This is a genomic window from Streptococcus sp. (genome assembly GCF_030825805.1).
Taxonomy (GTDB): domain Bacteria; phylum Bacillota; class Bacilli; order Lactobacillales; family Streptococcaceae; genus Streptococcus.
Genome location: NZ_JAPJPF010000001.1, coordinates 48,307 through 105,977, shown reverse-complemented (window position 1 = coordinate 105,977; position 57,671 = coordinate 48,307). Strand labels below are relative to the sequence as shown.

Sequence of the window (57,671 nt, the reverse complement as noted above, 5' to 3'; positions counted from 1 at the left end):
GAGCAAGTGCGTGAAGCTTATGCGGCTCAGAATGCTTATGATTTGCAACATCCGGTCAAGGGGGATGATAACTACTACATCATCTTTACCTCTGGAACAACTGGAAAACCAAAAGGGGTGCAAATTTCGCATGATAACTTGCTCAGCTTTACTAACTGGATGATCACAGACAAGGAATTTGCGACGCCAGAGCGTCCGCAAATGTTGGCGCAACCGCCCTATTCTTTTGACTTGTCTGTCATGTATTGGGCACCAACCTTGGCTCTTGGTGGAACCCTTTTTGCTCTTCCATCAGCCATCACGCAAGACTTCAAACAACTCTTTGCGACCATTTTTTCTCTTCCGATTGCAATCTGGACTTCGACGCCATCTTTTGCAGATATGGCCATGCTGTCTGAAGATTTCAATGCTGAAAAGATGCCAGGCATTACCCATTTCTACTTTGATGGGGAAGAGTTGACCGTGAAAACGGCTCAGAAATTGCGCGAGCGTTTCCCAAATGCACGCATCATCAATGCTTATGGTCCAACGGAAGCAACTGTTGCTTTGTCGGCAGTGGCTATCACAGATGAGATGTTAGCGACTCTTAAACGCTTGCCAATCGGCTATACCAAAGAAGATTCTCCAACCTTCATCATTGATGAGGAAGGGAACAAATTGCCAAATGGAGAGCAAGGGGAAATCATCGTGTCTGGACCAGCTGTTTCAAAAGGTTATATGAATAATCCAGAGAAAACAGCAGAAGCCTTCTTCGAATTTGAAGGTCTTCCAGCCTACCATACGGGAGATGTCGGAACCATGACAGATGAAGGCCTCCTTCTCTATGGTGGACGGATGGACTTCCAGATCAAGTTTAATGGTTACCGTATCGAATTAGAGGATGTTTCTCAAAACTTGAATAAGTCTCAGTACATCGACTCGGCTGTCGCAGTACCGCGCTACAACAAAGATCACAAGGTTCAAAATCTCTTGGCCTATGTCATCTTAAAAGATGGGGTCAAGGAACAATTTGAGCGCGAGATTGATATTACCAAAGCGATCAAGGAAGATTTGGAGCACATCATGATGTCTTATATGATGCCTTCAAAATTCCTCTACCGTGACAGCTTGCCGCTAACTCCAAACGGGAAAATCGACATCAAAGGGTTGATTAGCGAGGTTAACAACCGATGATCGAGTTCTTGAAACAGCTCCCTCATTTAGAACCCTATGGCACCCCGGTCTACTTTATTTATCTGATTGGGGCCTTATTGCCTATCTTTGTTGGTCTCTTCTTTAAGAAGCGTTTCCCAGTCTATGAAGCCTTGGTCAGCTTAGCCTTTATTGTTTTGATGTTGACAGGGACGGATTTGAAACAAATCTATGCGGTTCTTTTCTACCTCTTTTGGCAAATCCTTTGGGTCTATTCTTATAAAATCTATCGAAGCCAGCGTGATAACAAGTGGGTCTTTTACCTTCACTCTTTCTTGGTCGTTTTGCCCTTGGTTTTTGTGAAGGTGCAACCAGCCATTGATGGGACCCAGTCTTGGATGGGCTTCCTTGGGATCTCCTATCTGACCTTCCGAGCGGTAGGGATGATTATCGAGATGCGAGATGGGACCCTCAAAGAATTTAGTCTCTGGGAATTCTTGCGTTTCTTGCTCTTTATGCCGACTTTTTCAAGTGGGCCGATCGACCGCTTCAAACGCTTCAATGAAGATTACCTAACGATTCCAGATCGGGATGAGCTCCTCGATATGCTGGAGCAGAGCGTCAAGTATATCATGCTTGGCTTTCTCTATAAGTTTATTCTAGCTCATATCTTTGGTCATCTCTTGCTAGGTCATGTCAAGACTTATGCCCTTCTTCAAGGGGGCATCTTTAACCTAGGAACCTTAGGGGTGATGTATGTCTTTGGTTTGGACCTCTTCTTTGACTTTGCAGGCTATTCCATGTTTGCCCTTGCGGCGTCCAACTTGATGGGGATTAAGAGCCCAATTAACTTTAACCTCCCTTTCAAATCGCGTGATTTAAAGGAATTTTGGAATCGTTGGCACATGAGCTTGTCTTTCTGGTTCCGTGACTTTGTCTTTATGCGTCTGGTCATGGTCTTGATGCGCAACAAGGTCTTTCAGAGTCGGATTACAACGTCAAATGTTGCCTATATCATCAACATGTTGGTCATGGGCTTCTGGCATGGAGTGACCTGGTATTATGTTGCTTATGGCCTCTTCCACGGTCTAGGTCTCGTGATCAATGATGCCTGGCTGCGGAAGAAGAAGACACTGAATAAAGAGCGCAAAGCAAAAGGACTTGAGCCCCTGCCAGATAATCGCTGGACTCAGGCTCTTGGAATCTTTATTACCTTCAACACCGTTATGCTGTCCTTCCTGATCTTCTCAGGTTTCTTGGATCAGCAATGGTTTCCAAAAATGAAATAAGAAAAGGAAAAATGAAAAATGGATGTAAAATCACAAGTAATTGAAATTATTGACGAATTGTTTATGGAAGATGTCTCAGACATGATGGATGAGGATCTCTTTGATGCCGGTGTTCTTGATAGCATGGGAACCGTTGAGTTGATTGTTGAATTGGAAAACCGCTTCGATATTCGGGTTCCAGTATCTGAATTTGGTCGTGATGACTGGAATACTGCCAACAAAATCGTAGAAGGTGTCATGGAGCTTCAGAATGCTTAAACGATTGTGGCTGATTCTGGGTCCAGTCTTTTGCGCCATGGCTCTTGTCGCTGCTCTTCTCTTTTTCTATCCGATTAACCACAAACATAATCTGACAGAGGAGAAAAAGGTCGCAGTGAGCTTGACGGCAGAAGGCTTTAAAAGTCGTGCCCGTAAGGAAGAAGCGCTCGGGGATCCCAACTATCGTTTTGTACCCTTCTTTGGTTCCAGCGAATGGTTGCGATTTGACATCGTCCACCCAGCTGTACTAGCAGAGAAGTATGATCGCTCTTACCGTCCATATTTTCTAGGTCAACGAGGGGCAGCGTCTTTGAACCAATATTTTGGGATGCAGCAAATTCTTCCTCAACTAGAAGGGAAAACGGCTGTTTATGTAGTATCGCCCCAGTGGTTTACGAAGGACGGTTATGATTCATCGGCCTTCCAGCAATACTTTAACAGTGATCAATTAACGAGTTTTTTGGCCAACCAAGAAGCTGGACCAGCAAGCCAGTATGCGGCATCTCGTCTCTTGCAGCAGTACCCTAATGTAGCTATGCAGGGAGGAGTTCAGAAGCTAGCCAAAGGTCAAAATCTATCTAGTTTTGAAAAAGGTCTCAATCAGACCCTCATGCATTTTGTTCGTCGGGAGGATGCCTTCTTTAGCACCTTTACGGCAATGAACAATAGCAACTATGAGAAGAAAGTTCTCTCTCGCTTGAATGATTTGCCAGATACATTTTCTTACGAAGTCTTGGAAGAGGTGGCGACGGCGGAAGCCAAAAAGAAAACCAATAATAATAAACTAGGCATTAGTAATAGCTTCTATACCCATCGCCTTGCGAGTAAGCTCAAGAAACTCAAAGGATTCCAAAAGAATGAATCCTATGAACAATCCCCAGAATACAATGATTTACAACTGGTCTTGGATCAGTTTGCTCAATCTAAAACCAATGTCATCTTTGTCATCCCTCCAGTGAACTCTAAATGGATGGCTTATACAGGCTTGAGTAAAGAAATGTATCAACGGACAGTTGAAAAAATTCGTTACCAACTAGAAAGTCAAGGCTTTACCCATATTGCTGATTTTTCTAAAGATGGTGATAAACCTTACTTTATGCAGGACACCATTCATATGGGCTGGAATGGATGGTTGGCATTTGACAAGGCAGTTGATCCTTTTGTCTCCAACCCTCAACCGGCACCTGAATACAAGATTAACAATCGTTTCTTAAGTCAGGACTGGGCTAACTATAAAGGCCAGCCGGATCAATTTAAGTAAGATGCGAAGAGGTTGAGAATACCCAGTCTCAACCTTTTTTCCTATGGTTTTGAAGAAACTTATCCCCATATTCACAGACTTATCCACAGACTTGTGGATAAGTCTATCTACTAGAAAGAGAGGAATTGGTAAACCATGAAAACAATGAAGAAAATAGCTGTTTATGCGATTCTTCAAGGAAGCGTGATTTTTCTTATTACGGGCGTCATCACCCAATTCATCAGAGGAGATTTCTTTTTCCGTGGCTTGGCTCCAATATTTGGAGTCTTGGCGGCTATCATGCGTTTTGGAACAGCTAGTCTGATGAAAATCTTGGCTCCAACCCTGTACGATGAAGAGGCCAAACAAGAGAAAACTCCTACCGGGAAAGAAGCTGAATAAAAGCACTGTTTTTTCTGGAAAAATCTCTGGAAAAGCACTTATCTGACAGGCTTTATGGTAAAATAGAAGGAAGAATATTAGTTTGGAGAGTAAAAATACAATGAAACGTTCCATGTATGCTGGACGTGTTCGCGAGGAACACATTGGACAAGAACTAACCCTCAAAGGATGGGTAAGTCGACGCCGTGATTTGGGTGGCTTGATCTTTATTGATTTGCGGGACCGTGAAGGGATTATGCAATTGGTCATCAATCCAGAAACTGTCAGTTTGGAAGTCATGGCAACGGCCGAGAGCCTTCGTAGCGAGTATGTGATCGAAGTGACAGGTCAAGTTGCTGCCAGACAGCAAGCTAATGATAAAATTGCAACAGGTCATGTTGAAATGCATGTTTCTTCCTTGACTGTCCTTAATACGGCAAAAACCACACCATTTGAGATCAAGGATGGCATTGAAGCCAACGATGATACCCGTCTACGCTATCGATATTTGGACTTGCGTCGTCCAGAGATGTTGGAAAACTTGAAATTGCGTGCCAAGGTAACCCACTCTATTCGGAATTACTTGGATGAGTTGGAATTTATTGATGTGGAAACACCTTTCCTTTCTAAGTCAACTCCAGAAGGGGCGCGTGACTATCTCGTTCCATCTCGTGTCAACAAGGGTCACTTCTATGCCTTGCCTCAAAGTCCTCAAATCACGAAACAATTGTTGATGAATGCTGGCTTTGACCGCTATTATCAAATCGTCAAATGTTTCCGTGACGAAGATTTACGTGGAGACCGTCAACCTGAGTTTACACAGGTCGATATAGAAACCTCCTTCCTGACAGAGCAAGAAATTCAAGACATTACGGAAGGTTTAATCGCGCGTGTCATGAAAGAAACCAAGGGAATCGAAGTGACACTTCCTTTCCCACGGATGAAGTACGATGATGCGATGGCTCTTTACGGTTCTGACAAACCAGATACTCGTTTTGAGATGCTCTTGACAGACTTGACAGAAGTTGTAAAGGGCGTAGACTTCAAAGTCTTCTCAGAAGCTCCAGCAGTGAAAGCCATTGTGGTCAAAGGAGCAGCAGACAACTACTCACGTAAAGATATCGATAAGATGACCGAAGTAGCCAAACAATATGGGGCCAAAGGTCTTGCATGGGTCAAGGTAGCTGATGGTGCTTTAAACGGCCCAGTTGCTAAGTTCTTGACAGACGTGACAACAGAGTTGACAAGTGCTTTACAGTTGGAAGAAAAAGATTTGGTCCTCTTTGTAGCGGATACACTAGAAGTAGCCAATGCAACCCTAGGTGCCCTTCGTTGCAGAATTGCCAAGGAATTAGACCTCATCGACAACAATCAATTCAACTTCCTTTGGGTGGTAGATTGGCCAATGTTTGAGTGGTCTGAAGAAGAAGGCCGTTACATGAGTGCCCACCATCCCTTTACACTTCCGCAAGCAGATACAGCTCATGAATTAGAGGGCGATCTTGCCAAGGTACGTGCCATTGCCTATGACATTGTGCTCAATGGTTACGAACTTGGCGGAGGAAGTCTCCGGATCAACCAAAAAGAATTGCAAGAACGAATGTTTACGGCTCTCGGTTTCTCAAAAGAAGATGCGACAGAGCAATTTGGTTTCTTGCTAGAAGCTATGGATTATGGTTTCCCTCCACATGGTGGATTGGCTCTTGGTTTGGACCGTTTTGTCATGTTGTTAGCTGGTGAGGAGAATATCCGTGAAGTGATTGCCTTCCCTAAGAACAACAAGGCAACAGATCCAATGACCCAAGCTCCTTCTACAGTAGCCACCAAACAACTGGAAGAGTTGAGTCTACAAGTAGAAGTCAAAACTGAGGAGTAAGAATAAAAGCGGAAAATCCGCAGAAGTAGCTTCTGGGATTTTCCCTTTATTTATAAATTAAGAGATAGTCATGAAAAAAACTCGCTTAGGTAAAATCTTACGTTATTATGTGAGAAGAATTGCTTATAATTTTAAATTATTACGGGTCTTGAAAAGTATTTCCCGCGAAAAGTATGATGAAAAGATTTCAGCCTCATTGGTCTATGGATTTTTATCTGCGATTGCTGTGAACTTCTTTTTCCAGCCGGGACGTGTCTATTCGAGTGGAGCAACAGGGTTAGCACAGATTGTTTCTGCTCTTAGTGATCGATTTTTGGGCTTTACCATTCCTGTTTCCTTGTCGTTTTATGCCATCAATCTGCCCTTAATGATCATTGCCTGGTATCAAATTGGCCATAAGTTTACCATTTTCACCTTTATCACGGTGTCCATGAGTTCCTTCTTTATCCAATTTGTCCCAGTAGTTACGCTCACCAATGACCCTATCATGAACGCCCTGTTTGGGGGTGTAGTTATGGGGACAGGGATTGGTTTTGCCCTTCGGAATAATATCTCCAGTGGGGGAACCGATATTGTTAGTTTGACCATTCGAAAGCGAACGGGCAAGAACGTCGGCAAAATTTCTCTCATTGTCAATGGGACCATCATGTTGATAGCAGGGATGACCTTTGGTTGGAAGTATGCCCTCTATTCGATGATTACCATTTTTGTTTCTAGTCGAGTGACAGATGCTGTCTTTACAAAGCAGAAGCGGATGCAAGCCATGATTGTCACTAGCCAACCGGATAAGATTATTGAGAAAATCCATAAGCGATTGCACCGTGGGGCAACCATTATTCACAATGCCGAAGGGACCTATAATCATCAGGAAAAAGCCGTCTTACTCACGGTTATTACCCGAGCAGAGTTTAATGAGTTTAAATTTTTAATGAAAAAAGCAGACCCTCAAGCTTTTATAACAATTTCAGACAATGTTCATATTATTGGACGCTTTGTCGAAGTAGAAGACTAAAAAATTCCTGCAAGAAGTTCTTGCAGGAATTTTTTTATGCTTGTTCTACCAAGATCCAACCATGGCCTGGAACGGTAAATTCTTCTTGAGAAAGTCCTTGCTCTCTTCCATACACATGAGGGTAGGCAATCGTTAATCTTGCAGATTGTTTGAGTCGATAAGTCCATTCTTGATCCCCCAGGTTGACCAAGATAAGCAACTTACGACCATCTTTCTCAATGCTGTAAGAGAAGGTTTTCTCCGAAGTCCAAGTAACTTGACAATAGTCTCGAATGTCTTGGGCATTCACAAGGCGAAGGAGCTCTTCCTCTTTACGATAGGCAATCAATTCGCGCAGGAACTGAATATCTGTTTCATAAGCTGTAGAAGAAAGCCAGTCTAGTTGATTTAGAGCATCTGGAAGATTGTAAGTATTCTCTTCTAAGCCCTTGCTGCGATAGAATTCTTGGCCAGCATGTAGAAAAGGAACTCCTTGAGCCAAGAGGACGAGATGCAAGCCAAGTCGAGCTTTAGTCTGACGTACCTCTACTGAAATGTTTGGGTCTTCAACCTTGAGGTAGTCAAAGAAGGTTGCGTTATCATGGCATTCCACATAGTTAATTGCCTGTTGAGGACGCACAAAGTGGGGGGTTCCTTTGAGTCCGACGTTACCAGTCAAAATATTGGCAAGATCATTGGCCTGATAGCGGCTGTCTATACGTCCTTCGTTGAGGATGCTTCGTTTAATGGTATCACGGAAGTTGTCACTGAAGAAGCCATACGGACGAAGTTGACTGGCATTGTATTGATGGGCCAGGAGTTCAGGATCCAGTCCAGTATCCATCTTCCAGCCTTCTCCATAAAGGTAAATGTTGGGGTAAATGGCTGCTAATTCTTCTTGAATTTCCATCATGGTTTGGCGGTCAAGAATGCCCATCAAGTCAAAGCGAAAACCATCAAAGCCGTAGAGTTGAACCCACTGCTTGACTGACTGCTTGATGTAGTTGCGAACCATGGCTCTCTCGCTAGCTACATCGTTCCCACAGAAGGTTCCGTTGGTTCGTTGGCGGTCTTGGTCATAGCGATAGAAATAGCCTGGGACAATCCGCTCAAAAGCAAATTCATCAGAGAGGTAAACATGGTTATAAACCACATCCATGATGAGGCTGAGATCTGCTTCGTGATAGGCATCAATCACTTGCTGCAACTCTAGGATCCGTTGGTAAGGATCATTTGGTTGGCTACTAAAACTTCCCTCAGGAACATTGTATTGCACAGGGTCATAGCCCCAATTGTAGGAAGCAGTAGGATTTGTTTCATCTACGCTTCCGAAATCATAGAGGGGCATGAGCTGAACATGAGTAATACCCAGGGATTTCAAATAGTTAAAGCCAAAGGTCTGGTCTCCATGCTTAGGAGATTCTAAGAGAGCTGGGAAGGTAGCAGGATGTTGGAAACCAGCTTCTTTTTGCATGGAGAAGTCCCGGACGCTCAATTCATAAATAATAGCCTGAGTCGGATCTAGTTGGGTTGCGGCTCTCTGGATAGGGCGCTCAATCTTGTGTCGGTCGATGACATAGCTAGCTCCTGAATTGGCTTCAGAAGAAAGAGCATAAGGATCATGGACGATATGGGTTACAGCGTTGACTTGGTGCTGGTAGTAATAAGAGGCTTTTTCCCAGTCTCCTTCGAGTTCTAAACGCCATACACCTTTTTCTGTCAGCTCCATCGGGTAGGCAGTTTGGTTGATCAAGAGCTGAACCTCTTGAGAAATGGGAGCCCAAAAGGCAAAGCAGGTTTTTTCTTTGGAGTAACGAGCTCCTAAATCCTCTCCATCATAAGCATATAGCTGATCAAAGATGGGTTGGCGGACGATGTCGCGGTAGTGTAGGAGGCAGGTTTCTCCCTTAGCGTTGGAGAGGGTATAGCTTTGACTCATGTCGATGGGAAGGGGGCTTCGAAGAGTTTTTTCTTCCTCTGTCGGCAGAAGTTCAATTGTTTTCGAACCAGACGTCAATGTAAAAGGAAGAGAGGCCATTACGCTCTCTCCTCCTTCCATGCGAATCAAGTCTTGGTCGTCTAAATAAGCTGCAAAGTTGGTGGTCATAGGTTCTCCTAAAGTTCAATAATCGAGTGTTCAATGAGCTGTCTGTAGCAAACAGTTTTGTTTTCCTTGTTGTCCTTAATAATTTGGAGCAAGGTTCTGACAGATTCGCGTCCCAATTCGACCGTATTGATATCAATATAGGCGTCAATTGGAATTCGTGGTTGAATAGAGTCGAAGGAAATAATTGGAAGATCGACTTGTTTGTCGCTCAGGTATCTCCGAACCCCTTCAGCAACTAGGATATCTGTTGTCATAAGTGCTTCCAGTTCTTCAAAAGGCAGGGTATCCATGATTTGGTAAGAATTTTCTTCTAGCATGAAACCAAAGGAGAACTTGACCAATTCCTCACGGAGAGGGATCTGGTGACTGGCAAGAGCTTCTTGGTAGCCCTTGTAGCGGTCTTGAGAAACGGCCAATTCCTTATTTCCTCCAACAAAGGCGATGTGTTGGTATCCTTTCTTGATGAAATATTCGGTCGCATCAAAGGCGGCCTTAACATTGTCGTTATCGACTAAGGATACAAAAGGAGAAGTTGCTTTTCCCAAAATCAAGAAAGGAAATTTATCTTGAATACAGAAGTCAACCAAAGGATCATTCAATTTGGAATAGAGGAAGATGAGTCCATCTACCCGCTTACCATAAATCATTTGTTTGAGTTGATCGAGGCGGTGGGTTTCATTAGCCCCTGTACAAATCTGAATGGCATAGCCATAATCAGAAGCAACCTGACTAATCCCACGGAGGACCGTAGGGAAGAAGGGGTTTTGGAAGAACACATCACTTTCATCAGGCAAGACAAGGGCAATGACCTGACTGGACTGGCTCACTAAGCTACGAGCATTGAGGTTTGGATGGTAATCTAGTTCTTTCATGGCAGAACGAACCCGTTCTTTAGTGGCTTCACTGATGGTAGATTTATTTTGAATCACTCGTGTAACGGTAGATGGTGCAACGCCGGCAAGTTTGGCTACATCTTTGATGGTGACACGCATAAAGGACCTCCCTAAGGTTTGTAATCTGGATCCCGGAAATGAGTCTTATAGAAGGCAAGCGCGAGGAACAAGACAAATAGGATATTTTGGATCAAGATGGTTGTAGTAAAGACTTGGTGGAATACTAAACTGATCAGGACGCTCGCAAGAATAGGCAATCCTAGACAGTTGAGTGTGAAATTGAAGCATTCTTTGAAGGTCTTGAGAGAGAAGAGACGTGACTTCCGTGTCAAGAAGAGGAAGAAGGAAGCTCCAAATACTAAAATAGCAAAATTCACAGCAGATAAGAAACCTGAGAAGAGGACGAGGAAGAGACTAACAGCCAATCGATTGGCCTGGAACCAATCTTTGGAAATGGCCTTAGTGAGTTCCTTTTTGTCCTGGATGCTCTCTTGATTGATGGCTTGGTAAGGAATCGTAGCCAGTTCTTTCTTTTCTTTACTTACAATCAATTGATTTTTATCGAAATAAAGAGTTAATTTTTCTCCTAATTGAGTTCCTTCGTGATGGCCTAAGATAACATGACCAGCCTCATTTTTATGAACTCCAAAATGACTGTTATAGACTAGTTCTTGCTGATTGATCTGTATGTTTTCTTTAAAATCCTTCATAACATCGTCTGTTAAGGGATCAAAGACATCACTAACGAAGGTGGTTAAGGGGTAGGTCTGTAGTTCTGCATTTTGAATGGCAACAGGAATGAGGGTCAAGGATAGAAGAAAGAGTGAGGTAAAGACCATTTGGAACCAATTAAGTTGTTTGCGGTTGGCAAATGCTTTTCTTACCTGAAAAAGGCTGGAAAAATAGTTAAATGGATAGGGCATGAAGAGACCTTTCTAATCTCCGGGATGGGTTTCCCTTGTATGGAGAGCATAACAAGATTTTATCCTTAACCAAAGATGGGAGAGAAACTGGTAGCAAATCAATCAACTTGCTACCCTTGTCCCACTCCCATCCTTTCCTTAAAGATAAAATTAATGTGACTGGGAGAAAAGCACGAGAGGAGATCTTGTCCTTTTCATCATGGCTGGAAGGTTATAGAAAAGTTTATTTTATCCTTTATCCCCACCAGCTGTCAAGCCTGAAACAAAGTTCTTTTGAAGGAAGAAGAACAGAACACAGATTGGAACTGCAATCAGAATCGCACCTGCCGCAAAGAAGGCAATCTTTTGATTTTTTTGGTCGCTGATAAAGGTTTGAAGACCAACAGCTACCGTGTAATTGATTTCATCGCGAAGCAAGAATTTAGACAAGATGTAGTCTCCAAAAGGTCCCATGAAGGCCCAAAGAGCTTGTACCGCAATCATTGGGCGAACCAATGGAAGGACGATTTGCCAGAAGCGACGGAAGTGTCCAGCACCATCCAATTTTGCAGATTCATCAAGTGAAATTGGGACTGTATCGAAGTAACCCTTCATCAACCAAGCGTTCATTGGGATTCCTCCACCGACATAGAGGAAGATGAGGAACCAGCTGTGGTTCAAGGCATTCAACATCAAGGCCATAACGAAGAAGGCAGTCAAAGCAGCCATGGTAGGCACCATTTGGATAATCAAGAAGAAGACCAAACTTTGCTTACGAGCCAAGAAGTTGTAGCGGCTGTATGCATATCCTGCCAAGGTAATGATGGATGTTTGAGCGACCATGGTAATAATGGCGATGATCAAGGTGTTGAGATACCAGGTACCATATAAGGTGTCCGTAAAGAGTTTTTGGAAGTTATCAAAGCTGAGACTGCCACTGAAATCAAGCGTAAAGGCACTGACATTACCAGTTTTGAAGGCTGAAAGAACCGTGATCAACAATGGATAGATGATGATGATGGAAAGGACAACCAAGTAGAGGTAAGTCAAGAAATGATTAAGGCGGCGTTTAAATTGAACTGAATTTTTCATTTTACACATCCTCCATATCAAATGCGTGCAGTTTCTTGAAGGCAATCATCGAGATCGAGATGACAATCAAAGAGATGATCAACGTAACCGCAGCAGCCATTGAGTATTGAGGTGATGAGTTCGTTGTCAATTTATAGATCCAAGAAATCAAGATATCTGTCGAACCAGCATTACCACCAACAGATCCAGGTCCACCATCGTTAAAGAGGTAGATAATGGAGAAGTTGTTAAAGTTGAAGGTGTATTGGCTGATGAGAGTTGGTGCCGCAACCGCCAAAATCATTGGGAAGGTAATGTTGCGGAATTTTTGCCAAGCGTTGGCCCCATCAATATAGGCTGCTTCGTAAAGGTCGTTTGGAATAGATTGCAAGATTCCGAGTGTCAAGACGTAAATGTAAGGGAAGCCGAGCCAACCTTGCATCATAATCAAAGCAATCTTCGTCCAGGTAGGATCAGTTTTCCAAGGAATGAGAACCCCATCCAAGAATGGGAAAATCTTCGCAAAGAGCGGAAGGACTTGCGCATTGATGGCCCCGATACTATCGTTGAACATGTTTGAGAATGTCAAGATCGTAATGAAGGCAGGAACCGCCCAAGGAAGAAGGAAGATAACACCGAAGATGCGTTTTCCTTTAATGAATGGTTGGTTGGCAATAATAGCCGTTAGGATACCAAGAACGATTTGAAGAGTAGAAGCTGCCAAGGCCCAGATCAAGGTCCAGCCCAATACAGATGTAAAGGCAGAACGGAAGGTACTCAAAGTCCACATGTTGGTGAAGTTTTGAAGTCCGATCCAATCAAGGAGCGTAAAACGAGCTGTATGCTTAAAGTCGTAGTTGGTAAAGGCAATCATCAAGGTAACCAAAACAGGGAAGATGATTGCAAAGGTCATGGCAATATAAGAAGGGATGATCAAGAGATATGGGAAGCCATTTTCATAGATAGCATTCACCATCTCTTTTAGGGTCTTCGGCACTCGAATCCCGTTATTAATTCGCTTAGCTACAGTACCCGCATCTTTGATATTCAAGGCGTAGAACATCAAATAAACGACGGTGATAATTAAGTGGAAGGCACCACGAATCAAGATAAAAAGAGAATTATCTTTTCCACGGACAGTACCGAGGGTAACTAGTTTAGACAATTCCTCCAAACCAATACCGAAAAAGTAAGCGAGAAAGACAAGTGTTACACCGAGGAAGATGTACCCTTTTGCTTTCTGTTTGTTATAGATTTGTCCCAAGCCAGGAATGAGGGATAACCACATTGCCTTTTTTGGATTTTGTTGTGTTTCCATATCGACTCCTTATAAGTGAGCGACCAGAGGCCACATCACAGCGAAAGGCTGGGAAACACTCCCAGCCCCTTGGGAACTGTATTACTTGCCACCGAATTTTTGTTCGATAGTTTCTTTGATTAATTTAACAGCATCGTCAGCAGCATCTTTAGAAGATTTCTTACCACTTACAGCGTCGAAGAGCATAGTTGCAGCTGGATCCCAAACAGTACTCATTTCAGAGATGTTTGGCATTGGTTGTGCATTTTCAAACTGTTTAACAACGGCAGTTGTCAACTCATCGTTTTTACCAACAGCATACTCACGAGCTTCTGTGTTAGCTGGCACTTCGTTTGTCTTATCGTAGAAAGCTTTTTGTTGATCAGTTGAAGTCAAGAAGTCTACGAATTTTTGAGCTGCTTCAGGGTGGTTAGCACCTGCAGGGATAACCCAAGCTTTACCACCACCGAAGGCAGAGTAGGCTTTTCCATTTGGAAGAGTAGGGATTGTTGCTACACCGTAGTTTACTTTTGCTTCTTTCAATGAAGATGCTTTCCATGGACCATCGATGATGGCAGCTGTCTTACCTTCTTGGAATTGAGTTTGGATGAAGTTTGCAGCGCCTTTAGTGTCTTGCAATCCTTTAGGCCATTTAGCGTACCAAGTTTTTGCGTATTCGATACCATCAATCGCACCTTGGTTGTTCAAACCAACATCTTTTGGATCTGTACCATCTTTACCGAAGACATAGCCACCGTTACCTGAAAGAAGTCCATATGCATAGTAGAAGTTTGTCCAGTCAGCAAGGAAGGCAGTGTTTTTACCAGCTTCGCCAGCGAAGTCATACTTGCTGTCTTTTGCCAATTCTTCAAGTTCACCAAATGTTTTTGGAGCTTCTTGCATGAGGTCTTTGTTGTAGTAAAGAACCAATGTTTCGATAACTGCTGGTGCACCGTATACTTTACCACCGTTTGTTACAAGTGATTCAGTTGTTTTGTCAGTCTTGCTGTCTTTGTTCAATTTCACTTCAGCCAATTGACCGTCGTTACCAAGACCACCTACGCGGTCGTATGGTGCCATCATAACGTCTGGAGCTTTACCAGATTGGTTGTCAAGAGACAATTTGTCCAATCCACCAAGAGCGTCACCTGTCTTGATCGTTACTTTTGTTCCACTTTCTTTTTCAAAAGCTTTCGCAGCTTCTTCCATGTAAGCTTTGTAACCATTGTCAACGTAGACTGTCAACTCGTTTTCAGAAGCAGCAGAGTCGTCTTTTTTGCCTCCACAAGCTACCAAAAGAAGTGATGCGAATCCAACTGTACCAAGTACAGCAGCGCTTCGAAGAATTGTGCGTTTCATGATTTATTCCTCCTAAAGAATAAAAATAATATTATTAGTTGAAAACATTTTAGACAAACGTTTTCCTTAACACGAATAGTATATCACAGGAAGAAAACGTTTGCAAGTTCTTTGTGCAAAAAAATTTAAAAATTTTTTATCTTCTATTAAGTACACACAAATAGTTGACAAGAAAATAAGAAAAGGATAAACTAGGCGTGGGGTGAACCTGCAGAAAAAATCATAAAAGTTTAGGAAACCTCTTGCATAAACCACAAGAATACTTTATAATGGACACGTAACGCAAACGTTTTCCTTAAACGTTGCATAAAGATGATCTAGGGTCATTTATAAATAGGTTAAATTTTTTTCTATTTCTGACAATTGCACTCTTCCTAACCCTTCTAAAAGTCGGAATGAGAACTGGATTAGAGTAGAAAGTTGGTCTATTTTTCTTCGAAACAAAAAATATTAAACTAAAGGTGGTACCCTCAATGAAAAAACGCCAAAGTGGTGTCTTGATGCACATTTCATCCTTGCCTGGGAAGTATGGAATCGGTTCGTTTGGTCAAGCAGCTTACGATTTTGTCGATTTCCTCGTTCGGACTAAGCAACGGTATTGGCAAATTTTGCCTCTCGGAACAACCAGTTATGGAGATTCTCCTTATCAATCCTTCTCGGCTTTTGCAGGCAACACCCACTTTATTGACTTCGATCTCTTGATCGAGCAAGGGCTCTTGGATGCATCCGATGTCGAAGGTGTTGATTTTGGTCAAGACCCAACAGAAGTAGACTATGCGAAGATCTTCGAACAACGTCGTCCTCTTCTAGAAAAAGCGGTTAAAGCTTTTATTGAAAACGGTGATTGGGATGACTTCAGCCGTTTTGCTGAAGAAAATGCAGCTTGGTTGGAATTATTTGCTGAATACATGGCTATTAAAGAGCACTTTGAATTAAAAGCATGGACAGAATGGCCAGACGCTGCGATTCGTGCACGTCAACCGGAAGCCCTCACTTCATACCGCGCTCAATTGGAAGACAAATTGACTTACCATCGAGTAACACAGTATTTCTTCTTCAAACAATGGTTGAAATTGAAAGCATACGCTAACGACAACCATATTGAGATCGTAGGTGATATGCCAATCTACGTAGCGGAAGATTCAAGCGATATGTGGGCAAATCCTCATCTCTTTAAAACAGATGAAAATGGAAAAGCAACCTGCATCGCAGGATGCCCACCAGATGAGTTCTCAGCAACTGGTCAGCTTTGGGGCAACCCAATCTATGACTGGGAAGCAATGGACAAAGATGGTTACAAATGGTGGATTGAACGCTTGCGTGAGAGCTTCAAAATCTACGACATCGTGCGGATTGACCACTTCCGTGGCTTCGAGTCTTACTGGGAAATCCCAGCTGGTTCTGATACAGCAGCACCAGGTAAATGGGTTAAAGGTCCTGGCTACAAACTCTTTGCCGCAGTGAAAGAAGAACTTGGTGATTTGAACATCATCGCAGAAGACCTTGGCTTCATGACTGACGAAGTCATTGAGCTTCGTGAGCGCACAGGCTTCCCAGGCATGAAGATCCTTCAATTTGCCTTCAATCCTGACGATGAAAGTATCGACAGCCCTCACTTGGCACCAAACAACTCAGTTATGTATACAGGAACACACGATAATAACACTGTTCTTGGGTGGTATCGCAATGAAATTGACGATCCAACTCGTGAGTACCTTGCTCGTTACACCAACCGTAAAGAATACGAATCTGTTCCACATGCGATGCTTCGTACCGTCTTTGCTTCAGTCAGCTTTATGGCCATCGCTACCATGCAAGATTTGTTAGAGTTGGATGGCTCAGCTCGTATGAACTTCCCATCTACCCTTGGTGGCAACTGGGCATGGCGGATGACAGCGGATCAATTGACTCCTGCTGTTGAGCAAGAATTACTTGATTTCACAACCATCTATCGTCGTGAAAATACTGACTTGGTGAAAGAAGAAGCGAAAAAAGCAGAAAAATAATCTTTCCCCCTATCTAATCAAAACACAAGGAGACACTTAACCATGGAATCATTACAAAAATATGTGATTGATCATCATCAAAAAACAATTGCAGAATGTTCAAACGAAGAATTGTACATTGCTTTGCTTAATTACACCAAGCAGGCAAGTGCCCAAAAGAAATTAAATACTGGTAAGAAAAAAGTTTACTATATCTCAGCTGAGTTCTTGATCGGTAAACTCTTGTCTAACAACTTGATCAACTTGGGTCTTTACGACGATGTTAAAAAAGAATTGTCAGATGCTGGTAAAGACTTGATCGAAGTCGAAGAAGTGGAATTGGAACCATCACTTGGTAACGGTGGTTTGGGACGTTTGGCAGCCTGCTTTATCGACTCTATCTCAAGCCTTGGTTTGACAGGGGATGGGGTTGGTTTGAATTACCACTTTGGTTTGTTCCAACAAGTTCTTAAAAACAACCAACAAGAAACGATTCCAAATGCGTGGTTGACTGACCAAAGCTGGCTCGTTCGTTCAAGCCGTAGCTACCAAGTGCCATTTGCACACTTTACATTGACTTCTACGCTTTATGATATCGATGTACCTGGTTACAAGATCGAAACCAAGAACCGCTTGCGCTTGTTTGACTTGGATTCAGTTGATTCATCCATCATTGAAGATGGTATCAACTTTGACAAGACAGATATCGCTCGCAACTTGACTCTTTTCCTTTACCCAGATGATAGTAACCGTCAAGGGGAATTGCTCCGTATTTTCCAACAATACTTCATGGTTTCAAACGGTGCACAATTGATCCTCGACGAAGCGATCGAAAAAGGAAGCAACTTGCATGACCTTGCTGACTACGCAGTTGTACAAATCAATGATACTCACCCATCTATGGTCATTCCTGAGTTGATCCGTCTCTTGACTGAACGCGGTATCGAAATGGATGAAGCTATCTCTATCGTTCGTAGCATGACCGCTTACACTAACCACACAATCCTTGCAGAAGCCCTTGAAAAATGGCCACTTGAATTCTTGCAAGAAGTGGTTCCTCACTTGGTACCAATCATTGAAGAATTGGACCGTCGTGTTCGTGCTGAACACAAAGATCCAGCTGTTCAAATCATTGATGAACACGATCGTGTCCACATGGCCCACATGGATATCCACTATGGATACAGTGTAAACGGGGTTGCAGCTCTTCACACTGAAATCTTGAAGAACTCAGAGTTGAAGGCCTTCTACGACCTTTACCCAGAAAAATTCAACAACAAAACAAACGGAATTACCTTCCGTCGTTGGCTTATGCATGCCAACCCAAGCTTGTCTCACTACTTGGATGAGATCCTTGGACGTGACTGGCACCATGATGCTTCTAAGTTGGAAGACCTTCTCTCATACGAAGATAAAGCTGCTGTCAAAGAAAAATTGGAAAACATCAAAGCCCACAACAAACGTAAATTGGCTCGTCACTTGAAAGATCACCAAGGTGTGGAAATCAATCCAAATTCTATCTTTGATATCCAAATCAAACGTCTTCACGAGTACAAACGTCAACAAATGAACGCTTTGTATGTCATCCACAAATACTTGGACATCAAGGCTGGTAATATCCCTGCTCGTCCAATCACAGTCTTCTTTGGTGGTAAAGCAGCTCCTGCCTACACCATCGCTCAAGATATCATCCACTTGATCCTTTGCTTGTCAGAAGTCATTGCAAACGACCCAGCAGTAGCTCCACACTTGCAAGTAGTGATGGTTGAAAACTACAACGTGACTGCAGCAAGCTTCTTGATCCCAGCATGTGATATCTCTGAACAAATCTCATTGGCTTCTAAAGAAGCTTCAGGTACTGGTAACATGAAATTCATGTTGAACGGCGCTTTGACGCTTGGTACTATGGACGGAGCTAACGTGGAAATCGCTGAGTTGGTTGGAGACGAAAACATCTATATCTTCGGTGAAGATTCAGAAACTGTTATCGACCTTTACGCAAAATCAGCATACAAATCAAGCGAATTCTACGCTCGTGAAGCGATCAAACCATTGGTTGACTTTATCATCAGCGACGCTGTTCTTGCAGTTGGTAACCAAGAACGTTTGTCTCGTCTTCACAATGAGTTGATCAACAAAGACTGGTTCATGACCCTTCTTGACTTGGAAGACTACATCAAAGTCAAAGAGCAAATGTTGGCTGACTACGAAGACCGTGACGCATGGTTGGATAAAGTCATCGTCAACATTGCCAAAGCAGGATTCTTCTCATCTGACCGTACCATCGCTCAGTACAACGAAGATATCTGGCACTTGAACTAATTTGTTTTCGACATTCTAGAAGCAATATACTTAGAAAGAAGAGCTCCTTTTGAATCATATCCTGATTTAGAGGGAGCTTTTTTAGAACAGGATCGCTGGGAAAATCTAAACTTGCGCTTCCCTAAGGTTCACGTTATAATAAATACTATGGATATTAGAAACGAGGAAATACAATGAAGAAAAATCCAATTTATATGTATGTCTTGCTAGCTCTATCAGCGATGGGAACTCTATTAACTGCTCAGTCCTTCTTTGGATTGGCTAAAGTGGAGCTCACAGATGAAATGGCAGCTTCTTTGAACTTAACCACTGCTCTTGAACGGGAAGAATACAAAGCCTTCCTTGAGAAATTAATCGTAGCCTTACGCGGACCGATTGCTTGGTTGTTGCTATCTCTTTTGATTGGGGGCTTGATTGCAGTTGCCTATTTCTTCCTGTCTAAAAAGGATATTGTTAAGGCGACCTATGCCTATATGGGACAGATTGGTGCCTTTGTCTTAATGAGCTTGCATAATTTCTTGTCTTATCGTTCTTCTATGTCTGTGATCACGTCAGACAAATTGCGGACCTTGTTGCAGGCTTCTAGCTTATATGCACTTGTCTTGAGTGTGGTTGTAGCCCTTGTTTACTTGGGAATCCTCCTCTACAAATTGAAAAATAGACCAGCTAGCGACCTTCAAGCTTAGATCATAGCATTAAAAAACTCCTCAAGTCTGGAACAAAGAAGAGGAGCTGGTCTGATTGGAGAAGAAAATGAAAGTATGTTTTGTCTATATCAGTTTAAGTGGCAATACTGAAAGTTTTGTTCGTCGTCTCAGTGATTATCTATGGGAGCAGTACCCTGACTTGGTCATTGAAAAAATCCATGTCAAAGACCTAGTCAAAGAAGGGAAGCCCTTCTTTGAAGTTGATACACCTTTTATCGCCTTTTTGCCGACCTACCTAGAAGGAGGAAATGGTGTTGATAATGGAGATGTGGAAATTTTAACGACCGATGTAGCAGACTTTATCGCCTATGGAGACAATGCCACTAAATGCTTGGGAGTTGTAGGATCAGGAAATCGCAACTTCAACAATCAATATTGCCTAACGGCCAAGCAGTACAGCCAACGCTTTGGTTTCCCTATGCTAGCAGACTTTGAGATGAGAGGAATGCTAGGGGATATCAAAAAAGTAGCGGCCATTGTAGAAGATTTGTATCGTCTTTAAAACAAAAGAACCAAGCCTATGCTTGGTTCTTATTTGTTGCGGTTGAAGAGAGAGGGGTCATATTTTGTATGACTCCTCTTTTAGGGCTTATTTTAATTGATCGGTGATTTCTTTCGAGAGCAAGAGGCCAAGGCGATAGTCCTTATTGATGGCGTGGATGACATCGTTGATGTTTTCCGTCGTTTGGATTTGTTCCTTGATGCTTGCTTTGAAGGCTTCATCTTTTAAGAGTTGTTCTTGTAAAATCTTTTGCAGTTTTTCTCTCTCGTATTTATTGATTAAAAAGAGAATGAGCAGACTAACTAAAATAAGAATATAAACAGTTTGATTCATAGGGTTCTCCAGAGGATAAGATAATGGATGAAGGGAAGCGATAATCCCTAAAAATATAGGTGTGTTTAGCATGAGAAAAGGAGTGAGATGGAACTAAATAAGGTTTATTTAGCGATTCCTCTCACCCCTACAAGAGATGGTTTCCTATCAAAAAGTAAGGAAGAAATTACATTTTCTCAGGTGCATCGACACCAAGTAAGCGAAGGGCTTCTTTCAAGACAACTGCTGTTGAATAGCTAAGAGCTAGGCGGCTATCGCGTTCTGGACTTTCATCCAAGATACGAGTGTGAGCATAGTACTTGTTGAAGGCTTGAGCCAAGTTAATCGCATATTTAGCAATTAAGGATGGATCATAGTTTTCAGCAGCACGTTTCACGACACGAGAGAAGTCTTGGAGAAGTTTGATAATTTCCCAGCTTTCTGGGTCGTTCAAGCTGTATGTTGCATCTGCAGATGGTGTGAAGTTGGCTTTGCGCAGGATGGATTGGATACGTGCGTATGCGTATTGTACGTATGGTCCAGTTTCCCCTTCGAAGGATACCATGGCTTCAAGGTCAAAGTCATACCCGTTGCGACGGTCTGTCTTCAAGTCGTAGAATTTAACGGCACCAACACCGACTGCATGTGCCACTTCTTCCTTGTTTTCCAATTCAGGGTTCTTTTCTTCGATCTGCGCTTTGGCACGAGAGATGGCTTCTTGAAGGGTTGGTTCGAGCAGGATGATATTTCCTTTACGAGTTGACAATTTTTGGCGGTTCTTTGTGACCAAACCAAAGTCAACGTGGATCATATCGTCGCTCCAGTCAAATCCCATTTTCTTCAAAACAGCTTTCAACTGACGGAAGTGGTTGGATTGTTCTTGACCTACAGCATAGATGTTTTTCACAAAGTTGTAAGTCCGTGCACGGTAGATAGCAGTGGCGATATCACGAGTGATATAAAGAGTAGCGCCGTCTGATTTCTTAATCATAGCTGGTGGAAGGTTGACATCATCCAACTCAACGATGCTAGCTCCCTTAGACTCTTTCAACAAGCCTTTTTCTTCAAGGATTTGGACAGCTTCATCCATCTTGTCATTGTAGAAAGCTTCTCCGTTTAAGCTGTCAAATTCAACACCGAGGAGTTTGTAGATACGGTTGAATTCTACCAAGCTTTCGTCACGGAACCATTGCCACAATTCAGTCGCTTCTGGATCTCCATCTTCCAATTTCTTGAACCAGAGACGTCCTTCCTCATCCAAAGCAGGATCATTTTCGATTTCGGCATTGATGCGGACATAGAGTTTCAACAATTCATCGATTGGATTGGCTTCGACGGCTTCCTTGCTACCCCATTTTTTGTAAGCCACCATCAAGAGACCGAACTGTTTGCCCCAGTCTCCCAAGTGGTTGATTTTAATGGTATTGTAGCCCATTTTTTTATAGATGTTTGAAATAGCATCTCCGATAACGGTTGAACGTAGGTGACCAACTGAGAAAGGTTTTGCGATGTTTGGACTAGAAAGGTCGATAGTCACGTTCGCTCCTTGACCTTCTTCTTGTTGTCCATAGGCTGCACCCGCTTGGATAACGGCTTTGATAACTTGGTCAGAGATTTGTGATTTATCTAAGAAGAAGTTTACATAAGGACCAGTAGCAACGACTTTTTCAAAGTGAGAGGCATCGATTTTTTCCGCAATATCAGCAGCAATCGCTTGAGGAGCTTTGCGTTCGATTTTAGCCAAAGAAAAGGCAGGAAAAGCGATGTCTCCAAGGTCTGAAGATTTTGGTTGCTCTAGTAAATTTAAGATAGTTTCTTGGTCTAAGCCTTCAATGACTTTTGCCAATTCACTTGCAATAAGTTCTTTATGATTCATAGTAGCTCCTTTGGTCTTTTGTTACTATTCTATCACAAAATTCGGCCTTTCTTCAAACTTTTTGGTATAATCAAAGTATAATTATTCAAAAGTGGAGCAAAAATGAAAAAAGATGAACGTCAGCTTTTGATTCGAGAAATTATTCAACATGAGAAGTTATCGACGCAAAAAGACATTCAAGACCGCCTAGATCAAAGAGGGGCGGGAGTGACCCAGACCACCTTATCTAGAGACCTACGAGAAATCGGTCTGATCAAGGTAAAGGAAAAGGGTGGCCTCTATTATAAATTAGCAGACGAACCAGATCGAACAGATATTTTTAGACTGATTGCTCAATATGCACAAGTGGTCTCGAGAGCGGAGTTCACATTGGTTGTTCGGACGGAGCTGGGAGAAGCGGCTATTTTAGCCAACGCAGTCGATGAGATTTTGGATGATCAAATCCTTGGTACCGTAGCAGGGGCCAATACCCTCTTAATTGTTTGCAAGGACCAAGAAGTAGCACAAACAGTCCAGCAGAACATTCTCCAACATTCTAGTCACTAGTCAAGGGCGAGGGACCAGTCCAGAAAGGGATCGGCCCTCCTTTTATGTCAGTTTAGAGTTGGAGTAAGCACTCAGAATGAATGCAATGATATAGAAAAGGAACGATATGGCAGCAGAAAAAATATCACCTGGCATGCAGCAATACCTAGATATCAAAAAAGACTATCCGGATGCTTTTTTGCTCTTTCGGATGGGGGATTTTTACGAGCTCTTTTATGAAGATGCCATCAATGCAGCTCAGATTTTAGAGATTTCTTTGACCTCTCGGAATAAAAATGCAGAAAATCCGATTCCCATGGCTGGAGTTCCCTATCATTCAGCCCAGCAGTACATCGATGTCTTGATCGAAAAAGGTTACAAGGTAGCTATTGCAGAGCAGATGGAAGATCCCAAGCAAGCCGTCGGTGTAGTCAAACGGGAAGTGGTCCAAGTCATTACTCCGGGGACCGTTGTCGATTCGACCAAGCCAGACAGCGCTAACAACTTCCTGGTAGCCTTGTCTCATGATGAGACGGATTATGGCCTTGCCTATATGGACCTAGTGACCGGGGAGTTTCAGGTTACCAGTCTAAATGATTTTGCCATGGTCTGTGGGGAGATCCGCAACCTACGGGCGCGTGAGATTGTCCTGACCTACTCCTTGTCAGAAATGGAAGAAAGAGTCCTTCTTGGGCAAATGAACCTCTTGCTCTCCCCTATCTCAGAAGTGTCGGAGGATGTCCAACTTTTAGGGGCTGACTTGACTCATTTGGAAAGAATAGCGGCAGGAGGCCTGCTCCAATACGTACAGGAAACCCAGAAGCGGGAACTCCACCATATCAAGCCTGCCCATCACTATGAAGTCCGCGATTTCTTGCAGATGGATTATGCGACCAAGGCGAGTTTGGACTTGACAGAAAATGCTCGGACTGGCAAGAAACATGGCAGTCTCTACTGGCTCCTAGATGAAAGCAAGACAGCCATGGGAGGCCGTCTCTTGCGGGCATGGATCCAGAAGCCTTTGATGGATCGCCATCGGATCGAAGAACGCCAAGAGATTATCCAGGTCTTCTTGGACCATTTCTTTGAGCGAAACGATCTGGCAGATCGTCTCAAGGGTGTCTATGACATCGAGCGCTTGGCCAGTCGGGTTTCCTTTGGTAAGACCACTCCCAAGGACCTCTTGCAGTTGGGAGAAACCCTACGCCATGTTCCCTTGATCAAGTCGCTCTTGGTCGAGATGGGAGAGCCGGTGCTAGACCTCCTCATCGCCCAGTTAGATGAGCTACCAGAGCTTTGCCGTCTCATCGAAGCTGCGATTGATCCGGATGCCCCGATTGTTCTAACAGAAGGCAATATCATCCGTACCGGCTTTGACCCAACTCTGGACCAGTACCGTGTCGTCCTCCGGGAAGGGACCGGCTGGATTGCAGAGATTGAAGCCAAAGAACGGGAAGCCAGCGGCATCACCGGACTTAAAATCGACTACAACAAAAAAGATGGCTACTATTTCCATGTGACCAATTCCCAATTATCCCGTGTGCCAGCACATTTCTTCCGCAAGGCGACCTTGAAAAATTCTGAGCGCTTTGGGACAGAGGAACTGGCTCGGATTGAAGGGGAGATGCTAGAAGCTCGGGAACAGTCGACTAGCCTAGAGTATGCGATTTTCCTACGGATCAGAGAGGAAGTCGGCAAGTACATTCAGCGCTTGCAGTCCCTAGCCCAAGCCCTAGCAACGGTGGACGTCTTGCAAGGGTTGGCCTGTGTAGCTGAAAGACAACAACTGACCCGGCCAGTCTTCCAAGAGGCGCGTGATATCCGGATTGAGAAGGGGCGTCACCCAGTTGTTGAGAAGGTGATGGGGGTTCAAAGCTACATCCCCAACAGCATTTCCATGGATGAGACCTGTGATATCCAGTTGATTACGGGGCCCAATATGAGCGGGAAGTCCACCTATATGCGCCAGTTGGCCATCATTGTCATTATGGCTCAGCTTGGCTCCTTTGTACCGGCTCAGGCGGCGACCCTCCCTCTCTTTGATGCCATTTATACCCGGATTGGGGCTGCAGATGACTTGGTGTCCGGCCAATCGACCTTTATGGTTGAGATGATGGAGGCCAACAATGCCATTCGCCAAGCGACTCCGGCTTCTCTTATCTTGTTTGATGAGTTGGGACGGGGGACGGCGACCTATGATGGGATGGCTCTGGCTCAAGCCATCATCGAATACATCCATGACCGGACAGGGGCCAAAACGCTCTTTGCCACCCACTACCATGAGTTGACCGACTTGGAGCAGACCCTATCTCGCTTGCGCAATGTCCATGTCGCAACCTTGGAGAAGGATGGCCAAGTGACCTTCTTGCACCGGATTGAAGAGGGACCAGCGGATAAATCCTATGGGATCCATGTGGCCAAGATTGCCGGGCTGCCAAGCGATCTCTTGAAGCGGGCAGATACTATCTTGAGTCAATTAGAAGGCCAAAGCCACGAAGTGCCGATGGCGACTCCAACACAAGAATCCTCTCCACAGGTCGGAGAACAGATATCCTTGTTTGAAGCAACTTCCTCCCACTCTGTCTTAGAAGAGTTGAAGAATCTCGATATCTACAACATGACCCCGATGGAAGTCATGATGGCAGTTGCCGAGATGAAAAAGAAATTATAAAACAAGATCTCCCCGCGATGAGCTTCACGGGGAGATTTTTATATGAGGATTGCTTTTTTAAGCTTTCCCTTGCAACTGTTGGTTGATCTCGTCTACTTTTTTCTTGTAAATGTGATAAGATACAGCCCAGATAACCAAGTAAACAAGGCTAAACTCTATAATGACGGAGATGTAGAAGCTGATTTGGATTGGGAACCAGCCTCCCAAGGTTGCCAAAGGTAGAAAACCAAAGAGCATCAAAAGGTAGTGGCTGAGGGTCGCACGGAGGAGGCTCCAGTCTTTGTTGAACAGGTTTTTTCCTAAGCTGAAGAGCAAGCCGATGCCAGCCCATATAAGGATACAATAGAGCATGACAAGGGATCCATGCACGTCGTGGGCTTGCATCCATTGTCCAACGCCTGAACTTGGACTGAGAGGCATATAAGTTGAAGGTGAGTTTAGGAAAGAAAAGACGATAGAGAGGATAAGGCCGATGAAGATGCCTTTAGAGGCATTAGATAGATGAGTCTTTAACATGATAATTTCTCCTTAATAGCTTTTAAATAGCGACGAGACGAATAGGTGATGGTCCCGTTTTTCAGATTGATTTGGACCGATCCGCTGGTGGTAAAATACAGCTGATCGATTTCTTTGGTATTGATAATTTCAGATTGGGAAATTTTTAAAAAGTAGATGGGCAAGTCTTCAGAGAGTTGGTAAAGTGGACCTGTGAGGATGAAGTGATCATCCTTTGTTTCCCCCACCACTTGCCGATTTTCAATATAGAAACGATGAAACAAGTGGGTCTCTACAAGATAGGTTTCCCCATCATTTTTCGCTCGCAAGCGTTCCTTCTGGTCCAATTCCTCTATGAATTGTTGGACTTTCTGGATGCGTTCGCTAGGTTGTGGCGCTGTGATGGCTACGCCTTCTTCTTGAAAATGGGGGTCAATGGTAACTGTTACTTTCATACAAATCCCTTCTAACTCTATGATTTGAAGTCAGATGTCCGCTAGCAGGACCTCCTCCTTACAAGTCTATTAAACACTTTTTCAGGCATCAAGACAAGGTTTTTCGTCTATTCGGTCATTTTGTCTGTTTATCTGGTAGTAAGCCAGTATCTTTAGTGGAACTAGGGTAGATGATTTTACAAACGGAGGGCTTCTTTGGAGATATGGTATAATAGTTCTACCTATGCGCGTATAAAACATAAGAGAGGAAGCTATGTCACAGATTATCGAATTACCAGAAATTCTAGCCAATCAGATCGCTGCCGGGGAGGTCATCGAGCGCCCTGCTAGTGTGGTCAAGGAACTGGTTGAAAACTCCATCGATGCGGGGGCTAGTCAGATTGTCGTAGAGATTGAAGAAGCTGGCTTAAAGACCATTCAAATCACGGATAATGGACAGGGAATTGCCCACGAGGAAGTAGAATTAGCCCTTCGTCGCCATGCGACTAGTAAGATCAAGAGTCAAGCGGATCTCTTTCGGATTCGGACCCTAGGCTTCCGTGGAGAGGCCTTGCCCTCCATTGCCTCTGTCAGTCTTATGACCATCCTAACAGCTCAGGAAGGAGCTAGTCATGGAAGCAAGCTAGAGGCTAAAGGGGGCGAAATTACTTCTCTTGAGCCTGCGACCAGCCCTGTGGGGACCAAAATCAAGGTCGAGGACCTCTTTTTCAATACACCAGCCCGCCTCAAATATATGAAGAGCCAACAGGCAGAGCTGTCCCATATCGTCGACATTCTCAACCGCTTAAGTCTGGCCCATCCAGAGATTGCCTTTACCTTGATCAATGACGGCCATGAAATGACACGGACGGCAGGGACGGGGAATCTCCGCCAGGCCATCGCAGGAGTCTACGGCCTTGCTACTGCCAAGAAAATGGTTGCTATCGAGACAGGTGATTTGGACTTTGAAGTGTCCGGCTTTGTCTCTTTACCAGAACTAACCCGGGCCAATCGCAACTACATCAGCCTTTTTATTAATGGCCGTTACATTAAGAATTTCTTGCTCAACCGGGCTATTTTGGACGGCTACGGCAGTAAACTCATGGTCGGACGCTTCCCGATAGCTGTCATCAATATTCAGATTGACCCCTATCTAGCTGATGTCAATGTCCACCCGACCAAGCAAGAGGTGCGTATTTCTAAAGAACGAGACCTGATGGCCTTGATCTCCCAAGCAATTGTCTCCGCTTTGAAAGAGCAAGATCTGATTCCAGATGCTCTGGAAAATCTGGCCAAGTCGACGCTTCGTCGAACAGAAAAGCCAGTCCAGACTAGCCTCCCTCTAAAAGAAAATAGCCTCTATTATGACCGAGACAAGGAAGATTTCTTTGTCCGTCCAGAGGTCGGGGAATCCCAGCCAAATGATGAAATGTTCTCAGAGCAAACGCTTCTCTTTTCACAGGATGAAGGAAAGGAGACCAAACCGACAGCCATCAAGTTTGCAGAGCGAAAGGCGCCTCAGTACGACCAACTGGATCACCCAGAGTTGGATCTGGCTAGTCTAGACAAGGCCTATGACAAGCTGGAGGGAGAGGAAGCCTCCACCTTCCCAGAGTTGGAATATTTTGGTCAGATGCATGGGACCTATCTCTTTGCCCAAGGCAATGGGGGCCTCTATATCATCGACCAACATGCGGCCCAAGAGCGGGTCAAATACGAAGAGTACCGAGAGAGCATCGGGGACGTAGACGGCAGTCAGCAACAACTGCTGGTGCCTTATATCTTTGAGTTCCCTACAGACGATCTGATCCGCCTGCAACAGCGCAAGCACCTCTTAGAAGAAGTGGGTGTCTACTTAGAAGAGTACGGAGCCAACCAGTTGATCTTGCGGGAGCATCCGATCTGGATGAAGGAAGAAGAGATCGAGTCGGGTATCTATGAAATGTGTGACATGCTCCTCTTGACCAAGGAAGTGTCTATCAAGAAATACCGGGCTGAGTTGGCCATCATGATGTCCTGCAAACGCTCCATCAAGGCCAACCACACACTGGACGATTACTCTGCACGCGATCTCATCTATCAACTGTCCCAATGCGACAACCCTTATAACTGCCCTCATGGCCGTCCGGTTTTGGTCAACTTCACCAAGTCGGATATGGAAAAGATGTTCCGACGCATTCAGGAAAATCACACTAGCCTACGAGAATTGGGAAAATATTAAACAAAGAATAAAGGAATCTTATGTACGAATACATTAAAGGAATCTTAACGAAAATCACCGCTAAATATATCGTGGTGGAGACAGCTGGAATCGGTTATCTCTTGCATGTGGCCAATCCCTATGCCTATTCTGGTAAAATGAATCAAGAGGTGCAAGTCTATCTTCATCAAGTAGTCCGGGAAGACGCTCACCTTCTTTATGGCTTTGCGACCGAAGAAGAGAAACAGCTCTTTTTGAACTTGATTTCAGTCTCTGGAATTGGCCCAGTGTCAGCTCTAGCTATCATTGCTGCGGATGACAATGCAGGCCTTGTCCAAGCCATCGAAAGCAAGAACATCACCTACTTGACCAAGTTTCCGAAGATCGGCAAGAAAACAGCCCAACAGATGGTCTTGGACCTAGAAGGCAAGATCAATCTTGACCTAGAGGATGCACCGGCTCAATCTAAAGCTAAGGCAACAGAAGAAAACCAAGCTTTGGAAGAAGCCATGGAAGCCATGTTGGCCTTGGGTTACAAGGCGACGGAACTCAAGAAAATCAAGAAATTCTTTGAAGGAACGACGGATACTGCTGAGAACTACATCAAGTCTGCCCTGAAGATGTTGGTGAAATAGGAGAAGTCTATGCCAAAACGTTGTAGCTGGGTCAAAATGAACAACCCGCTCTATATAGCCTACCATGATGAGGAGTGGGGACAGCCCCTCCACGATGACCAGGCGCTCTTTGAGTTGCTTTGCTTAGAGACCTATCAAGCTGGCCTGTCTTGGGAGACGGTGCTCAATAAACGCCAGGCCTTTCGAGAGGCTTTTCATGGCTATCACCTTCAAGGTGTTGCAGACATGACGGATGAAGAACTGGAAGCTTTGTTAGACAATCCAGCCATCATCCGCAATCGTGCCAAGATCTTTGCGACACGGGCCAATGCCCAGGCCTTTTTACAAGTCCAGGCAGAATTCGGCTCTTTTGATGCTTATCTCTGGTCTTTTGTAGATGGGAAAACCATCAACAATGATGTCCCGGATTACCGGCTGGCTCCTGCGAAGACAGCCCTTTCCGAACAGTTGGCCAAAGATCTCAAAAAGCGTAGTTTTAAGTTTACAGGTCCCGTCGCGGTCCTATCCTACCTACAAGCAGCAGGCCTCGTCAATGATCATGAGAATGATTGTGAATGGAAAAATCCGAATAGCTAACCCATCGTAGAAAATTTTTCTACGATTTTTCTATTTTTGTGTTACAATGAAGAAAAATTACGAATAGTATAAGTGGAGGCGTTATGAAAGCAGAGATCATTGCAGTGGGAACCGAAATTCTCACAGGACAGATTGTCAATACCAATGCGCAATTCTTATCAGAAAAGTTGGCCGGTCTAGGGATTGATGTTTATTTCCAAACTGCAGTTGGAGATAATGCTGATCGACTCTTGTCTGTTCTTGGGATTGCGCGTGATCGAAGTGATCTCGTCATCCTCACAGGAGGTCTCGGACCGACCGAAGACGATCTGACCAAGCAGACCCTAGCCCAGTTCTTGGATAGAGACTTGACATTTGATCCCGAAGCCATGGCCAAGTTGGATCGCTTCTTTGCCAGTCGGCCAGACCATGTCCGAACGCCCAACAATCTAAGACAAGCGCAAATAGTAACGGGTTCTAAGCCCCTCCAAAACCTAACCGGTTTGGCAGTGGGAGGTCTGATCGAAGTAGAGGGCATTAGCTATGTGGTCTTGCCTGGCCCTCCAAGTGAATTGAAACCCATGGTTACGGATGAGTTGGTGCCCCTGCTAGCGACAGGAGAGAAGCTCTACTCACGCGTCTTGCGCTTCTTTGGGATCGGGGAAAGCCAGCTGGTAACCGTCCTAGGGGATGTGATTGATAGCCAAACAGATCCGACGGTGGCTCCTTATGCCAAGACCGGAGAAGTGACCTTGCGCTTGTCGACCAAGGCTTCGTCACAAGAGCTGGCAGATCAGAAATTGGATCAGTTGGAGCAAGTGATTTTCCGTCATGAGACCTTAGATGGCCAACCCTTGAGCCAGCTCTTCTATGGCTATGGAGATGACAATTCCCTAGCTAAGATGGCTTTTGAACTCTTGCGTGAGCAAGGCTTGACCCTGACCGCAGCGGAGAGCTTGACGGCAGGGATGTTCCAGTCGACTCTGGCTAATTTCTCAGGGGCTTCAGCGGTCTTGCCAGGAGGTTTCGTCACTTACAGCATAGAGGAAAAGAGCAAAATGCTCCAAATTCCCCTAGCCGAGTTACGAGAACATGGAGTGGTCTCTGCCCATACAGCTGAGCGGATGGCGTCACAGGCCCGTCTCTTAACAGGGGCTGACTATGGAGTCAGTCTGACGGGTGTTGCCGGTCCAGACAGTCTAGAAGGCCACCCGGCAGGGACTGTCTTTATTGGAGTGGCAGGTCCAAAAGGAGTCCAATCGATCAAGGTCAATATCGCTGGCCGGAGTCGTATGGATGTTCGGAAAGTTGCAGTCCTCCATGCCTTTAATCTGGTACGCAAGACTGTATTATTAGATGAAAATTTGCTATAATAAAAAGAAGGTGTAAAACACTACGCTTTGAATATAGGAGAAAAGAATGGCGAAAAAACAAAAGAAGTTAGATGATATCTCTAAGAAATTTGGAGATGAGCGTGAAAAAGCCCTCAATGATGCCCTGAAGCTGATCGAAAAAGACTTTGGTAAAGGATCTATCATGCGTCTGGGCGAACGCGCAGAACAAAAAGTACAAGTGATGAGCTCTGGTTCCTTGGCTCTTGATATTGCCTTGGGTGCTGGTGGTTATCCAAAAGGTCGGATCATCGAAATCTATGGTCCAGAATCATCAGGTAAAACAACCGTTGCCCTCCATGCAGTAGCGCAAGCCCAAAAAGAAGGAGGCATTGCTGCCTTTATCGACGCCGAGCATGCCTTGGATCCATCTTATGCAGCAGCTCTTGGGGTCAATATCGATGAACTCCTCTTGTCTCAACCAGACTCAGGGGAACAAGGACTTGAAATCGCGGGTAAATTGATCGACTCAGGTGCCGTTGACTTGGTCGTAATCGACTCTGTTGCTGCCTTAGTACCACGCGCAGAAATCGATGGAGACATCGGTGATAGCCACGTTGGTTTGCAAGCGCGGATGATGAGCCAAGCCATGCGCAAACTCGGAGCTTCGATCAATAAGACCAAGACCATTGCTATCTTTATCAACCAATTGCGTGAAAAAGTTGGGGTCATGTTTGGGAATCCTGAAACCACACCTGGTGGTCGTGCCCTTAAATTCTACGCTTCTGTTCGTCTAGATGTTCGTGGAAATACTCAAATCAAAGGTACTGGGGACCAAAAAGATACCAACGTTGGTAAGGAAACCAAGATTAAGGTTGTGAAGAACAAGGTGGCTCCACCGTTCAAAGAAGCCATGGTTGAAATCATGTACGGAGAAGGAATTTCACGTACAGGCGAATTGCTAAAAATTGCAACAGACCTTGATTTGATCCAAAAAGCAGGGGCTTGGTATTCTTATAACGGTGAGAAGATCGGCCAAGGTTCTGAAAATGCTAAGAAGTACTTGGCAGACCATCCAGAAATTTTTGATGAGATTGACCACCAAGTGCGCGTGCGCTTCGGTTTGATCGATGATGACACTGCTGTAGTTGCACAAGATGAAGTAGCTGAAAGCCCACTTCTTGAAGAAGTAACACTAGATCTTGATGATGCCATTGAGATTGAAGAGTAATTTTTTTTAAAATAGGTCGAAAGACTGATGGTTTTTATGGTATAATATACTACAATGTTATTATCGTGTGGCGAAAGGAGTGCATGCATGATTAAAATTTACACAGTTTCAAGTTGCACGAGTTGTAAAAAAGCCAAAACTTGGCTAAATGCTCATCAGTTGATCTATAAAGAACAAAACCTTGGTAAAGAAGGGATTACAAAAGAAGAATTACTCGATATTTTGACCAAAACAGAAAATGGCATTGCAAGTATCGTTTCTTCAAAAAACCGATACGCTAAGAATCTAGGTGTCGATATTGAAGACCTCAGCATGAATGAAGTCATCGATATCATCTTAGAAACACCACGAATCTTGAAAAGTCCTATCCTAGTGGATAACAAGCGACTTCAAGTTGGTTATAAGGAAGATGATATTCGGGCCTTTTTACCACGTTCTGTACGAAATGTTGAAAATGCGGAGGCTCGCTTAAGAGCAGCCCTATAAGAAAAGTAGCCAATCGTTTAGCTACTGAGAAGAGTCGAGATGTCAGAATCTCGACTTTTTCTTTTGTATCCGGTCAAAGAATCCACGAAAAAATGGTTGTAAGAATGTTTTTGCGGGGCATTCTATGGTACAATACTTCTGTGGGGAAAATCCCTTTTATAGAAGCTTATCAAAGGAGAAAACATGAAAAAGAAGCTTATTTGTCTAGGAGTCTTGCTTCTGGCGCTGACAGCTTGTGGACAGAAGAAACATGGGAAAACCGATTCTTCCAGTGTTCAAAAATCCAACAGTGCTAAAATTGAATCATTCAATAAAGAAAATCGAAATCTGTTAGAAAAGGCAGAAGAACAGCAAGTCTTTACCAAGCATTTTGTCCTTCCGACAGATGAGAAAGGTATTCGCCAAGAACAGACCATCACCTATCAAGGGGAACAATTACAAAAATTGGTCATGACCAATACCACTCCTGCCAGTGATGAATTGAAAAAAGCCATTCAAGAGGTCGGCCTCGAAGAAGCCCAACGATTGATGGTGGAGTCGATGGACAAGGATGAACAACTCCAACAGGCACGGACTCTTCCAGGTTTTACAATCGAACTGACTTTGCCAAATGAAAATGAATACCAAACGGTCATCACTTATGATTTCACCCAGTTGGATACTAAAAAAGCGGTCGAGTTAGAGTATTTCAAATCAGCCAATATTGCAGATTTGTTGAAATTGACACCAACGGAATATATGAATAATCTACTCCGTAATGGAGCGAAAGAAGAATAAGGAGAAAAAACATGAAAAAATTTCTATTACTAGTCGTTGCTGGATTGCTTATCTTGGTAGGTTGTGGAAGTTCTCAATCAAAAGGGGGCAAGTCCTTATCGAAAGATAGCGTTGTCACTCGGACCATTAAGCTTGACAGGGATATCAATGAGGCTGACGAGGTAGCCAAACAGGAAATCACAGTGACCGTATCCTACCAAGGAAAGAAATACAAGAAAGTTTCCATCAAACTAGCGACTCATGTGTCGGATGAATTCAAAGATGAAATCAAGAAGTTGATCGATGCTGAGGATGATAAAGAAGGTGCCAAAGAAGCCTTGATCGAGGGTTATGAAGGAGAAGGTGGCATTGATGAATTGAGAGACTACGATGGGATCACAGTGACATCAGATTGGACAGGTGAAGCCATGGTCTCTGAGATTGAGATTGATCCTGATAAAGTAGACTTCGATGACATTAAAAACAGTGAAGACTTGGGAGAAATTTGCAAAATGATCAAGACCTATTCTCCAACACTCTTCATCAAAAATATGGAAAAGAATGGCTTTAAAGAAGTCAAATAAAGTCATTGAAAAATGCAGTAGATTGCTTTCAAAAATAAGTGATAAAAAGTCCAAGAAAGCCCGTAAAATCAATATTTTTCGTTTGAGAAAATATGGAAATTATGGTATAATAGTATGGATATAAAGAAAGAGGGTGGTATTGTGGGATTTACAGACGAAACAGTACGTTTTAATCTTGATGATTCAAACCGTAAAGAAATTAGTGATACATTAAAGGATGTCTACTTATCTTTGGATGAGAAGGGTTACAATCCAATCAATCAAATCGTAGGTTATGTACTCAGTGGTGATCCTGCTTATGTACCTCGTTATAACAACGCTCGCAACCAAATTCGCAAGTACGAACGAGATGAAATTGTTGAAGAATTGGTTCGTTACTACTTGAAAGGGCAAGGGATCGATCTCTAATGAGAATTATGGGACTAGACGTTGGCTCGAAGACAGTCGGAGTAGCCATCAGTGATCCATTAGGTTTTACCGCTCAAGGCCTGGAGATTATTCAGATTGATGAGGAGAAAGGAGAGTTTGGCTTAGACCGTCTCTCTGAACTGGTGAAGGAATACCGGGTTGATCGTTTTGTCGTTGGTTTGCCGAAAAACATGAACAACACAAGCGGTCCTCGAGTGGAAGCAAGTCAAGCTTATGGGAAGCGCCTTGAAGAGTTGTTCAACTTGCCGGTTGAGTATCAGGACGAGCGTTTGACGACTGTTGCCGCAGAGCGGATGCTGATTGAGCAAGCGGATATTAGCCGAAATAAGCGTAAAAAAGTAATTGATAAATTGGCTGCCCAGTTGATTTTGCAAAATTATTTAGATCGAAAATTTTAGAAAAAAGAGGAAATAAGATGGCACATAATCATGATCATGACCACAACCATGACGAACGCGAATTGATTACATTGGTAGATGAGCAAGGAAACGAAACTTTGTTTGAAATCCTTTTGACCATTGATGGAAAAGAAGAATTTGGTAAAAACTATGTTCTTTTGATTCCTGCAAATGCAGAAGAAGATGAAAACGGTGAAGTAGAAATCCAAGCATACTCATTTACTGAAAACGAAGACGGAACAGAAGGCGATCTTCAACCAATCCCAGAAGATTCAGATGATGAATGGAACATGATTGAAGAAGTCTTCAACAGCTTTATGGAGGAGTAAAAACATCCAGTGGATGTTTTTAGCCCTGCTTCAAGAAACAAGAAAAAGCAGGAAGTCGGGGGGACATTTTTACCCTTGCGCTAGAAACAAGGACCGCAAGTAAGTCCAGTGGATGTTTTTAGCCCAGCTTTTAAAAATATTGGAAGTGAAATAAGAAACCAAAGAAATAGCAGAGCGTGAGCCAGCAAGAAGGCTTGATCGCTCTTTTCTTTTAGGAGAAAGAAATGAATCAAATTGAAGAATGGATGAATAGCCGAATTGGACTCAATTTTCGTTCAGGCTTGGGGCGGATGCAACAGGCTGTAAAGCTCTTAGGGGATCCTCATGAAGCTGTTCCGATGATCCATGTGACGGGGACTAACGGGAAGGGCTCAACCATTGCGTTTATGCGCCAACTATTCCAACAGCATGGTCTGAAAGTAGGGACCTTTACTTCTCCACATATCGTTAGTATGCATGATCGGATTTGTATCAATGGGCAACCAATTTCGGATCAAGATCTGATTCGCTTGGGTCAGAGCATCCAAGCGATGGAGTCTCAGCTTCTCGAGACCCACGACCAACTCTCTTACTTTGAGATCATCACCCTCTTGGCCTTTTTGTATTTCCATGAACAAAAAGTAGACCTGGCCTTGATCGAGGTTGGGATCGGAGGCCTCCTTGATACGACCAATGTCATCACAGGAGAGGTAGCAGTGATCACCTCAGTAGGGCTGGATCATCAGGAGACCTTGGGAGGAAGCCTAGAGGCCATTGCTAGGCAAAAAGCTGGAATCTTTAAAGCCGGGAAGCCGGCTGTTATCGGTCCACTGGCTAAAGAGGCTGAGCGTGTCTGCATAGAAAAGGCCCAGGCAACAGGCTGCCCGCTAGCTCGCTATGGAGAAGATTTCCAACTGGTGAAGGGCGTCTTCCAAGATGCACACCATCGGTTTGACTCACTAAAAATTGGGCTCAAAGGAGCTTATCAGGAAGAGAATGCTGCGGTGGCTCTTGAAGCCTTTCTCCTCTTCATGGAGCAGAGAGGTCTGGCGGTCGATGAAAACGGTGTTCGGGAGGCTTTGCAAGCGACTAGCTGGCCGGGACGTCTGGAGAATTTTGACCAGGGCGTCTATCTAGATGGCGCTCATAACCCCCATGCCATCCATCGCTTGGTCGAATATGCCCATACCTTTTCAGATAAGCGCGTGAAGATCCTCTTTGGTGCTTTAAAACGCAAGGATTACCAAGGGATGTTGGAGATCTTTGCAAGCGACTTGCCGGAGGCGGACTTGACGGTGACGACCTTTGCTTATGGGGAAGTGGTCCAAGAGGCGGATGGCTTAGGATATCCTTATGTGGCGGATTTCAGAGATTATTTGCAAGATTTTTATAGCCGACAAGATGATCAAGAGGTGCTCTTTGTCACCGGTTCTCTTTACTTTATTTCGGAAGTTCGCGCTTATCTATTGGAGCAAGGAAAGAACCCTTTATAGGCGATGGTATTCAACGCTCAATCATAAAGATTGACCAAAAACAGACTCTATCGTATACTAAAGGTGAGCCACAAATAAACGGGGAAGTCCCTTAAAAGGTTGGCGCGAAAGGAGACCATCAATGGCAAAGAAAGTGACTGCTTTATTGGCAACAGCTACAGTCCTCCTACTTGGAGCGTGTTCGAATCAGCAAACACCATCTTCTTCACAGTCTAATATTCAGGTGACTGATTCCGAAGCAAAGACAACAAATACACAAGGAAGTTCTTCTGATGGAAGCTCAAATTCATCTAGTTTAAATACTACAAACACTCAAGTGACTCAAGGTAATATTGATGGAACCTACAAAGGGGTAGATGAAGCGGACCAGATTACCTTAGTTGTCACAGGAAATACAGGAACTTGGACAGCTGTGGAGCCTGACGGAGAACAAGAAATCAAGCCAGTGAAACTAGATGCTGCCAACCAGTCGATTATCATTGGAGATGATGCCTACCGCTATCGACTAGAGGGGCAACAATTGACTCTGGAAGACTTTGACCAAGAGCTCTATGATGATGATACGATTGTTTTGACCAAGCAATAAAATAGCAGAAGTGAGAGTGGGACAGAAATTGGTAATTCGTTAGAATTCGATTTCGTCGTCCCACCTCCGCACAGTTGAGTAGGGCTGTAAAAGCTGATGAAATCAGCGTGGTAGAGCCCACTCAACCACTGCGTCTTGCTCGATAATCCAAAGACAATTGAGAGGCTAGGACTTTTGTCCCAGCCTTTTTTTTCATTTTATCGGGTTTGCGCTCCCTTCTTAGAACTGGTATACTAGTAGGGATTAGAAAAGAAGGAGAACGAGGGTGAGTTTTCGAAAAATTCGATTGTTAATGTCCAAATATGGGTTCAGTATCCTCTTTATGGGGTTTGAACTCTGGTTGTCCTTTGCAGCCTTCTTTTGGCTAAATGAATGGTTCCCCAATTGGATGTCTGTCACCATCATGGTCCTCTTGTATATCTCGACCATTTTGGCGATTGTTAACCGGAATATGCCTCCAGAGAGCAAGGTGACCTGGCTCTTAATTGCCGTCATCCCCGTTTTTGGTTCCCTTCTTTACCTCATGTTTGGGGAGCGGCGTCTGTCCAAAAAAGAAATGGTCCAGTTGGAAAATATGGAATCCATGAATTTCCGTGAGGATAATAGCCACGAGCTTCGCCTCCAGTTGAAAGAAGAGAGTAAGAGCGTCTATGGGATGGTCAAGTCTATTCTATCCATTGACCACAATGCAGACCTGTACAACGGGACGGCTTCGACTTTCTTCCCGCTAGGGGATCAGATGCTCCCGCAATTGTTGGAGGATTTGCGCTCAGCTAAGAAATTTATCTTTCTCGAATTCTACATCATCGAGGAAGGCCTGATGTGGAATAGTATCCTAGATATCCTACTTGAAAAGGTTAAAGAAGGGGTAGAGGTGAAATTGCTCTACGATGATATCGGCTGTATGGCGACCCTGAAGGGGAACTACACCAGACGCTTGCGAAAATTAGGCATTGACGCCCATAAGTTCAACAAGGTGGTGCCACGATTGACGGTGGCTTATAACAATCGAGACCACCGCAAGATCTTGGTCATTGATGGTCAGATTGGCTATACAGGTGGGGTTAACCTAGCGGATGAGTATATCAATCAGATAGAGCGCTTCGGTCATTGGAAGGATAGTGCAGTGCGCTTAGATGGTCGAGCGGTTAAGGCCTTGACGCGGCTCTTTCTCATGAACTGGTACATCAACCAGGGGGAAATTGAAGATTTTGATAAATACCATATGGAAAACCAAGCGGTAGAGGGTGAAGGCTTCTATATTCCCTTTGGTAGCGGCCCTAAACCCATCTACAAGTCCCAAGTTGGTAAGTCTGTTTATCAGAATATCATCAATCAGGCGACGGATTATGTCTACATTACGACCCCTTATCTAATCATTGATTATGATTTGACAGAAGATATTCGAAATGCGGCTCTACGAGGGGTCGATGTACGCATCGTGACTCCTTTCATTCCAGATAAAAAACTGATCCAAATCGTTACACGAGGGGCTTATCCAGACCTCATGGAAGCAGGGGTGAAAATCTATGAATACACTCCAGGCTTTATCCATAGCAAGCAAGTATTGGCCGACGATGAAGTCGCAGTAGTCGGGACCATCAACTTTGACTATCGGAGCCTAGTACACCACTATGAGAATGCTGTCTGGATGTATCGAAGTCCAGAATTGACCAAGATCCGAGCGGACTTTGGAGAGATTTTCTCTGTATCTCAGCAAATCAAGCTAGACACTTTCCGGATTACCTGGTACCAGCATTTGATCAAAGAGATTATGCAGTTGTTTGCACCAATGTTATAGGCGAATTGAGCCCTTCTTAGGGGAAGGAGGGCTTGTTAGTGTGAAGTGTGTAATGAAATATTACAATTTGTTTACATACACTTATCTGAGAATTCTCAAAGGGTAATTTTTGATATAATGAACATAATCTATAAAAAATAAGGAGAACTTATGAAAAAGCTTGTAAAATATGGTGTTTTACCAGCCTGTTTATTGATGTTAGTAGCTTGTTCATCAAAACCAGTTGTTGAAAAACCTCAAACTAAAGAGGATAAAGTAGAACAATCTAGTGAATCAAAAGAAGAAAAGACAAAAAAACAAATTGAAAAAGATGGGGATATTATTCTTCGTGCCATCTTTACAGATCATTCTTCTGGTTTCACAACTTTGATGGGTACATCAGTTGACAAGTGGAAAAAACAAATCACCGAAAAATTTGTCGATGAAAATGCATCAAAATATTTACCAGCAGAAAACTACACACTTGAACTCACAACTGAAACATTCACTCCAGAAAAAATCTTGGAATTGTTTGACCAAGCTCGTTTCAAAGTGTTAGCAACGATCGGTGATGACTATGAAATCACCAAGGTTGAAGACGAAGGAGATATTGCGACGGTTACCTTCAAATCTCGTGCAATTGCAACACGTGACTTGGCTAACTTGATCAACCGCGCAAAATCTAGTCTGTTTGAAAACGGAATTGAAGATGTTAAAAAATTAGAAGACAACACAGATCCAGATCTGGAAAAACGTTTGTCTTTATTGAACAACTTCTTGTTCTACTATGCCTTTGATCGTTTGAACGAAGATTTTGGGTACATCGAACCACGTGAGTACACTTTGGAATTGACAAAAACCAAAGAAGGGCGTTATATCCTTAGTGATGAAAGCTTCCTTGAACTACGTAAGGAAATCTTTGTAAACGAATACTCTGCTGATGGAGCTGAAACTCGTAAAGGAAGCAATTCTTCAAAGAGTGATTCTTCGACTAGCAAGGATTCAGATACAAGTTCAACCTCAAAAGATAAAGTATAAACCTATAAAAAAGGTGAGGAAACTCACCTTTTTTATTTGCTCATTTTTTCTTATGTTACTGTACAGAAAGTTAGGAATAGTATAAAATTAATAGTGGAGAAATGGGCATAGATTCTGATCTGTAGGCCAATTTTATGTTATAATATTTAAGAAAATAGTATGGGGGATAAAATGAATCGAAGTAGAAAAAACAAACATTCAAATAGAACAAGCGGTTGGGATCAGCTACGCATTGTAAATAGTGGTCTCTGGGTTTTAACGCTACTTGTAGCTGGGCTCTTTCTTTATAATGTCTTTAGCTACAATATCCTAGCTTTCCGTTATTTGAATATTCTTGTGACGGTATTGTTAATTGGCGGACTTTTTTTAACCTTGGGTTTGATCCTTGCAGGCAAGGCTAAAAAGACGACGCTATTTTTATTGGTTTTAGGCTTGCTAGGGACCTCCGTGGGGACATTTGTTACCCAGCAATTGGTCGATGTCGCTGGAAATGTGAACCGAAATGCCAACTATACGGAATTTGAAATGGCTGTCTATGTCAAAGCAGATAGTCCAATCCAAGATATCAAAGAAATCAGCAGTGTAGCAGCGCCTACGGGGAATAATAATGCAGATGATCTTCTAGCCTTGGTAGAGGAAGTGAAGAAAACGCGCCAGCATGACTTGACCATCGAAGATGTGGAATCTTACGTGGCAGCCTACCAGGCCCTACAAGAAGATAAGACACAAGCCATTGCTTTGAATAGTACCTTTGAAGATACCATTGCCAGTGTGGATGCTGACTACGCGAAAAAATTAAAGAAAATCTATTCTTACAAGATCCGTCGCCAAGTGGAAACCAAGGCAAAGGCGGATGCCAATGCGGATACCTTTAACATCTATGTCAGTGGGATTGACACCTATGGCCCAGTCACTTCGGTTTCTCGATCTGATGTCAATATTATCATGACGGTCAATCGAAAGACCAAGCAAGTCTTGCTGACCACGACTCCGCGTGACGCCTATGTACCGATCGCAGATGGTGGGAACAACCAAGGGGATAAATTGACCCACGCTGGGATTTACGGAGTAGATGCGTCTATTCATACCTTAGAAAATCTGTACGACATCAAGATTGACTACTATGTCCGCTTGAATTTCACTTCTTTCTTAAAGCTTGTCGACCTCGTCGGAGGGATTGATGTAGAAAATGATCAAGAGTTTACAAGTCTACACGGGAACTACCACTTCCCTGTAGGAAAAGTCCATTTGGATTCGGAACAAGCTCTTGGCTTTGTCCGTGAACGCTACTCTCTCGAAGGTGGAGACAACGACCGTGGGAAGAACCAAGAAAAAGTCATCGCAGCCATTATCCATAAATTAACATCGACCAAAGCATTGAGCAATTACAACGAAATCGTTTCTGGTTTACAAGATTCCTTGCAAACCAATATGCCCTTGCCAACCATTATGAATTTGGTCAATACACAGTTGGAGACTGGTGGAAGCTACAAGGTGACTTCACAAGCTGTCACTGGACAAGGACGAAATGACTTGCCTTCATATGCGATGCCAGGATCTGCTCTTTACATGATGGAGTTGAATGCTGATAGCGTGGCACAAGCCAAAGAAAAGATAAACCAAACCATGGAAGGAAAAAACAATGATTGATATTCATTCACACATTGTCTTTGATGTGGATGATGGACCAAAGACGATTGAGGATAGCAAACTCCTCATCGAGGAAAGCTACCGTCAAGGGGTCCGAACCATCGTTTCGACGTCCCATCGTCGGAAAGGGATGTTTGAAACCCCAGAAGAAAAGATCTATCAAAACTACTTAGCAGTAAAAGAGATGGTGGCGACCTATCTACCGGAAATGACCTTGCATTTTGGAGCAGAAATCTATTATACGCGAGATATTCTTGAAAAACTGGAAGCTGGGACTATTCCAACGCTTGCTGAAACCAGCTTTGCCTTGATCGAGTTTAGTATGGCAACGCCCTACAAGGAGATTCATCAAGCCTTAAGTGCGGTCTTGCGCTTAGGAGTGACTCCGGTAGTTGCCCATATTGAACGGTACCACTGTTTGGAAAAGAATGAAAAACGGGTGCGGGAATTGATCCGAATGGGATGCTATACCCAAATCAATAGTTCGAGTGTGCTCAAGCCTAAATTGTTTGGCGATCGCTACAAGTTCATGAAACATCGTGCCCAATATTTCTTGGACAAGGACTTGGTCCATTTTGTTGCCAGCGATATGCACAATGTTGATCAGCGCCCTCCATACATGGACCAGGCTTATCAGTTGATTGAAAAACGTTACGGAAGTAACCGAGCGCGTGCCCTCTTTATTGAAAATCAACAAGCATTACTGGATAACGAATTATTTTAACAATCAAGTTCCATCACGGGGATTGAAAAGGAGAAAGTGAATATGAAAAACCAAGAGAGCAAAGAGATCGAATTGGATGTGGTCTCCCTCTTTAAAACCTTATGGCGTCGTAAATTCTCAATTCTGATTACGGCCTTGCTATTTGCGATTGGTGCCCTAGGGTACAGCGCATTTGTGGCGAAGAAAATCTACCAAAGTACCAGTCGTATCTATGTGGTCAGCCGTCAGAACCAAGAAAACAATGCCTTGACCAACCAAGATCTTCAAGCGGGATCCTACTTGGTTAAAGACTATCGCGAGATTATTCTTTCTCAAAATGTCTTGAACCAGGCTATTGAAGAGTTGAAGTTGGAAATGACTCCAGCAGAGCTTGCTAAGAAAGTCTCAGTGGCAGTTCCAGCGGATACTCGGATTTTGTCCATCACAGCCTCAGACCCAGATCCACAAGAAGCAGCTCGTATCGCGAATGGATTGAAAGATGTAGCGGCCGAAAAAATTATCGCTGTAACCAAGGTATCTGACGTGACGACTTTGGATGAGGCTGTCGTACCGCAAAACCCTTCTTCACCAAATATTAAGCGAAATGTCGTTATTGGCTTTGTCCTTGGGGGTGTCTTGATTTCCATCCTGGTGATCTTGTCAGAGGTATTGGATGACCGTGTGAAGAAACCAGAAGATGTCGAAGAAGTGATGGGCATCACTCTATTAGGTGTGATCCCTAGTGTGAAGAAACTGTAAGAGGGAGAATTCATGGCAACCTTAGAAATTGTAAAAAGCAAATTAGCAGCGATGACTCAGGCTGAAGAGTATTTTAATGCCTTGAGTACCAATATTCAGTTGAGTGGGACCAATATTAAGGTCGTTGCCATCTCATCTGTGCAACCAAACGAAGGAAAATCAACCATTTCTACGAATTTGGCGACAGCCTTTGCGCGTGCGGGCTATCGTACCTTGTTGATCGATGCGGATATCCGTAACTCGGTCATGACAGGTGTCTTCAAGAGCCAAGGTCGTGTTGCTGGTTTGACAGAAGTACTTTCTGGGAAGAGTGAGATTTCGCAAGCAATTGCGACGACAGATTATCCAAAACTGGATGTGCTCCTGTCAGGGCAGGTTTCTCCAAATCCAACGGGTCTCTTGCAAAGTAAAAACTTCGAGGTCATCATTGAGGCGCTCCGCAATCACTATGACTATATCGTTGTCGACACCCCACCAATTGGGATGGTGATTGATGCGGCGATTATTGCTCAACGCTGTGATGGTAGCTTGATTGTGACAGCGGCAGGAGCTGTTAGTCGCAAGGCTGTTCAAAAGGCCAAAGAGCAACTAGAGCAGACGGGGACACCATTCCTAGGAGTGGTCCTCAATAAATTTGATATTCAATTAGAAAAATATGGTTCCTATGGTAATTACGGGAACTATGGCAATTACGGGAGAAAAAGATAAAGAATAGGATCGGGATATTATGACAGAAGGAAGGGGATTTCACAAATTTGCTTTGGCCTTTGTCCAAAGCTTACCAGTCTTAGTTGTGGCTTATTTGTTTAGTTTTGTGACAGAGACAGAAATCCACTCTAATACAATTTTCTATCTGTATTTATTGCATTTCGTAGCCTTCTACGTCAGCGATTACAACCAAGATTATTTTAAACGTGGGCATCTAGTTGAATTCTTACAAACTTTGAAATACAGCTTGTGCTTCGCGTTAGCCATCAGTTTTTCGAGCTTCTTTTTGGAGGAGAAGTTCTCCCTCTCCCGCCGGGGGATGATTTATTTTCTGTTTCTTCTGACTCTTGTCCTTTATTTAATGAATTACTTCATTAAACGGTATTGGCGTCGCTTCTATTACAGTCTCAAAGGAAGTCACAAGATTCTCTTGATTACAGCGAATTCTCGTCTGGATAAAGTCCTGGATCGACTTCTTTCGTCAAATGATAGCGGTGGGGAAGTGGTCGCGGTGACAGTATTAGACCGGCCAGACTTTCAACACCCCTTTGTTCAGGTTGTTCCAAAGGAAGACCTGTTGGCCTATGCGACCTATGAAGTGGTAGATGAAGTATTTCTCAATCTTCCAAGTGAAGAGTATGAAATTGGGGAGTATGTTTCACAATTTGAGACCATGGGGATCGACGTTACCGTCAACCTCAATGCTTTTGATTTAAACTTTGCCGGCAACAAACGAATTCGCGAAGTAGCTGGCCTCAATGTTGTCACCTTCTCGACCAACTTCTACAAACCTAGCCATGTGACCGCGAAACGTGTAATTGATATATGTGGTTCTTTGGTGGGCTTGCTCCTATGCGGCTTGGTGGCGATTGTATTGGTGCCCTTGATTCGCAAGGATGGAGGACCGGCTATTTTCGCCCAAAAGCGGGTCGGGAAAAATGGCCGCTATTTCAAATTTTATAAGTTCCGTTCAATGTATGTCGATGCAGAGGAGCGGAAAAAAGAATTGATGGATCAAAACACCATGACCGGTGGCATGTTCAAAATGGACAATGACCCTCGGATCACGCCGATTGGCCGCTTTATCCGCAAGACCAGTCTGGATGAGCTACCCCAATTCTTTAATGTCCTAAAAGGTGATATGAGCCTAGTTGGAACCCGTCCTCCAACAGTGGATGAGTATGAGAAGTATACTCCAGAACAAAAACGTCGTTTGAGTTTCAAACCTGGAATTACAGGGCTTTGGCAAGTGAGTGGACGTAGCGAAATTACAGACTTTGATGAAGTGGTTCGCTTAGATGTGTCCTATATCGATGACTGGACCATCTGGTCAGATATTAAAATCTTGCTGAAAACGATCAAAGTTGTATTTAAACGAGATGGAGCGAAGTAGGAAATTCCTGCTTCGTCCTTTCCATGTAAGGAGAAAAATGAAACAGTCAGTTTATATCGTTGGTTCTAAGGGAATTCCAGCGAAATATGGTGGTTTTGAAACTTTTGTCGAAAAGCTGACAGAGTGCCAACAAGATCGAGAGATTCAGTACTATGTGGCATGTATGCGGGAGAATTCTGCAAAATCAGGGATTACTGCAGATACTTTTGAACATAACGGCGCAATTTGCTACAACATTGATGTCCCTAATATCGGTCCTGCACGTGCTATTGCTTATGATATTGCAGCTCTCAATAAAGCTATTGAAATCGCAAAAGAAAACAAGGATCAAGCCCCTATCTTCTATGTTTTGGCATGTCGGATCGGCCCTTTTATCGCTGGTATCAAGAAGAAAATCAAGGCGATCGGAGGGACTCTGATGGTCAATCCGGATGGACATGAATGGCTTCGTGCGAAATGGAGTCTTCCAGTCCGTAAATACTGGAAGTTTTCTGAACAACTCATGGTTAAAAACGCCGATCTTTTGATCTGCGATAGCAAGAATATCGAGGCTTATATTCAAAAGGCTTACACTAAGTATCAGCCACAGACGACCTATATCGCTTATGGAACGGATACAAGCAAGTCTATCCTGAACAAAGAGGACGAGAAGGTACGGACGTGGTTTGCAGATAAGCAAGTCTCCGAAGGAAACTACTATCTTGTCGTGGGGCGTTTTGTACCGGAAAACAACTATGAAGCCATGATTCGTGGCTTTATGCAGTCAAACTCCCAAAAAGATTTTGTTCTGATTACCAATGTAGAACAAAACAAGTTCTATGAACAGTTGCGTAAGGATACAGGATTTGATCAAGATTCTCGAGTGAAGTTTGTTGGGACGGTCTATGATCAAGAATTGCTCAAATACATTCGTGAGAATGCCTTCGCTTACTTCCATGGTCATGAGGTAGGTGGTACTAATCCATCCCTTCTTGAGGCTCTTGAGTCTACTAAACTCAACCTCTTGTTAGATGTTGGCTTTAACCGTGAAGTCGGTGAAGACGGTGCACTCTATTGGAAGAAAGAACAATTGGCAAGTGTTATTGATCAGACTGAACAATTGGACGCTCAAGCAATCGAAGATCTCAATCAAAAATCAAGTCAACGGATTGCGGAAGCCTTTACTTGGGAAAAGATTGTCACAGACTACGAGAAAGTATTTAAAGGTTAGAAATGCAGAAAATATTATATCTCCATGCTGGTGCCGAAATGTACGGTGCTGATAAAGTGTTGATGGAGCTCATTAAAGGATTGGATAAAGATGCTTTTGAAGCTCATGTCATCTTACCTAATGACGGTGTCTTAGTGGGTGCTTTAGAAGAGGTCGGTGCTAAGGTTAAAGTCATTGATTACCCAATATTACGCCGAAAATATTTTAATCCAAAAGGAATCCTTGAGTACTTTGGCTCTTATAACCGTTACTCCAAACAAATTGCTCAATATGCCAAGGAGAATGGGATTACCCTTGTTCACAACAACACCACAGCGGTTCTTGAAGGAATTTACCTCAAGCGGAAGTTGAAACTTCCTTTGATTTGGCATGTGCATGAAATTATCGTCAAACCAAAAGCCATTTCAGATTTTATCAACTTTTTGATGGGGCGCTATGCCGATACGATTGTGACAGTTTCAAATGCTGTAGCCAACCACGTCAAGCAGTCTCGTTTTGTAAAAGATGATCAAGTTCAAGTCATCTATAATGGTGTTGACAATGCTGTCTATCAGATGATGGATGCCAGTGCTGTCCGTGACCAATTTGGGATCGTGCAGGATGCTTTGGTCATCGGAATGGTTGGTCGAGTGAATGCCTGGAAAGGGCAAGGGGACTTCCTGGAAGCTGTTACTCCAATCTTACAAGCCAATCCCAAATCAGTAGCCTTTTTAGCAGGTAGTGCATTTGAGGGGGAAGAGTGGCGCGTGGATGAGCTGGAAAAAGCTATTTCAGACTCACCAGTAGCTGGGCAAATCAAACGAATTGGCTATTATAGCAAGACGACAGAACTCTATAATATGTTTGATATCTTTGTCTTGCCAAGTACCAATCCAGATCCATTACCAACAGTCGTGCTAGAAGCCATGGCTTGTGGCAAACCAGTAGTCGGTTACCATCATGGTGGTGTCTGTGAGATGGTCAAGGAAGGCGAAAACGGTCTTCTTGCTACACCGAATCAGCCTGGAGAATTGTCTAAGGCTATTCAAGAATTAGATGACAATACTGAGAAGAGAAAACAATTTGGTGAAGCATCTGTCAAACGCCAAAAAGAGTTATTTTCGTTGGAGAGTTATATCAAGAATTTCTCAGATTTGTATAAGATATAGAAAATTAAGATTATGAATAAAATAGATTTTGTTGTTATTTGGGTAGACGGTGGGGATCCTGTTTGGCAAGCTAAAAAGGCTGAATACTCTAAGTCAATAGATACTTCAAAAAAAAGTATGAATTCGATCAAGGCTTATCGTGATTGGGGAACCTTTAAATACTGGTTTAGAGGGGTAGAAAAGTTTGCTCCTTGGGTCAATAAGGTCTATCTCGTTACTGACCAACAAAAACCGTCTTGGTTAAATATTACTAGCGAAAAATTGGTTTTAGTCGATCATTCAGATATCATCCGTAAGGAATATCTACCTGTTTTTTCTGCGAATCCTATCGAGAGCAATATCCATCGAATTCCTGGACTCTCTGAACATTTTGTGTTTTTTAATGATGATGTTTATCTAACAGCTCCAGTTGAACCAACGGATTTCTTCTCAGAAGACGGTTTGCCAAAGTATAATACAGCCTTATCACCGATTGTCCCAGAACGTTACGGTACGGGGCATTTCCAAGTAAACGATATGGAAATTGTAACCAGTTATTTTAGTAGGGACGAGATTCTTAAAAATGGCAAATTTTTATCTTTCAAGCAAGGCTTAAAAAATATCGTTAAGAGCCTACTCTATAGAAATAGTAAATTTATATGTGGTTTTTGGGAAAATCATTTGACGCATCCCCTCTTAAAGTCGACCATGGAGTTGGTATGGGAGAAAGAAACTGCCATCTTGGAGAAAACATCGGCTAGTCGGTTTAGAAATCCATCTGATACAAACGTTTGGCTTTTTAAATACTGGCAGATTGCAAGTGGAGAATATGAAGTCGCAGATCCTGACTTGGGAGGTTTGTTCTCTCTAGATAATGCGGATTCTGATTTTTGGAAACTATTGAATTCTGGAAAATATAAAATTATGTGTATCAATGATGGTTTCAATGTTCAGGACGAAGAGAAAGTAATGGTGGACTTTATAAAAGCCATGAATCAACTTTTCCCAGAAAAAAGTTCATTTGAGATTTAAATATCTAACTGAGTAAGAGAAAGAAAAGAAAATATGATTTCGGTAATTGTACCCATTTACAATGTGGAGGCCTATCTTCGCTATGCTATGGAAAGCTTGTTCAATCAAACCTATAAAGATTTTGAAGTTATCTTAGTTGATGATGGTTCCACGGATGATTCTGGGAAACTATGCGATCAATATGCAAGTGAGTATGACTGGGTATCGGCATATCATAAAGAAAATGGTGGTCTGTCAGATGCTAGAAACTATGGTGTAGCCAAAGCCAAAGGAGAGTGGATCGTTTTCCTAGATCCAGATGACTATTTCGAACCTTGTGCCCTTGAGCTTTTGATGGAACTTCAGAAACAAACAGGCGCTCGTATTGTCGCAGGGAAAGGCAATGATACTTACGATCATGAATCCTACCAAAATTATCAATTAAATGAGGAAATATTATCGAAAGCTATCCTTCTTTCTTCTGAAGAAACATTAATAGAAATGCTATATGGTAAAATGGCTACAGTCTCTGCCTGGGCTAAACTCTTTCCCAAAGATATTGTAGAAAAATATCCTTATCCAAAAGGGAAAATCTACGAAGATTTATATGTAATTAGTGACTACTTGAAAGAAGTGGAATCAGTTTGCATTATTGATTTAGGTATCTACCATTATTATCGTAGACCGAATAGTATTACTCTATCAAACTTTAACAGTAAGCACTACGATTTTTATCATTCTATGAATCATTTGGAGGATGTTGTCAAGAAGGACTATTCAGATAATATAAACCTTGACGATGCTGTCATCGCTCGTTTGTTCATTGGTAGTCTTCACATTTTCATTTTAATAACTGATTCTTCTAAAGAGGAAATAACTCGAATTCAAAGAAAAATTCGTCCATACCTAGGTAGAGTTATGAAAAATAAGCGGATTAGCCTGAAAAACAAGGCAATTTACATGATGTTATCTTTGACTCCGGGTTTGTATTATCGTTTTAAAAAATTAAAAAAGTTTCAGTAAAATATGAGATGCTTGAGATTAGAAAAGGAAAAAAATGTCAAAGATAGAACGCGATAAACTGTTAGTGGCAGTGGTTCTAATATTAGTTGTATCTATGGACATGCTTAACACTTCGATGTTAGCATCTCTCTTGCCTCGTATCCCTAATGTTATTCCCTTTTTAGGAGTTCGTTTTCTTTATTTTAAAGAGTACTCTTTGACTTTTCTCATCTTTGCGCCTCTCTTGTTTCTGGTAGGATGTATGATTTACTTTAAGACTGGAACCCTGAATGCTTCGATGTTTATTTTTCTAATTATTGTTCTTTACAAGGTCGAATATGAGAGTGTTCTTAAATTATATGCAGGATTAGGTTTATTCTTTGTTCTGTTGATTGTTTTTCTTTCTGCTATTGATATTATTCCTAATTTACAATTTGTTCAATACAGATCTACTGGTATCGTGGTTCGGAATTCTTTTGGTTTTATTTATCCTACAGACTTTGCCTCTCATTGTTTTTATATCTATATGGTTATTTCCTATCTTTATAGAAACAAGTTTATCTTTCAAAGAACTTTTTCGGGTTTAGCCTTAGCAGGATTTGTTACTCATTTTTGTGATGCACGTTTGAATGCAGGTTCTATACTAGCAGCAACAGGAATTTTTCTATACTTTTATTATCGTAAACACATCAAATTGTTTTTGAAACCTATGAATTGGGAGAAGATGTTCGTTTCAATCGAACTGTATACGAATGTCTCAATAAAATCGTATTCTCACAAACTTGTTAATATGTCTATATTTCGGGCAGGGGGCTCTTCTGCTATGGGATAGTATAATCCTAATCGAATGAAATATCAACTGGAAAAATTAGAGAAAGTTAACCAGCTGATGTCAATATGGGGCATTCATGATGAACAATTTGTTGATCAAATAAATCTCTTATTCTAATGAGTAATATTCAAAATATTTCAGTTCAAAAAAACACCTCTTCTTTTGAAACGGCAATATTTTGAAGAATTGTGTGTAAACAAAGAGATGGTTATTTTGACAAAAAAATACTCCTTTTATCAATCTTTTCGTTAGATTCTCACTTAATTATAGAATGCATCGTACGGTGATTTTTCTAAAAAAATACAGATTTTAATCAAAAGGGTAAGTTCAATTCTTTGATATTTGATAAAAGAGAGTTGTAAAGTTTTAAATATTTTTAATTATATGATTGAAAGGGTTGGATGACTATTGTGATGAACAATCGTACTATATCAGAAAAAATTTATTTAATCACCTTATTTATATGGGTTGTTGTCACGTCATTAGTCACAACTACTTATTTTATTAGATTAGAGGGCTCCTTATCATTGTATAGGATCGTCCTCTATTTCACAATTGCTATGATTCTGATAAAAGAGTTGGTGAATCTTCCAAGAAGCTTGTATCACTTTAGATTTCATTGGGAACAACTGTTAATAGCAGTATTGTTCATTATTTCTATGTTTATAGTTGCAAAAAATCGAGAGGGGTTACTTGATTTAAATGTTCTTTTACTTGTTTTTTCTGCTAGAGATATAGATTTCAGAAAGTTATTAGGAACTTTCTCTTTTGCCACATTTCTAGTCCTTGTTTTGACGATTTTTGCTAGCAACATGGGCGTGATTTCGAATATGTTCATGAGGGCAGATGGTGGCTATCGTTTTAGTCTAGGGTTTAATTATGTTTCGTTTGCTTCACAAAGATTATTTTTTGCATTGTGTAGTTATCTGATGTTTCGTGGGAAAAAAATTTCTTACATGGAATTACTTTCCTTGCTTTTTGCCACGATTTATATGTACCAACAAACTTCGACAACTAGTCCATTTTACTTAAGTATTTTAATACTTACATATGCGTTGTTTAGTCTGAAAATCATAAAAAAAGACTTTATTATTGGACACTTCTGGATGAAAACAATAGCAAAATATGGTTTTATTTTGGCTTTAATCATTACCTTATATTTCTGTTTTTATTCATCTGGGAATTTATTCCATTTTGTAGATCAATTTACACATAATCGGCTACGGTTAAGTGTAGAGGGCTTCCGCAATTTTGGAGTATCTTGGTTAGGACAACATATTAAGTTCACACTCTTAGATATTTTCGGGAATTTTACTAGTAATTATAATTTCATAGATAGCTCGTTTGTGCAGTTGTTGGTTATTGATGGCTTAATCGTAAGTGCCTTCATGTTGTTGACTCTTACTAAAGTTATGAAATATTTTGTAACCATTCGAAAAGATATCGTACTTGCCTGTTTAGGAGTAATGATTATCCATGGCATGTTTGACCCTCAAATGTTAGTTCTTCGATATTCTCCATTGATCTTATTTATCAGTCGTTTATTTATCATGAATTCAGATAATGAAATTGAATAAAGAAGATTAAACGATAATTTAACAGGAAGGCAAAGTTTTCTATATTTATGAAAGTGCTTAAAAACTACCTCTACAATCTATCCTACCAACTCTTAGTCATCGTCCTACCAGTCATTACAACCCCCTACATCACTCGGGTCTTCTCGTCGGATGCTTTAGGAACTTATGGCTACTATAATTCCATTGTGACTTATTTTATCTTGCTAGCAACGCTGGGTGTGGCCAACTATGGGACCAAGGAAATTTCGGGGAACCGTAAGGAAGTAGCTAAGACCTTCTGGGGGATCTATAGTTTGCAGGTACTGGCTACTTGCTTAGCAATTAGTCTCTATATCATAGTATGTCTCTTGGTTCCTTCCATGAACAATCCAATTGCTTATATTTTAGGCTTTGGTTTGTTATCTCGTGGTTTAGATATTTCTTGGCTCTTTCAAGGACTTGAAGACTTCAAAAAGATTACCGCTCGAAACACCATGGTCAAACTTCTAGGGGTTGTTTCAATCTTTCTTTTTGTAAAGAAACCATCTGATTTATATTTGTATATAACTCTTATAGTTGTCTATGATTTATTGGGTCAACTGAGTATGTGGCTTCCTGCTCGTGAACACATTCGCAAACCTCATCTGGATTTGGTCTATGCCAAGCAACATATCAAACCGGTAGTCCTCTTGTTTTTACCTCAAATAGCAATTTCACTTTATATCACGCTAGATCGTACTATGCTAGGAGCCTTGTCTTCTACTAAGGATGTAGGGATTTACGATCAAGCTCTTAAACTGATAAATATTTTGTTGACTTTGGTAACTTCACTGGGAAGTGTCATGCTTCCACGAGTTTCTAATCTTCTTTCATCTGGAAATAAAAAAGCAGTTAACAAATTACATGAAATGTCTTTCTTGGTTTATAACCTTGTTATTTTTCCAATGATTGCAGGGATTTTGATTGTCAACAACGACTTTGTTCAATTTTTCTTGGGACAAGATTTCCAAGATGCTCGTTATGCGATTGCCATCATGGTCTTTCGGATGTTTTTTATCGGATGGACTAATATTATGGGAATCCAGATTTTGATACCTCATAATCGAAATCGTGAATTTATGCTATCAACAACCATTCCAGCTATTTTTAGTGTAGGCTTAAATCTCATCTTGATACCGCCTTTAGGCTATATTGGAGCTTCAATCGTTTCTGTTGTAACAGAAGGTTTAGTCTGGCTTATCCAACTATACTTTACAAGTGACTATCTAAAAGAAGTCAAGATTCTTCCATCCATGCTAAAAATACTCCTAGCAGCATTCCTGATGTATGGTGCTTTGTATTTTATAAAAACTTTTATCAACTTCTCATCTGTTGTAAATGTATTGATATGTTCTGTACTTGGCTTCCTAGTCTACGGAGGCTTGGTTTTAATCTTAAGAATCTTGGATTTTCAAGAACTAAAAAGTATCATAAAAAAATAAGGAGAGATTATGTACGATTATCTTATCGTCGGAGCTGGTTTGTCTGGCGCAATCTTTGCACACGAAGCTACAAAACGTGGTAAAAAAGTAAAAGTGATTGACAAGCGCGATCACGTCGGTGGGAATATCTACTGTGAAGAAGTTGAAGGGATCAATGTTCACAAGTATGGTGCCCATATTTTCCATACGTCCAACAAAAAGGTGTGGGACTATGTCAACCAGTTCGCTGAGTTTAACAACTATATCAACTCACCGGTGGCTAACTACAAGGGCAGTCTTTACAACCTTCCTTTCAACATGAATACCTTCTACGCTATGTGGGGCACTAAGACTCCTCAAGAAGTCAAGGATAAGATTGCCGAGCAAACGGCTGACATGAAAGATGTTGAACCGAAAAACTTGGAAGAACAAGCCATCAAGTTAATTGGTCCAGATATCTATGAAAAGTTGATCAAGGGCTATACAGAAAAACAATGGGGACGCTCTGCAACAGACCTTCCACCATTTATCATCAAACGCCTCCCAGTTCGTTTGACCTTTGATAATAACTACTTTAATGATCGTTGCCAAGGGATTCCAATCGGTGGATACAACGTCATCATTGAAAACATGCTGGGCGATGTAGAAGTAGAGCTTGGGGTTGACTTCTTTGCCAATCGTGAAGAGCTGGAAGCATCAGCGGAAAAAGTAGTCTTTACAGGGATGATTGACCAGTACTTTGACTACAAACATGGGGAGTTGGAATACCGCAGCCTGCGATTTGAACATGAAATCTTGGATGAGGAAAACTATCAAGGCAATGCCGTGGTCAACTATACCGAGCGTGAAATTCCTTATACTCGGATTATCGAGCACAAGCATTTCGAATATGGAACCCAACCGAAGACAGTCATCACCCGTGAATATCCAGCTGACTGGAAACGTGGAGATGAGCCCTACTACCCAATCAATGATGAAAAGAACAACGCCATGTTTGCCAAGTACCAAGAAGAAGCTGCTAAAAATGACAAGGTTATCTTCTGTGGCCGCCTAGCAGACTATAAATACTACGACATGCACGTGGTCATTGAGCGTGCTTTGGAAGTCGTTGAGAAAGAACTTGGAAGCATATAGAGATAGGTCTAGTGAAGGGGAGAAAAGTGAGATATTATCTGAAAGATTCATTTCTGCATAATCAACATGAAAAGAATGCAGGAAGTAAGGCGCGAAATGACGTGGAAGCCATTCTGATTTCAGAAGGGTATAAGGGATTAGAGATTAAGGTTGACAACTGGTATCAGATGAATTTCTTTAAGGCCCAACAACACAAATATAGTGCAACTAAATCTGTGTTTGATCAACTAGGTTTAGGGGATGAATTGGTCATTCAGTTTCCAATTATCCATCATACATTTTTGATTGCACAGCTCATCAAGCAGGCACAAAAAAGGGGAGCGAAATTCTATCTCTTGATTCACGATATTGAAACCTTGCGCCATGCAGCAGGCTCTGAAGTGAAATTGAGACATAAATTGAGAAACTATTTCCAAGAGAAGAAAGCTATGATGTCTGTGGATGGGATTATTGTTCATAATGACATCATGAAGGGCGTTTTAGCTAATCAAGGATTTCCAGTTGATAAAATGGTTAGTTTAGAGATTTTTGATTATTTGATTCCAAATTTTCAAGAAAAGTCTCTTCCTCAAAAAGAACAAGCAATCATTGTTGCTGGGAATTTAAACCCAACAAAATCAGGCTATCTATATAGTTTGCCAGAGAATCCTGCCTATAATCTCTATGGGGTTGGGTACGATGAAAGTCGTGCTTTGAATAACATCACTTACTTTGGTGCCTTTATGCCTGATGATCTACCGGCAGCTCTAGAAGGTAGTTTTGGCTTAGTGTGGGATGGGGATAGTTCGGAAACATGTCAGGGTACTTACGGCAACTATCTGCGTTTTAACAATTCTCATAAAGCTTCTCTTTACCTAGCAGCAGGTTTTCCTCTGGTTGTTTGGAAACAATCTGCCCTCTCACATTTTGTCTTAGAGAATGGCTGTGGGATTGCAGTAGAGTCTCTCCATGATTTGAAGGAGACAATCGACAATCTTTCAGATACTGATTACCAAGACTTGGTGGACAATGCCAAGCGTGTTGGCCAGGAAATTCGAGATGGTCACTACCTAAAGACAGCCTTAACCCATTTAAAATGAGAGTAAAAGAAGTTCGTTTGAACTTCTTTTATATTCTCCAAAAAAATAAAACTAATTTTAAAAAAGCCATCATAGAACTTTTCATCAATGATGCCGTATGGTAAAATGGTAAAAGTATAAAATTTATATACAAGAGAAGGTTAAATGAAAAAGAAAGATCTTATTTTTTATGCGGGAGCAGCAATATTGATGGCTGCATCTACTCAAGGAGTAAGTGCAGATGAGCTGGTTTCCAAAGAAACTGCTATTACTGAAGGCAAGCAAGTGCAAACTGAAAAAGCACCAGAAGTAGCCGTTTCTGAAAAGACCGCAGCACCTATCGTAAGCAACTACGTTGCACCAGCAAATGTGACCGAACAGTCTGTGGCTTCTACGAGTACTACTACTGTTTCGGAAAGTAGTACACCATCTGTAGAAAAATCTACAGAAGTAGCGCCTACTGAGAAGACAGAAGAAACTCCTCTTCAGTCTGATGCAGGAAGCACCACTTTTTTCAATACGGGTTCAAACGCTCCAGCTAGTCGCTCTACGGATGTGGCAGTTCAGCCAAAATCATTCGTTGATGTGAGTAGCCACAACGGAGAGATTAGTATTGGCGACTACCGTACCTTAGCTAATAAGGGCGTAGGCGGTGTCGTTGTCAAATTGACAGAAGACACTTGGTACAAGAACCCGAATGCGGAGAACCAAATTCGCAATGCACAAGCTGCGGGTCTGCAAGTATCGACCTACCACTTCTCTCGCTATACTTCTGAAGAAGCGGCGCGTGCAGAAGCACGATTCTACATTGCGGCAGCACAACGTTTGAATCTTCCAAAGAATACTCTTATGGTCAATGACTTTGAAGATGCTAAGATGCAGTCAAATATCAACCGCAATACTCAAGCTTGGGTGGATGAAATGCGTAAAAATGGCTACACCAACTTGATGTTCTACACTAGTGCCAGCTGGTTGGATGAAAACAACCTTCGCAAGAAAGGTCCTGTCAACACTGCTCACTTTGGTCTTCAGAATTTCTGGGTTGCCCAATATCCTTCTCCGAAACTATCTGTAAATGATGCGAAAAGTTTGCGTTACAATGGAAAAGCTGGCGCATGGCAGTTCACTTCTCAGGCGGAATTGCTTCCAGGAAAGCACTTCTTTGACCACAGTGTAGACTATACCGGTCGCTTTACAGCGAATGCAAAACCTGCAGCTGATCCGACAGAAGGTACCTTAAGCGGTAAGATCAGCATTGTCAATAATGATACAATGGCGGGTCGCTTTAATGTTGTAGTCTCAAATGTTAAGGCGCCAAATGGAGTTCGAACAGTGTCTGTACCAATCTGGTCAGAAATAGGTGGTCAAGATGATCTTGTTTGGTATACAGCCAACCGTCAAGCAAATGGGATCTATACCGTCAATGTAAAAGCGTCGGACCATAAAAACTCAACCGGTCTTTACAATATCCACCTTTACTATGTTCAGAACAATGGACAGATGACGGGTGTTGGTGGAACCGTGACAAATGTTTTTATTGGAAAACGACCAGAGGATTTAAAACCAAGTGGCACCGTAACGATTGAGAACAACAACTCAAGTACAGGCACCTTTGATGCAGTAGTTCGTAATGT

Annotated in this window: 53 protein-coding genes (1 of these 53 running past the window's edge); 43 read left to right on the top strand and 10 right to left on the bottom strand. The window is 42.5% G+C overall.

Going from position 1 to position 57,671, the window contains the following annotated elements:
• The 7 genes from dltA to RCH62_RS00430 all read left to right on the top strand — a co-directional run.
• Positions 1-1,173, top strand: partial view of a D-alanine--poly(phosphoribitol) ligase subunit DltA gene (gene dltA / locus RCH62_RS00460; RefSeq protein WP_048690311.1) — the 3' portion only. Its footprint begins 378 nt before the window's first position; 1,173 of the gene's 1,551 nt are visible here — the last part of the coding sequence; its start codon lies beyond the left edge, outside the window; its stop codon occupies positions 1,171-1,173.
• Positions 1,170-2,420 (top strand): D-alanyl-lipoteichoic acid biosynthesis protein DltB, encoded by a 1,251-nt coding sequence (gene dltB, locus RCH62_RS00455; RefSeq protein WP_048690309.1) that lies wholly within the window; start codon positions 1,170-1,172, stop codon positions 2,418-2,420. The genes dltA and dltB overlap by 4 nt, the downstream gene beginning before the upstream one ends.
• 18 nt (positions 2,421-2,438) lie before the next feature.
• Positions 2,439-2,678 carry a D-alanine--poly(phosphoribitol) ligase subunit DltC gene (dltC, locus tag RCH62_RS00450; protein WP_006595371.1) on the top strand — a complete coding sequence of 80 codons (240 nt, stop codon included), beginning with the start codon at positions 2,439-2,441 and terminating at the stop codon, positions 2,676-2,678.
• Positions 2,671-3,939: a D-alanyl-lipoteichoic acid biosynthesis protein DltD gene (dltD, locus tag RCH62_RS00445; RefSeq protein WP_306474365.1), complete on the top strand. Its 1,269-nt coding sequence runs from the start codon at positions 2,671-2,673 to the stop codon at positions 3,937-3,939. The genes dltC and dltD overlap by 8 nt, the downstream gene beginning before the upstream one ends.
• 144 nt (positions 3,940-4,083) lie before the next feature.
• Complete coding sequence (locus RCH62_RS00440; RefSeq protein ID WP_306474369.1) at positions 4,084-4,320, top strand: hypothetical protein; 237 nt, start codon at positions 4,084-4,086, stop codon at positions 4,318-4,320.
• Positions 4,321-4,420: 100 nt separating this feature from the next.
• Positions 4,421-6,175, top strand: coding sequence for an aspartate--tRNA ligase (gene aspS / locus RCH62_RS00435; protein ID WP_306474364.1), 1,755 nt, complete (start codon positions 4,421-4,423; stop codon positions 6,173-6,175).
• Between the two features lie 70 nt (positions 6,176-6,245).
• Positions 6,246-7,187, top strand: a complete 942-nt coding sequence (locus RCH62_RS00430; protein WP_048690300.1) for a YitT family protein — start codon at positions 6,246-6,248, stop codon at positions 7,185-7,187.
• Positions 7,188-7,221: 34 nt separating this feature from the next.
• Here the strand turns inward: RCH62_RS00430 and pulA are convergent, their stop codons facing one another.
• From pulA to RCH62_RS00400, 6 genes are all read right to left on the bottom strand, one after another.
• Entirely contained in the window at positions 7,222-9,273 is a 2,052-nt protein-coding gene (gene pulA / locus RCH62_RS00425; RefSeq protein WP_125335129.1) for a type I pullulanase, read from the bottom strand.
• An 8-nt stretch (positions 9,274-9,281) separates the two neighbouring features.
• Positions 9,282-10,265: a LacI family DNA-binding transcriptional regulator gene (locus RCH62_RS00420; RefSeq protein WP_048690295.1), complete on the bottom strand. Its 984-nt coding sequence runs from the start codon at positions 10,263-10,265 to the stop codon at positions 9,282-9,284.
• Positions 10,266-10,276: 11 nt separating this feature from the next.
• Positions 10,277-11,089, bottom strand: coding sequence for a DUF1189 domain-containing protein (locus tag RCH62_RS00415; RefSeq protein WP_306474363.1), 813 nt, complete (start codon positions 11,087-11,089; stop codon positions 10,277-10,279).
• Positions 11,090-11,317: 228 nt separating this feature from the next.
• Positions 11,318-12,160, bottom strand: a complete 843-nt coding sequence (locus RCH62_RS00410; RefSeq protein ID WP_006596980.1) for a sugar ABC transporter permease — start codon at positions 12,158-12,160, stop codon at positions 11,318-11,320.
• 1 nt (position 12,161) lies between these two features.
• Positions 12,162-13,457, bottom strand: coding sequence for a sugar ABC transporter permease (locus tag RCH62_RS00405; RefSeq protein WP_129822584.1), 1,296 nt, complete (start codon positions 13,455-13,457; stop codon positions 12,162-12,164).
• Between the two features lie 81 nt (positions 13,458-13,538).
• Entirely contained in the window at positions 13,539-14,795 is a 1,257-nt protein-coding gene (locus RCH62_RS00400) for an extracellular solute-binding protein (RefSeq protein WP_048690288.1), read from the bottom strand.
• A gap of 473 nt (positions 14,796-15,268) precedes the next feature.
• Between RCH62_RS00400 and malQ the strand changes: the two genes are divergently transcribed.
• The 4 genes from malQ to nrdI all read left to right on the top strand — a co-directional run bounded on the left by malQ (position 15,269) and on the right by nrdI (position 20,311).
• The gene (gene malQ / locus RCH62_RS00395) at positions 15,269-16,801 is read left to right on the top strand and encodes a 4-alpha-glucanotransferase (RefSeq protein WP_306474361.1); all 1,533 of its coding nucleotides are present in this window, start codon (positions 15,269-15,271) and stop codon (positions 16,799-16,801) included.
• A 42-nt stretch (positions 16,802-16,843) separates the two neighbouring features.
• Entirely contained in the window at positions 16,844-19,102 is a 2,259-nt protein-coding gene (gene glgP, locus RCH62_RS00390) for a glycogen/starch/alpha-glucan family phosphorylase (protein WP_195550386.1), read from the top strand.
• 173 nt (positions 19,103-19,275) lie between these two features.
• Entirely contained in the window at positions 19,276-19,788 is a 513-nt protein-coding gene (locus RCH62_RS00385) for a hypothetical protein (RefSeq protein WP_006595384.1), read from the top strand.
• Between the two features lie 55 nt (positions 19,789-19,843).
• Positions 19,844-20,311, top strand: a complete 468-nt coding sequence (gene nrdI / locus RCH62_RS00380; RefSeq protein WP_123160721.1) for a class Ib ribonucleoside-diphosphate reductase assembly flavoprotein NrdI — start codon at positions 19,844-19,846, stop codon at positions 20,309-20,311.
• 87 nt (positions 20,312-20,398) lie between these two features.
• Here nrdI and RCH62_RS00375 read toward each other — a convergent pair whose 3' ends face one another.
• Both RCH62_RS00375 and argS read right to left on the bottom strand, forming a co-directional pair.
• On the bottom strand, positions 20,399-20,644 hold the full coding sequence (locus tag RCH62_RS00375) for a hypothetical protein (protein WP_006596982.1): 246 nt from the start codon (positions 20,642-20,644) through the stop codon (positions 20,399-20,401).
• A 166-nt stretch (positions 20,645-20,810) separates the two neighbouring features.
• On the bottom strand, positions 20,811-22,499 hold the full coding sequence (argS, locus tag RCH62_RS00370; RefSeq protein WP_195611980.1) for an arginine--tRNA ligase: 1,689 nt from the start codon (positions 22,497-22,499) through the stop codon (positions 20,811-20,813).
• Positions 22,500-22,601: 102 nt separating this feature from the next.
• Between argS and argR the strand changes: the two genes are divergently transcribed.
• Both argR and mutS read left to right on the top strand, forming a co-directional pair.
• Positions 22,602-23,045, top strand: a complete 444-nt coding sequence (gene argR, locus RCH62_RS00365; RefSeq protein WP_140814395.1) for an arginine repressor — start codon at positions 22,602-22,604, stop codon at positions 23,043-23,045.
• Positions 23,046-23,151: 106 nt separating this feature from the next.
• Positions 23,152-25,695, top strand: a complete 2,544-nt coding sequence (mutS, locus tag RCH62_RS00360) for a DNA mismatch repair protein MutS (protein WP_306474360.1) — start codon at positions 23,152-23,154, stop codon at positions 25,693-25,695.
• Between the two features lie 57 nt (positions 25,696-25,752).
• Here the strand turns inward: mutS and RCH62_RS00355 are convergent, their stop codons facing one another.
• Together RCH62_RS00355 and RCH62_RS00350 are read right to left on the bottom strand one after the other, a co-directional pair.
• Positions 25,753-26,211 carry a DUF3021 domain-containing protein gene (locus tag RCH62_RS00355; protein ID WP_306474359.1) on the bottom strand — a complete coding sequence of 153 codons (459 nt, stop codon included), beginning with the start codon at positions 26,209-26,211 and terminating at the stop codon, positions 25,753-25,755.
• Positions 26,205-26,645 carry a LytTR family DNA-binding domain-containing protein gene (locus RCH62_RS00350; protein WP_306474358.1) on the bottom strand — a complete coding sequence of 147 codons (441 nt, stop codon included), beginning with the start codon at positions 26,643-26,645 and terminating at the stop codon, positions 26,205-26,207. The genes RCH62_RS00355 and RCH62_RS00350 overlap by 7 nt, the downstream gene beginning before the upstream one ends.
• Before the next feature lie 253 nt (positions 26,646-26,898).
• Here RCH62_RS00350 and mutL point away from each other — a divergent pair, with 253 nt between their 5' ends.
• The 30 genes from mutL to RCH62_RS00200 form a co-directional block, all read left to right on the top strand.
• Positions 26,899-28,845 (top strand): DNA mismatch repair endonuclease MutL, encoded by a 1,947-nt coding sequence (gene mutL, locus RCH62_RS00345; protein WP_306474357.1) that lies wholly within the window; start codon positions 26,899-26,901, stop codon positions 28,843-28,845.
• Between the two features lie 20 nt (positions 28,846-28,865).
• Positions 28,866-29,459 carry a Holliday junction branch migration protein RuvA gene (gene ruvA / locus RCH62_RS00340; RefSeq protein WP_306474356.1) on the top strand — a complete coding sequence of 198 codons (594 nt, stop codon included), beginning with the start codon at positions 28,866-28,868 and terminating at the stop codon, positions 29,457-29,459.
• A 9-nt stretch (positions 29,460-29,468) separates the two neighbouring features.
• Complete coding sequence (locus tag RCH62_RS00335; protein WP_306474355.1) at positions 29,469-30,035, top strand: DNA-3-methyladenine glycosylase I; 567 nt, start codon at positions 29,469-29,471, stop codon at positions 30,033-30,035.
• Positions 30,036-30,118: 83 nt separating this feature from the next.
• Positions 30,119-31,387 (top strand): competence/damage-inducible protein A, encoded by a 1,269-nt coding sequence (locus RCH62_RS00330; protein ID WP_306474354.1) that lies wholly within the window; start codon positions 30,119-30,121, stop codon positions 31,385-31,387.
• Positions 31,388-31,433: 46 nt separating this feature from the next.
• Positions 31,434-32,576: a recombinase RecA gene (recA, locus tag RCH62_RS00325; protein WP_125335103.1), complete on the top strand. Its 1,143-nt coding sequence runs from the start codon at positions 31,434-31,436 to the stop codon at positions 32,574-32,576.
• Between the two features lie 87 nt (positions 32,577-32,663).
• The gene (gene spx, locus RCH62_RS00320; RefSeq protein WP_006595399.1) at positions 32,664-33,062 is read left to right on the top strand and encodes a transcriptional regulator Spx; all 399 of its coding nucleotides are present in this window, start codon (positions 32,664-32,666) and stop codon (positions 33,060-33,062) included.
• 183 nt (positions 33,063-33,245) lie between these two features.
• Positions 33,246-33,839: an SP0191 family lipoprotein gene (locus RCH62_RS00315; protein WP_306474353.1), complete on the top strand. Its 594-nt coding sequence runs from the start codon at positions 33,246-33,248 to the stop codon at positions 33,837-33,839.
• An 11-nt stretch (positions 33,840-33,850) separates the two neighbouring features.
• Positions 33,851-34,402, top strand: a complete 552-nt coding sequence (locus RCH62_RS00310; RefSeq protein WP_306474352.1) for a hypothetical protein — start codon at positions 33,851-33,853, stop codon at positions 34,400-34,402.
• Positions 34,403-34,543: 141 nt separating this feature from the next.
• Positions 34,544-34,810 (top strand): IreB family regulatory phosphoprotein, encoded by a 267-nt coding sequence (locus RCH62_RS00305; protein ID WP_006597020.1) that lies wholly within the window; start codon positions 34,544-34,546, stop codon positions 34,808-34,810.
• Positions 34,810-35,229 (top strand): Holliday junction resolvase RuvX, encoded by a 420-nt coding sequence (ruvX, locus tag RCH62_RS00300; protein WP_006595404.1) that lies wholly within the window; start codon positions 34,810-34,812, stop codon positions 35,227-35,229. The genes RCH62_RS00305 and ruvX overlap by 1 nt, the downstream gene beginning before the upstream one ends.
• A 17-nt stretch (positions 35,230-35,246) precedes the next feature.
• Positions 35,247-35,558, top strand: a complete 312-nt coding sequence (locus tag RCH62_RS00295; RefSeq protein WP_006595405.1) for a DUF1292 domain-containing protein — start codon at positions 35,247-35,249, stop codon at positions 35,556-35,558.
• 224 nt (positions 35,559-35,782) lie between these two features.
• A complete protein-coding gene (locus RCH62_RS00290; RefSeq protein ID WP_306474351.1) occupies positions 35,783-37,030 on the top strand; it encodes a folylpolyglutamate synthase/dihydrofolate synthase family protein in 1,248 nt (415 codons plus the stop codon).
• Positions 37,031-37,151: 121 nt separating this feature from the next.
• Positions 37,152-37,616: an SP_0198 family lipoprotein gene (locus RCH62_RS00285; protein WP_048789888.1), complete on the top strand. Its 465-nt coding sequence runs from the start codon at positions 37,152-37,154 to the stop codon at positions 37,614-37,616.
• A 265-nt stretch (positions 37,617-37,881) separates the two neighbouring features.
• Positions 37,882-39,417 (top strand): cardiolipin synthase, encoded by a 1,536-nt coding sequence (gene cls, locus RCH62_RS00280; RefSeq protein WP_306474350.1) that lies wholly within the window; start codon positions 37,882-37,884, stop codon positions 39,415-39,417.
• Between the two features lie 150 nt (positions 39,418-39,567).
• Complete coding sequence (locus tag RCH62_RS00275; RefSeq protein WP_061564486.1) at positions 39,568-40,434, top strand: hypothetical protein; 867 nt, start codon at positions 39,568-39,570, stop codon at positions 40,432-40,434.
• 159 nt (positions 40,435-40,593) lie between these two features.
• Positions 40,594-42,084 (top strand): LCP family protein, encoded by a 1,491-nt coding sequence (locus tag RCH62_RS00270; protein WP_125329282.1) that lies wholly within the window; start codon positions 40,594-40,596, stop codon positions 42,082-42,084.
• On the top strand, positions 42,077-42,808 hold the full coding sequence (cps4B, locus tag RCH62_RS00265) for a capsular polysaccharide biosynthesis protein Cps4B (RefSeq protein ID WP_306474349.1): 732 nt from the start codon (positions 42,077-42,079) through the stop codon (positions 42,806-42,808). The genes RCH62_RS00270 and cps4B overlap by 8 nt, the downstream gene beginning before the upstream one ends.
• Before the next feature lie 42 nt (positions 42,809-42,850).
• On the top strand, positions 42,851-43,546 hold the full coding sequence (locus tag RCH62_RS00260) for a Wzz/FepE/Etk N-terminal domain-containing protein (protein WP_048690221.1): 696 nt from the start codon (positions 42,851-42,853) through the stop codon (positions 43,544-43,546).
• A 12-nt stretch (positions 43,547-43,558) separates the two neighbouring features.
• Positions 43,559-44,254: a tyrosine-protein kinase gene (locus RCH62_RS00255; protein ID WP_048789884.1), complete on the top strand. Its 696-nt coding sequence runs from the start codon at positions 43,559-43,561 to the stop codon at positions 44,252-44,254.
• Positions 44,255-44,273: 19 nt separating this feature from the next.
• Positions 44,274-45,647 carry a sugar transferase gene (locus RCH62_RS00250; RefSeq protein ID WP_048690217.1) on the top strand — a complete coding sequence of 458 codons (1,374 nt, stop codon included), beginning with the start codon at positions 44,274-44,276 and terminating at the stop codon, positions 45,645-45,647.
• 37 nt (positions 45,648-45,684) lie between these two features.
• Positions 45,685-46,857: a beta 1-4 rhamnosyltransferase Cps2T gene (gene cps2T, locus RCH62_RS00245; RefSeq protein ID WP_061564482.1), complete on the top strand. Its 1,173-nt coding sequence runs from the start codon at positions 45,685-45,687 to the stop codon at positions 46,855-46,857.
• Between the two features lie 2 nt (positions 46,858-46,859).
• Positions 46,860-48,005: a glycosyltransferase family 4 protein gene (locus tag RCH62_RS00240; RefSeq protein ID WP_195611651.1), complete on the top strand. Its 1,146-nt coding sequence runs from the start codon at positions 46,860-46,862 to the stop codon at positions 48,003-48,005.
• Between the two features lie 12 nt (positions 48,006-48,017).
• Positions 48,018-49,016: a Stealth CR1 domain-containing protein gene (locus tag RCH62_RS00235; protein ID WP_061564480.1), complete on the top strand. Its 999-nt coding sequence runs from the start codon at positions 48,018-48,020 to the stop codon at positions 49,014-49,016.
• A 33-nt stretch (positions 49,017-49,049) separates the two neighbouring features.
• Complete coding sequence (locus tag RCH62_RS00230) at positions 49,050-50,018, top strand: glycosyltransferase family 2 protein (protein WP_125329281.1); 969 nt, start codon at positions 49,050-49,052, stop codon at positions 50,016-50,018.
• A gap of 34 nt (positions 50,019-50,052) precedes the next feature.
• Entirely contained in the window at positions 50,053-50,829 is a 777-nt protein-coding gene (locus RCH62_RS00225; protein ID WP_061564478.1) for a hypothetical protein, read from the top strand.
• A 401-nt stretch (positions 50,830-51,230) separates the two neighbouring features.
• The gene (locus RCH62_RS00220; RefSeq protein WP_172605106.1) at positions 51,231-52,406 is read left to right on the top strand and encodes a polymerase; all 1,176 of its coding nucleotides are present in this window, start codon (positions 51,231-51,233) and stop codon (positions 52,404-52,406) included.
• Positions 52,407-52,453: 47 nt separating this feature from the next.
• Entirely contained in the window at positions 52,454-53,866 is a 1,413-nt protein-coding gene (locus tag RCH62_RS00215) for a flippase (protein WP_048690204.1), read from the top strand.
• A gap of 9 nt (positions 53,867-53,875) precedes the next feature.
• Positions 53,876-54,979: a UDP-galactopyranose mutase gene (gene glf, locus RCH62_RS00210; RefSeq protein ID WP_048690202.1), complete on the top strand. Its 1,104-nt coding sequence runs from the start codon at positions 53,876-53,878 to the stop codon at positions 54,977-54,979.
• 26 nt (positions 54,980-55,005) lie between these two features.
• Positions 55,006-56,058, top strand: coding sequence for a sugar transferase (locus RCH62_RS00205; protein WP_125335091.1), 1,053 nt, complete (start codon positions 55,006-55,008; stop codon positions 56,056-56,058).
• Between the two features lie 144 nt (positions 56,059-56,202).
• The coding region (locus tag RCH62_RS00200) for a GH25 family lysozyme (protein WP_306474348.1) at positions 56,203-57,671 on the top strand (1,469 nt) is incomplete at its 3' end.

Bases quoted from the DNA above. Each gene is read 5' to 3' on its own strand.
- RCH62_RS00335 (WP_306474355.1), top strand. From the start codon at position 29,469: ATGCCAAAACGTTGTAGCTGGGTCAAAATGAACAACCCGCTCTATATA.
- glgP (WP_195550386.1), top strand. From the start codon at position 16,844: ATGGAATCATTACAAAAATATGTGATTGATCATCATCAAAAAACAATT.
- mutL (WP_306474357.1), top strand. From the start codon at position 26,899: ATGTCACAGATTATCGAATTACCAGAAATTCTAGCCAATCAGATCGCT.
- RCH62_RS00420 (WP_048690295.1), bottom strand. From the start codon at position 10,265: ATGCGTGTCACCATCAAAGATGTAGCCAAACTTGCCGGCGTTGCACCA.
- glf (WP_048690202.1), top strand. From the start codon at position 53,876: ATGTACGATTATCTTATCGTCGGAGCTGGTTTGTCTGGCGCAATCTTT.
- RCH62_RS00270 (WP_125329282.1), top strand. From the start codon at position 40,594: ATGGGGGATAAAATGAATCGAAGTAGAAAAAACAAACATTCAAATAGA.
- RCH62_RS00430 (WP_048690300.1), top strand. From the start codon at position 6,246: ATGAAAAAAACTCGCTTAGGTAAAATCTTACGTTATTATGTGAGAAGA.
- RCH62_RS00250 (WP_048690217.1), top strand. From the start codon at position 44,274: ATGACAGAAGGAAGGGGATTTCACAAATTTGCTTTGGCCTTTGTCCAA.
- recA (WP_125335103.1), top strand. From the start codon at position 31,434: ATGGCGAAAAAACAAAAGAAGTTAGATGATATCTCTAAGAAATTTGGA.
- cps2T (WP_061564482.1), top strand. From the start codon at position 45,685: ATGAAACAGTCAGTTTATATCGTTGGTTCTAAGGGAATTCCAGCGAAA.
- RCH62_RS00385 (WP_006595384.1), top strand. From the start codon at position 19,276: ATGAAGAAAAATCCAATTTATATGTATGTCTTGCTAGCTCTATCAGCG.
- RCH62_RS00215 (WP_048690204.1), top strand. From the start codon at position 52,454: ATGAAAGTGCTTAAAAACTACCTCTACAATCTATCCTACCAACTCTTA.
- RCH62_RS00275 (WP_061564486.1), top strand. From the start codon at position 39,568: ATGAAAAAGCTTGTAAAATATGGTGTTTTACCAGCCTGTTTATTGATG.
- RCH62_RS00440 (WP_306474369.1), top strand. From the start codon at position 4,084: ATGAAGAAAATAGCTGTTTATGCGATTCTTCAAGGAAGCGTGATTTTT.
- RCH62_RS00290 (WP_306474351.1), top strand. From the start codon at position 35,783: ATGAATCAAATTGAAGAATGGATGAATAGCCGAATTGGACTCAATTTT.
- ruvA (WP_306474356.1), top strand. From the start codon at position 28,866: ATGTACGAATACATTAAAGGAATCTTAACGAAAATCACCGCTAAATAT.
- RCH62_RS00285 (WP_048789888.1), top strand. From the start codon at position 37,152: ATGGCAAAGAAAGTGACTGCTTTATTGGCAACAGCTACAGTCCTCCTA.
- argS (WP_195611980.1), bottom strand. From the start codon at position 22,499: ATGAATCATAAAGAACTTATTGCAAGTGAATTGGCAAAAGTCATTGAA.
- dltB (WP_048690309.1), top strand. From the start codon at position 1,170: ATGATCGAGTTCTTGAAACAGCTCCCTCATTTAGAACCCTATGGCACC.
- RCH62_RS00415 (WP_306474363.1), bottom strand. From the start codon at position 11,089: ATGCCCTATCCATTTAACTATTTTTCCAGCCTTTTTCAGGTAAGAAAA.
- RCH62_RS00230 (WP_125329281.1), top strand. From the start codon at position 49,050: ATGATTTCGGTAATTGTACCCATTTACAATGTGGAGGCCTATCTTCGC.
- RCH62_RS00240 (WP_195611651.1), top strand. From the start codon at position 46,860: ATGCAGAAAATATTATATCTCCATGCTGGTGCCGAAATGTACGGTGCT.
- RCH62_RS00375 (WP_006596982.1), bottom strand. From the start codon at position 20,644: ATGAATCAAACTGTTTATATTCTTATTTTAGTTAGTCTGCTCATTCTC.
- aspS (WP_306474364.1), top strand. From the start codon at position 4,421: ATGAAACGTTCCATGTATGCTGGACGTGTTCGCGAGGAACACATTGGA.
- spx (WP_006595399.1), top strand. From the start codon at position 32,664: ATGATTAAAATTTACACAGTTTCAAGTTGCACGAGTTGTAAAAAAGCC.
- RCH62_RS00330 (WP_306474354.1), top strand. From the start codon at position 30,119: ATGAAAGCAGAGATCATTGCAGTGGGAACCGAAATTCTCACAGGACAG.
- dltC (WP_006595371.1), top strand. From the start codon at position 2,439: ATGGATGTAAAATCACAAGTAATTGAAATTATTGACGAATTGTTTATG.
- argR (WP_140814395.1), top strand. From the start codon at position 22,602: ATGAAAAAAGATGAACGTCAGCTTTTGATTCGAGAAATTATTCAACAT.
- RCH62_RS00410 (WP_006596980.1), bottom strand. From the start codon at position 12,160: ATGAAAAATTCAGTTCAATTTAAACGCCGCCTTAATCATTTCTTGACT.
- RCH62_RS00220 (WP_172605106.1), top strand. From the start codon at position 51,231: ATGACTATTGTGATGAACAATCGTACTATATCAGAAAAAATTTATTTA.
- ruvX (WP_006595404.1), top strand. From the start codon at position 34,810: ATGAGAATTATGGGACTAGACGTTGGCTCGAAGACAGTCGGAGTAGCC.
- RCH62_RS00260 (WP_048690221.1), top strand. From the start codon at position 42,851: ATGAAAAACCAAGAGAGCAAAGAGATCGAATTGGATGTGGTCTCCCTC.
- RCH62_RS00255 (WP_048789884.1), top strand. From the start codon at position 43,559: ATGGCAACCTTAGAAATTGTAAAAAGCAAATTAGCAGCGATGACTCAG.
- mutS (WP_306474360.1), top strand. From the start codon at position 23,152: ATGGCAGCAGAAAAAATATCACCTGGCATGCAGCAATACCTAGATATC.
- RCH62_RS00310 (WP_306474352.1), top strand. From the start codon at position 33,851: ATGAAAAAATTTCTATTACTAGTCGTTGCTGGATTGCTTATCTTGGTA.
- RCH62_RS00225 (WP_061564478.1), top strand. From the start codon at position 50,053: ATGTCAAAGATAGAACGCGATAAACTGTTAGTGGCAGTGGTTCTAATA.
- pulA (WP_125335129.1), bottom strand. From the start codon at position 9,273: ATGACCACCAACTTTGCAGCTTATTTAGACGACCAAGACTTGATTCGC.
- RCH62_RS00235 (WP_061564480.1), top strand. From the start codon at position 48,018: ATGAATAAAATAGATTTTGTTGTTATTTGGGTAGACGGTGGGGATCCT.
- malQ (WP_306474361.1), top strand. From the start codon at position 15,269: ATGAAAAAACGCCAAAGTGGTGTCTTGATGCACATTTCATCCTTGCCT.
- dltD (WP_306474365.1), top strand. From the start codon at position 2,671: ATGCTTAAACGATTGTGGCTGATTCTGGGTCCAGTCTTTTGCGCCATG.
- RCH62_RS00295 (WP_006595405.1), top strand. From the start codon at position 35,247: ATGGCACATAATCATGATCATGACCACAACCATGACGAACGCGAATTG.
- RCH62_RS00350 (WP_306474358.1), bottom strand. From the start codon at position 26,645: ATGAAAGTAACAGTTACCATTGACCCCCATTTTCAAGAAGAAGGCGTA.
- RCH62_RS00355 (WP_306474359.1), bottom strand. From the start codon at position 26,211: ATGTTAAAGACTCATCTATCTAATGCCTCTAAAGGCATCTTCATCGGC.
- RCH62_RS00405 (WP_129822584.1), bottom strand. From the start codon at position 13,457: ATGGAAACACAACAAAATCCAAAAAAGGCAATGTGGTTATCCCTCATT.
- RCH62_RS00315 (WP_306474353.1), top strand. From the start codon at position 33,246: ATGAAAAAGAAGCTTATTTGTCTAGGAGTCTTGCTTCTGGCGCTGACA.
- RCH62_RS00400 (WP_048690288.1), bottom strand. From the start codon at position 14,795: ATGAAACGCACAATTCTTCGAAGCGCTGCTGTACTTGGTACAGTTGGA.
- cps4B (WP_306474349.1), top strand. From the start codon at position 42,077: ATGATTGATATTCATTCACACATTGTCTTTGATGTGGATGATGGACCA.